53 protein-coding genes, 1 pseudogene and 2 riboswitches (2 of these 56 cut by a window edge) are annotated in these 57,671 nt (G+C 43.2%); of the genes and pseudogenes, 36 read left to right on the plus strand and 18 right to left on the minus strand.

Annotated features, from left to right (window positions below):
* On the plus strand, positions 1-233 hold the final stretch of the coding sequence (locus DH10bf12_RS09310) for a LacI family DNA-binding transcriptional regulator (protein WP_471735052.1). 724 nt of this gene lie to the left of the window's left edge; 233 of the gene's 957 nt are visible here — the last part of the coding sequence; its start codon lies off the left edge, out of view; its stop codon occupies positions 231-233.
* A 363-nt stretch (positions 234-596) separates the two neighbouring features.
* Positions 597-1,727, plus strand: a complete 1,131-nt coding sequence (locus DH10bf12_RS09315) for a GGDEF domain-containing protein (protein ID WP_471735053.1) — start codon at positions 597-599, stop codon at positions 1,725-1,727.
* A 30-nt stretch (positions 1,728-1,757) separates the two neighbouring features.
* On the opposite strand, the gene DH10bf12_RS09320 is transcribed toward DH10bf12_RS09315, so the two are convergent.
* Positions 1,758-3,065 (minus strand): cytochrome P450, encoded by a 1,308-nt coding sequence (locus tag DH10bf12_RS09320; RefSeq protein WP_471735054.1) that lies wholly within the window; start codon positions 3,063-3,065, stop codon positions 1,758-1,760.
* 233 nt (positions 3,066-3,298) lie between these two features.
* On the opposite strand from DH10bf12_RS09320, the gene DH10bf12_RS09325 reads away from it, so the two are divergent.
* The 3 genes from DH10bf12_RS09325 to DH10bf12_RS09335 all read left to right on the plus strand — a co-directional run bounded on the left by DH10bf12_RS09325 (position 3,299) and on the right by DH10bf12_RS09335 (position 5,613).
* Positions 3,299-3,892, plus strand: a complete 594-nt coding sequence (locus DH10bf12_RS09325) for a transporter (RefSeq protein ID WP_471735055.1) — start codon at positions 3,299-3,301, stop codon at positions 3,890-3,892.
* Positions 3,893-3,956: 64 nt separating this feature from the next.
* Positions 3,957-4,739 carry an SDR family oxidoreductase gene (locus DH10bf12_RS09330; RefSeq protein WP_471735056.1) on the plus strand — a complete coding sequence of 261 codons (783 nt, stop codon included), beginning with the start codon at positions 3,957-3,959 and terminating at the stop codon, positions 4,737-4,739.
* A 94-nt stretch (positions 4,740-4,833) separates the two neighbouring features.
* Positions 4,834-5,613: a Cof-type HAD-IIB family hydrolase gene (locus DH10bf12_RS09335; RefSeq protein ID WP_471735057.1), complete on the plus strand. Its 780-nt coding sequence runs from the start codon at positions 4,834-4,836 to the stop codon at positions 5,611-5,613.
* 196 nt (positions 5,614-5,809) lie between these two features.
* Here DH10bf12_RS09335 and DH10bf12_RS09340 read toward each other — a convergent pair whose 3' ends face one another.
* Positions 5,810-6,253, minus strand: coding sequence for a MarR family winged helix-turn-helix transcriptional regulator (locus tag DH10bf12_RS09340; RefSeq protein ID WP_471735058.1), 444 nt, complete (start codon positions 6,251-6,253; stop codon positions 5,810-5,812).
* 135 nt (positions 6,254-6,388) lie between these two features.
* Between DH10bf12_RS09340 and DH10bf12_RS09345 the strand changes: the two genes are divergently transcribed.
* From DH10bf12_RS09345 to DH10bf12_RS09365, 5 genes are all read left to right on the plus strand, one after another.
* A complete protein-coding gene (locus DH10bf12_RS09345) occupies positions 6,389-7,819 on the plus strand; it encodes a DHA2 family efflux MFS transporter permease subunit (protein WP_471735059.1) in 1,431 nt (476 codons plus the stop codon).
* Between the two features lie 110 nt (positions 7,820-7,929).
* Positions 7,930-8,673 carry a YqcI/YcgG family protein gene (locus DH10bf12_RS09350; RefSeq protein ID WP_471735060.1) on the plus strand — a complete coding sequence of 248 codons (744 nt, stop codon included), beginning with the start codon at positions 7,930-7,932 and terminating at the stop codon, positions 8,671-8,673.
* Between the two features lie 14 nt (positions 8,674-8,687).
* A complete protein-coding gene (locus DH10bf12_RS09355; protein ID WP_471735061.1) occupies positions 8,688-9,512 on the plus strand; it encodes an NAD(P)H-hydrate dehydratase in 825 nt (274 codons plus the stop codon).
* Between the two features lie 172 nt (positions 9,513-9,684).
* On the plus strand, positions 9,685-10,182 hold the full coding sequence (locus DH10bf12_RS09360) for a DoxX family protein (protein WP_471735062.1): 498 nt from the start codon (positions 9,685-9,687) through the stop codon (positions 10,180-10,182).
* 61 nt (positions 10,183-10,243) lie between these two features.
* A complete protein-coding gene (locus tag DH10bf12_RS09365; RefSeq protein WP_471735063.1) occupies positions 10,244-10,522 on the plus strand; it encodes a hypothetical protein in 279 nt (92 codons plus the stop codon).
* Positions 10,523-10,955: 433 nt separating this feature from the next.
* Here the strand turns inward: DH10bf12_RS09365 and DH10bf12_RS09370 are convergent.
* A pseudogene (locus tag DH10bf12_RS09370) lies at positions 10,956-11,692 on the minus strand (SDR family NAD(P)-dependent oxidoreductase).
* Between the two features lie 178 nt (positions 11,693-11,870).
* On the opposite strand from DH10bf12_RS09370, the gene DH10bf12_RS09375 reads away from it, so the two are divergent.
* On the plus strand, positions 11,871-12,587 hold the full coding sequence (locus tag DH10bf12_RS09375) for a YebC/PmpR family DNA-binding transcriptional regulator (protein WP_471735064.1): 717 nt from the start codon (positions 11,871-11,873) through the stop codon (positions 12,585-12,587).
* Between the two features lie 57 nt (positions 12,588-12,644).
* Here DH10bf12_RS09375 and DH10bf12_RS09380 read toward each other — a convergent pair whose 3' ends face one another.
* Positions 12,645-13,037, minus strand: coding sequence for an S-Ena type endospore appendage (locus DH10bf12_RS09380; protein ID WP_471735065.1), 393 nt, complete (start codon positions 13,035-13,037; stop codon positions 12,645-12,647).
* Between the two features lie 321 nt (positions 13,038-13,358).
* On the opposite strand from DH10bf12_RS09380, the gene DH10bf12_RS09385 reads away from it, so the two are divergent.
* Positions 13,359-15,788 (plus strand): S8 family serine peptidase, encoded by a 2,430-nt coding sequence (locus tag DH10bf12_RS09385; RefSeq protein WP_471735066.1) that lies wholly within the window; start codon positions 13,359-13,361, stop codon positions 15,786-15,788.
* Between the two features lie 45 nt (positions 15,789-15,833).
* Here the strand turns inward: DH10bf12_RS09385 and DH10bf12_RS09390 are convergent, their stop codons facing one another.
* From DH10bf12_RS09390 to DH10bf12_RS09410, 5 genes are all read right to left on the minus strand, one after another.
* Positions 15,834-17,396, minus strand: coding sequence for a polyamine aminopropyltransferase (locus tag DH10bf12_RS09390; protein ID WP_471735067.1), 1,563 nt, complete (start codon positions 17,394-17,396; stop codon positions 15,834-15,836).
* A 23-nt stretch (positions 17,397-17,419) separates the two neighbouring features.
* Complete coding sequence (locus tag DH10bf12_RS09395; RefSeq protein ID WP_471735068.1) at positions 17,420-17,815, minus strand: DUF350 domain-containing protein; 396 nt, start codon at positions 17,813-17,815, stop codon at positions 17,420-17,422.
* 26 nt (positions 17,816-17,841) lie between these two features.
* Positions 17,842-18,429, minus strand: a complete 588-nt coding sequence (locus tag DH10bf12_RS09400; RefSeq protein WP_471735069.1) for a DUF4247 domain-containing protein — start codon at positions 18,427-18,429, stop codon at positions 17,842-17,844.
* A gap of 92 nt (positions 18,430-18,521) precedes the next feature.
* Positions 18,522-19,187, minus strand: coding sequence for a PspA/IM30 family protein (locus DH10bf12_RS09405; RefSeq protein ID WP_039807952.1), 666 nt, complete (start codon positions 19,185-19,187; stop codon positions 18,522-18,524).
* Between the two features lie 20 nt (positions 19,188-19,207).
* Entirely contained in the window at positions 19,208-19,720 is a 513-nt protein-coding gene (locus DH10bf12_RS09410) for a DUF4178 domain-containing protein (RefSeq protein WP_471735070.1), read from the minus strand.
* Positions 19,721-19,868: 148 nt separating this feature from the next.
* Here DH10bf12_RS09410 and DH10bf12_RS09415 point away from each other — a divergent pair, with 148 nt between their 5' ends.
* Both DH10bf12_RS09415 and DH10bf12_RS09420 read left to right on the plus strand, forming a co-directional pair.
* Positions 19,869-20,393 carry a sigma-70 family RNA polymerase sigma factor gene (locus DH10bf12_RS09415; protein WP_471735071.1) on the plus strand — a complete coding sequence of 175 codons (525 nt, stop codon included), beginning with the start codon at positions 19,869-19,871 and terminating at the stop codon, positions 20,391-20,393.
* On the plus strand, positions 20,380-21,690 hold the full coding sequence (locus tag DH10bf12_RS09420; protein ID WP_471735072.1) for a DUF4179 domain-containing protein: 1,311 nt from the start codon (positions 20,380-20,382) through the stop codon (positions 21,688-21,690). The genes DH10bf12_RS09415 and DH10bf12_RS09420 overlap by 14 nt, the downstream gene beginning before the upstream one ends.
* Positions 21,691-21,930: 240 nt before the next feature.
* Here DH10bf12_RS09420 and DH10bf12_RS09425 read toward each other — a convergent pair whose 3' ends face one another.
* Complete coding sequence (locus DH10bf12_RS09425) at positions 21,931-23,775, minus strand: methyl-accepting chemotaxis protein (RefSeq protein ID WP_471735073.1); 1,845 nt, start codon at positions 23,773-23,775, stop codon at positions 21,931-21,933.
* 503 nt (positions 23,776-24,278) lie between these two features.
* The gene (locus DH10bf12_RS09430) at positions 24,279-24,575 is read right to left on the minus strand and encodes a DUF6509 family protein (protein ID WP_471735074.1); all 297 of its coding nucleotides are present in this window, start codon (positions 24,573-24,575) and stop codon (positions 24,279-24,281) included.
* Between the two features lie 89 nt (positions 24,576-24,664).
* Here DH10bf12_RS09430 and DH10bf12_RS09435 point away from each other — a divergent pair, with 89 nt between their 5' ends.
* From DH10bf12_RS09435 to DH10bf12_RS09470, 8 genes are all read left to right on the plus strand, one after another.
* The gene (locus DH10bf12_RS09435; RefSeq protein ID WP_471735075.1) at positions 24,665-25,183 is read left to right on the plus strand and encodes a type 1 glutamine amidotransferase domain-containing protein; all 519 of its coding nucleotides are present in this window, start codon (positions 24,665-24,667) and stop codon (positions 25,181-25,183) included.
* 134 nt (positions 25,184-25,317) lie between these two features.
* Positions 25,318-26,829: a potassium/proton antiporter gene (locus DH10bf12_RS09440; RefSeq protein WP_471735076.1), complete on the plus strand. Its 1,512-nt coding sequence runs from the start codon at positions 25,318-25,320 to the stop codon at positions 26,827-26,829.
* A 284-nt stretch (positions 26,830-27,113) separates the two neighbouring features.
* Positions 27,114-28,844: an ABC transporter ATP-binding protein gene (locus tag DH10bf12_RS09445; protein WP_471735077.1), complete on the plus strand. Its 1,731-nt coding sequence runs from the start codon at positions 27,114-27,116 to the stop codon at positions 28,842-28,844.
* Positions 28,834-30,669 (plus strand): ABC transporter ATP-binding protein, encoded by a 1,836-nt coding sequence (locus tag DH10bf12_RS09450; protein WP_471735078.1) that lies wholly within the window; start codon positions 28,834-28,836, stop codon positions 30,667-30,669. The genes DH10bf12_RS09445 and DH10bf12_RS09450 overlap by 11 nt, the downstream gene beginning before the upstream one ends.
* A gap of 110 nt (positions 30,670-30,779) precedes the next feature.
* A complete protein-coding gene (locus tag DH10bf12_RS09455) occupies positions 30,780-31,895 on the plus strand; it encodes a DEAD/DEAH box helicase (RefSeq protein WP_471735079.1) in 1,116 nt (371 codons plus the stop codon).
* A 98-nt stretch (positions 31,896-31,993) separates the two neighbouring features.
* On the plus strand, positions 31,994-32,653 hold the full coding sequence (locus DH10bf12_RS09460) for a cobalamin B12-binding domain-containing protein (protein ID WP_471735080.1): 660 nt from the start codon (positions 31,994-31,996) through the stop codon (positions 32,651-32,653).
* Between the two features lie 3 nt (positions 32,654-32,656).
* Positions 32,657-33,403 (plus strand): STAS domain-containing protein, encoded by a 747-nt coding sequence (locus DH10bf12_RS09465; protein ID WP_471735081.1) that lies wholly within the window; start codon positions 32,657-32,659, stop codon positions 33,401-33,403.
* A 29-nt stretch (positions 33,404-33,432) separates the two neighbouring features.
* Positions 33,433-34,089 carry a potassium channel family protein gene (locus DH10bf12_RS09470; RefSeq protein ID WP_471735082.1) on the plus strand — a complete coding sequence of 219 codons (657 nt, stop codon included), beginning with the start codon at positions 33,433-33,435 and terminating at the stop codon, positions 34,087-34,089.
* Positions 34,090-34,271: 182 nt separating this feature from the next.
* Here the strand turns inward: DH10bf12_RS09470 and DH10bf12_RS09475 are convergent, their stop codons facing one another.
* Entirely contained in the window at positions 34,272-34,913 is a 642-nt protein-coding gene (locus DH10bf12_RS09475; RefSeq protein WP_471735083.1) for an SOS response-associated peptidase, read from the minus strand.
* Between the two features lie 149 nt (positions 34,914-35,062).
* Between DH10bf12_RS09475 and DH10bf12_RS09480 the strand changes: the two genes are divergently transcribed.
* The 3 genes from DH10bf12_RS09480 to metH all read left to right on the plus strand — a co-directional run bounded on the left by DH10bf12_RS09480 (position 35,063) and on the right by metH (position 41,288).
* On the plus strand, positions 35,063-35,590 hold the full coding sequence (locus DH10bf12_RS09480; RefSeq protein WP_471735084.1) for a DUF4352 domain-containing protein: 528 nt from the start codon (positions 35,063-35,065) through the stop codon (positions 35,588-35,590).
* A gap of 250 nt (positions 35,591-35,840) precedes the next feature.
* Positions 35,841-35,948, plus strand: a riboswitch (SAM riboswitch).
* Between the two features lie 74 nt (positions 35,949-36,022).
* On the plus strand, positions 36,023-37,873 hold the full coding sequence (locus tag DH10bf12_RS09485) for a bifunctional homocysteine S-methyltransferase/methylenetetrahydrofolate reductase (RefSeq protein ID WP_471735085.1): 1,851 nt from the start codon (positions 36,023-36,025) through the stop codon (positions 37,871-37,873).
* Positions 37,821-41,288 (plus strand): methionine synthase, encoded by a 3,468-nt coding sequence (gene metH / locus DH10bf12_RS09490; RefSeq protein ID WP_471735086.1) that lies wholly within the window; start codon positions 37,821-37,823, stop codon positions 41,286-41,288. The genes DH10bf12_RS09485 and metH overlap by 53 nt, the downstream gene beginning before the upstream one ends.
* A gap of 226 nt (positions 41,289-41,514) precedes the next feature.
* Here metH and DH10bf12_RS09495 read toward each other — a convergent pair whose 3' ends face one another.
* The gene (locus DH10bf12_RS09495; RefSeq protein WP_471735087.1) at positions 41,515-42,537 is read right to left on the minus strand and encodes an FUSC family protein; all 1,023 of its coding nucleotides are present in this window, start codon (positions 42,535-42,537) and stop codon (positions 41,515-41,517) included.
* 109 nt (positions 42,538-42,646) lie between these two features.
* Positions 42,647-42,749: riboswitch (TPP riboswitch) on the plus strand.
* Positions 42,750-42,856: 107 nt separating this feature from the next.
* Between DH10bf12_RS09495 and thiT the strand changes: the two genes are divergently transcribed.
* Complete coding sequence (thiT, locus tag DH10bf12_RS09500) at positions 42,857-43,429, plus strand: energy-coupled thiamine transporter ThiT (RefSeq protein WP_134382373.1); 573 nt, start codon at positions 42,857-42,859, stop codon at positions 43,427-43,429.
* Between the two features lie 473 nt (positions 43,430-43,902).
* Positions 43,903-44,655, plus strand: a complete 753-nt coding sequence (gene map / locus DH10bf12_RS09505; protein ID WP_471735088.1) for a type I methionyl aminopeptidase — start codon at positions 43,903-43,905, stop codon at positions 44,653-44,655.
* A gap of 64 nt (positions 44,656-44,719) precedes the next feature.
* Here the strand turns inward: map and DH10bf12_RS09510 are convergent, their stop codons facing one another.
* From DH10bf12_RS09510 to recQ, 3 genes are all read right to left on the minus strand, one after another.
* The gene (locus DH10bf12_RS09510) at positions 44,720-45,052 is read right to left on the minus strand and encodes a hypothetical protein (RefSeq protein WP_471735089.1); all 333 of its coding nucleotides are present in this window, start codon (positions 45,050-45,052) and stop codon (positions 44,720-44,722) included.
* A gap of 69 nt (positions 45,053-45,121) precedes the next feature.
* Positions 45,122-45,877: a tryptophan-rich sensory protein gene (locus tag DH10bf12_RS09515; RefSeq protein WP_471735090.1), complete on the minus strand. Its 756-nt coding sequence runs from the start codon at positions 45,875-45,877 to the stop codon at positions 45,122-45,124.
* Between the two features lie 50 nt (positions 45,878-45,927).
* A complete protein-coding gene (gene recQ / locus DH10bf12_RS09520; protein ID WP_471735091.1) occupies positions 45,928-48,072 on the minus strand; it encodes a DNA helicase RecQ in 2,145 nt (714 codons plus the stop codon).
* 366 nt (positions 48,073-48,438) lie between these two features.
* Between recQ and DH10bf12_RS09525 the strand changes: the two genes are divergently transcribed.
* From DH10bf12_RS09525 to DH10bf12_RS09560, 8 genes are all read left to right on the plus strand, one after another.
* A complete protein-coding gene (locus tag DH10bf12_RS09525; RefSeq protein ID WP_471735092.1) occupies positions 48,439-50,235 on the plus strand; it encodes a M3 family oligoendopeptidase in 1,797 nt (598 codons plus the stop codon).
* A gap of 228 nt (positions 50,236-50,463) precedes the next feature.
* Complete coding sequence (locus tag DH10bf12_RS09530) at positions 50,464-51,009, plus strand: GNAT family N-acetyltransferase (RefSeq protein ID WP_471735093.1); 546 nt, start codon at positions 50,464-50,466, stop codon at positions 51,007-51,009.
* Between the two features lie 501 nt (positions 51,010-51,510).
* Positions 51,511-51,846 (plus strand): lmo0954 family membrane protein, encoded by a 336-nt coding sequence (locus DH10bf12_RS09535; RefSeq protein WP_471735094.1) that lies wholly within the window; start codon positions 51,511-51,513, stop codon positions 51,844-51,846.
* A gap of 24 nt (positions 51,847-51,870) precedes the next feature.
* The gene (locus DH10bf12_RS09540; protein WP_471735095.1) at positions 51,871-52,461 is read left to right on the plus strand and encodes a PspA/IM30 family protein; all 591 of its coding nucleotides are present in this window, start codon (positions 51,871-51,873) and stop codon (positions 52,459-52,461) included.
* A 93-nt stretch (positions 52,462-52,554) separates the two neighbouring features.
* The gene (gene liaF / locus DH10bf12_RS09545; protein WP_471735096.1) at positions 52,555-53,286 is read left to right on the plus strand and encodes a cell wall-active antibiotics response protein LiaF; all 732 of its coding nucleotides are present in this window, start codon (positions 52,555-52,557) and stop codon (positions 53,284-53,286) included.
* Complete coding sequence (locus tag DH10bf12_RS09550) at positions 53,283-54,302, plus strand: sensor histidine kinase (RefSeq protein WP_471735097.1); 1,020 nt, start codon at positions 53,283-53,285, stop codon at positions 54,300-54,302. The genes liaF and DH10bf12_RS09550 overlap by 4 nt, the downstream gene beginning before the upstream one ends.
* Positions 54,299-54,928, plus strand: coding sequence for a response regulator transcription factor (locus DH10bf12_RS09555; RefSeq protein WP_471735098.1), 630 nt, complete (start codon positions 54,299-54,301; stop codon positions 54,926-54,928). The genes DH10bf12_RS09550 and DH10bf12_RS09555 overlap by 4 nt, the downstream gene beginning before the upstream one ends.
* Positions 54,929-55,004: 76 nt before the next feature.
* Complete coding sequence (locus DH10bf12_RS09560) at positions 55,005-55,607, plus strand: DUF1349 domain-containing protein (RefSeq protein ID WP_471735099.1); 603 nt, start codon at positions 55,005-55,007, stop codon at positions 55,605-55,607.
* Positions 55,608-55,642: 35 nt separating this feature from the next.
* Here DH10bf12_RS09560 and DH10bf12_RS09565 read toward each other — a convergent pair whose 3' ends face one another.
* A complete protein-coding gene (locus DH10bf12_RS09565; protein ID WP_471735100.1) occupies positions 55,643-56,206 on the minus strand; it encodes a beta-class carbonic anhydrase in 564 nt (187 codons plus the stop codon).
* A gap of 83 nt (positions 56,207-56,289) precedes the next feature.
* Positions 56,290-57,438 carry a peptide-methionine (R)-S-oxide reductase MsrB gene (gene msrB, locus DH10bf12_RS09570; protein WP_471735101.1) on the minus strand — a complete coding sequence of 383 codons (1,149 nt, stop codon included), beginning with the start codon at positions 57,436-57,438 and terminating at the stop codon, positions 56,290-56,292.
* A 155-nt stretch (positions 57,439-57,593) separates the two neighbouring features.
* Between msrB and DH10bf12_RS09575 the strand changes: the two genes are divergently transcribed.
* On the plus strand, positions 57,594-57,671 hold the beginning of the coding sequence (locus tag DH10bf12_RS09575; RefSeq protein WP_471735102.1) for a GyrI-like domain-containing protein. The gene runs 390 nt beyond the window's last position; the window shows 78 of its 468 coding nt (coding positions 1-78); its start codon is at positions 57,594-57,596; its stop codon lies beyond the right edge, outside the window.

Genomic DNA, 57,671 nt, shown 5'->3' on the forward strand with positions numbered 1-57,671 from the left:
ATGATCAGACAGCTGCGGGTATTGTCATTACTGCTGAAAAGACAGGACTGAATGTTCCAGAAGACCTTGGGATCATGGGATTTGATAATCATCCGATTGCTGAGATGCTATCAATTACAACGATTGATCTCCCTTTAGAAGAAATGGGAAGAAATTTGTTCAGGCAGTCCCTGAAGCATGAAATTGAGAAGCAGGAAGTCAGCGTTTCACTGATTGAGAGAAAAACAGTGTGAATTCTTTTATATACAATTGGTATTTGAAGATGTTGCCTAAGCAGCATCTTTTTTTTAAAAAGATTATTTATATTTCTGCACAGCTGGTGATTGAAGCGTAAGGGGCGACTCCTGCGGAAAAACGATCGTGAAAGACCCCGGAAGGCAGTGCTCTTCTGCCTGAGGAGGCTTGAGCGTTCGTCCGCGGAAAGCGTCCCCTGAAGCAGAAATCAACAGCCAACTTTTAAAAAGCCTTATTCGAAACAGAACATTCTCAATTGAGAAAAAATACCTTTGACTTCTGAGTAAAAAGTAGGATAATAAAGTTAAAATCTTTAAAATGGGTCTTTTGATTCGTATTCTAAATTGAATAGGAGAGAGAACATGGATTATCTGGTGCAATTTCAGTTGAATGTTTTTGCCTTCGCTATATTGATTATCCTTTATATCATCGTAAAGATGAGGTCAAAAGTGGAAACCTTCAGTAAGAAGCTGCTGATCTTAATCATGATTACAAGCGCAATTGCGATGATACTCGAGCCGGCTACCTGGATTTTTGATGGAATGCTTTTCCCGGGTGCATATTTTCTGGAATACAGTTCGAACTTCTTTCTGTTTCTCGTTGGTCCAGTCCTTGGCGGATTCATGCTGTCCTATGTAGATTATCATATATTTAAAGATCCCAAACGTATTTATAAAAAAGGGTATTACCAGCATTTAAGTGTCATGACTTTCTTTGTCTTAGTGATCAATCTGTTTTATCCGGTTTATTTTGATGTGGATACTGCAACAAACAGTTACAGCAGTGGTGCTTTTAAAGAAGTTCACTATGTAGTGCTTGCAAGCTTCTATATTTACATGATTTATTTTTTATTTAAAAACCGTAAAAAAACAAGTTCTTACGTCGTGAATATATTCCTTGGGTTCTTTGCGTTACCTATTGTCGGTATGGTTGTTCAGATGTTTGATTCAAAATTATATTTTTCCTGGACTTCTGGCGTGCTGGGTATTCTGGTCGCCTATATATTTCTTGAGTCCACTTCAACTGAAGAAGATTTTCTTACAAAGCTTTATAACAGATGGAGTACAGAAGTGTATATGAAGCACCTGAAAGAAGCGGAAAAGACATTCGGGATTATGCTGATGGATCTGAATTATTTTAAGGAGATTAACGATGAGCATGGTCATCATAAAGGGGATCAGGTTCTTATCGGATTTGCAAATATCCTGAAGAAATCATTTCAACAAAAAGGGTTGATCGCCAGACTTGGCGGGGATGAATTTATTATCATTTTTGAAGGCGAGCATATTAATCCAGATCAGATTGCTGAAGACATTCACAGCCAGCTGAAAAAACAGAGTGACCCGATCCTGCAATCACTCAGATTCAGCTATGGATATGAATTGTATCAGCAGCATCAATCTTTAAATGAAATGTATATGACTGCTGATGAAAAGATGTATCAGCATAAGCATACTTCTAAGATGATGCATGGACAGGGAAAGATGATTTAAAAAAAGAGGCCGCGGCCTCTTTTTTCCATGCTATCTGATTGCAGAAAATCCATCCATTAAAGTGCTGAGGTTTTTTTCGTAGTCAGCAGTCTTTCTTACATTTTGAATGATCAGCCTGCTATTAGGAAAAGTCGGCATTCTTTCCATACTGAAGGATAGATCCTGTTCAGGAACATCATAGGTCAGATTTTTTGCGAAGAATTCAAAAAATGAACTCATGACAATCACAGTCAGCCATTCTCCGGCACAGCGATGTCCCGTATGATGATCTCCTCCGCCCTGTGGAATAAATGAAAATGGACTGCCTTTCCAGCCATCAAACCGTTCAGGAATAAAAGAGTCAGCCTTTTCCCAGCTGTCAGGGTGACGGTTTGTCCCAAAAATGTCCAGTACAACGAGTGTATCTTTTTTAAATTTATAACCTTTAAACTCAAAGTTCTTTTTCACTTTCGCGGCCATAGCAGGAACAAAAGGATAAAATCTTCTGGTTTCCTGGGCAAACATATGACTGTATCTAGGGTGTTGCTGAAGCTTGGTGACAGTCTCCGGGTGCTCATGCATCGCAAGTACACCGAAAGTCAGGAAATAAGCAGTTGCTAATAGAGGTCTGAATGAATTGCTGAGTTCAACAGCAGCCGTTCCTTTGTCAAACCTCTTACCATTGTTCTCTCTATGATGAGCCATAATATAAGCTGCTGTATTCGGAGGTGGACTCATTTTTCCTTTTCTGACTCCTTTAATGATCTCCTGCAGCCAGGCTTCATGACTGTCACGTGCTTTTTTACCGTCTTTAAATCTTGAAAGGGAACCACCGAAAGAGTCGATCATCTCAATCATTTCACGTGTGCGCTGCTGTACTTCGTCCTCTTCAAGCGGAACGCCTGCCCACTCACAGCCAGCTCTTGCTAAAATCTCCTGCATTTCCTCAAAAAGGTACACTTCATCTGCTGTTTTCCATTGATTCACTTTTCGATCCAGATGTTCTAATGCCATCCTTTTTAAGTCCTCTACACGATCAGGAGTGAACATCGAGAGAAAGGTCCGCTTGCGGTTCAGGTGCGCTTCCCCGTCCATTCCATGCAGACTTCCATCACCAAATAAAGACATTTTCAGCGGCTTAGGCATCGCATCCTCACGCTTAAATTTTTCCGTGTCATAAAACAGTTCAGAAGCTTCTTCACCAGCTATACAGATTGCTTTTTTACCAAGCAGTCTCGTTTCAAAAATATCAGACCCAAGTTTTTCACGCTGATTTGGGAGGAAATAGAAGCCCTCTTTTATGAGTGAAAGTGAATGATCTAATCCTTTAGCACGCGGTACAGGCTTTTTAACGTCCATTTACAGCAGCTCCTTTTTATGTATATATTCCTTCAACTACCCTCAGCAGGTGTTCGTAAACGCTGGTCCCGAACGCTTGTTTCAACGTCAATTTAGACTGTATCAGAAAAATGAAGCAACAAATTCACTAATTTGAAACCTGATGAATGATTATTTGGTACGATAGTTAAGAAGTTTTTTAAGGAAGGTGATCATTGATGTCATCCGTACTGTCAAAAATATATGAGGGCTTCATGATCATACTTGTTATCTTTACGATTACAACGTTGTGGAGTGATCAGCCATACAGCTCAGTCACAAACTGGATCGTCTGGCTCATCTTTTTTATCGATTTTTCCGTCAGGCTTTTCAGGTCAGATTCCAAATGGGGATTTATAAAAAAGCATCCATTTTTAACGATTGCTATCATTCCGCTTGATCAGTTTTTCCAGGCTGCAAGAATTGTCAGGGTAATCTACCTTTTTCGTACAAAGACCATTACCAAGCATTACATTCAGCCTGTGATTGACAGACTTACAAACGCCTCAAAAATGATCATTCTGGTAAGCGTAATCAGTCTGTTTTTCATAGAGTCTTTACTAATCTGGCAGCTTCCAAATGTGATAACAACTTATACAGAAGCCCTCACTTTTATCTTCAGCCAGCTGCTGTTTTTTGGCCGCCGCATTTATGAAATAGAGTCCGCACTCATGCATACCTTTGTGATTATCAATTCAATTATTGGTGTGATGATGCACGGGATTGCACTGCAGTGGCTGTTTAATAGATTTGATGATACATTTGCCACCATTAAAAAATACGTGAAAGATAAGGTATCTTCTTCGTGACGTTTTAAATTTCCTTCAACTGGGAACAAGTGGGGTATGACTTGTATACAGGAGGAATTTACTGATGAGTAAGACAATCTTTATTACCGGTGCAGGTACAGGCCTTGGCAGAGGCGCTGCACTCGGACTTGCCAGAGAAGGACATAAAGTGATTGCGACAACAGAACTGACTGCACAAAAAACAGATTTAATGAGAGAAGCGGAAGCTCAGGGACTTGATATAGAAGTATTCAAACTTGATATCACAAATCAGCGTGACCTTTCAGAAATCACGAAGCATGACTTTGATATTTTTGTGGGGAATGCAGCAATTAATGAAGGCGGACCACTCGGGGAAGTGCCAATGGACCGCTTCCGTGCATTATTTGAGGTCAACGTATTTGCAACGCTGGAATCTGCTCAGCTGGCCGCACAAAAACTTGTGAAAAAAGGGAGCGGTAAAATCATCTTTATGAGCTCAATGGCAGGGATCTCTGCTACACCTTATGTTGGGCCATATACTGCAACGAAGCACGCACTTGAAGGGATCGCACAAACGATGAAAGCCGAACTTGAAGACCATGGAGTAAAGGTGGCTACAATCAATCCCGGCCCATTTGCAACAGGCTTTAACAAACGCAGTGCTGAAGAAAAGTGGAAATGGTATAACGAGAACGAACATTTCACGCGTAAAGAAGACATGATCGAGCAGGAGGAAGGCTTGAAAGAGTTTGATCCTGAAGATATGATCAAAAAAATGATTGAAATCATTCCTGCAGATCAGCATAAGTTCCGTACAGTTTATCCACAGGAAACTGAGGATCAGCTGAAGAAAACACAGAAAGAACGCTGGGATATGGAGATTTAACAGGAAAGCAGCTGTCTGTCAGCTGCTTTTTCTGTGCGGTAAATCCTGATCTGCGTTAAACTGTATATACAAACTAAAAAAGGTAGGATGAATAATGGAAAAAAGTATAATTTTCTTCGATATCGACGGAACATTACTCAACCAGGATAAAAAACTGCCTGCTTCAACAAAAGAGGCAATCGTTAAACTGCAGGAACTCGGTCATGAAGTCGCAATCGCTACAGGGCGTGCACCATTTATGTATGAAAATCTGAGACAGGAACTTGGTATCCGCTCATTTATCAGCTATAACGGTCAATATGTTGTGTTAAATGATGAAGTGATATTTGCAAATCCTCTCAACGCAGATGCATTGGAAAAGCTGACTGCAACTGCGGTTGAAAATGAACATCCGGTCGTATACATGGATCACGAGGATATGAAAGCCAACGTACGTCAGCATGCCTATATAGAAGAAAGTATCGGGACATTAAAAATCGGTATGGAACCGACACATGACCCTGATTACCATATAGATCGCCCACTCTATCAATCGCTCTTATTCTGTGAACGTGGAGAAGAGGAACAGTATCGGGAAACTTTTAAAGACTTTGACTTTATCAGATGGCATGCATACTCAGTTGATATTCTGCCAAAGGGTGGTTCAAAGGCGCAGGGAATTGCTAAAATGGTTGAACAGTTAGGCTATCCGCCAGCGCGCCAATATGCATTCGGAGACGGCCTGAATGATATCGAAATGCTGTCTGCAGTAGAGAACAGCTTTGCGATGGGGAACGCGTTAGATGAAGTGAAACAATCTGCCAAATACGTGACAAAATCTGTGGAGGAAGATGGTATTCTGCACGGATTGAAGATGGCAAAACTGATTAAGTAAAAAAACATCCGGGGCCTTGGGCGCCGGATGTTTTTTTATATGTGCGGGAGGTAGGCCTTTTTACATGATTCTACGAACGAGCGCACTTTTTCTACGAAAGTCAGGTGTTTTTCTAAGAATAATGCGGTGTGTTCTAAGAACCATCCCATGTTATCTCCGAACACCCGACATTATACTCCGAACCGAACAAACAACCTCACTCCTCACCCGACCAATACAACTTCACTGACTCATTAAACTTTTTCAGCAGACGCCCAAATTGCTCGCGTTCATCATCTGTCCAGTCAAAAAGTAGTTCATCGACTTTTTCTTTTCTAATCTTTTGATATTCCAACATTTCACGCTGACCGGCTTTAGTAATTTCATATAAATAGGATCGTTTGTCCTTTGGGTGGGGTACTTTCTTGATATAACCCTTTTGATCAAGAGATGCAGCCTGTCTGCTGACAGTGGAGATATCGAGCTGAAGTTCTTCAGCGAGCCCTTTTACTCCTGCAGGACCATACGTTGAGATCTGGAATAAAAGGAGATAAGCTGCCCTGACGAGATTTTCTTCCCGTTTGCTTCTGGACACTGAGGCGATTCTTCTGGAGAGAACCGCCATTTCCAGCTCGATTTGTGCTGATGATTCTTCTTTCATGTGAAATACCGCCTTCATATCGATTTAAGCAAGTTTCTTGCCACCTATTAGTTGTATGATACAATCATATAGTTGTATAATGCAAACACTTGATTCGTTTTACGAAATTAAATAGACAGAAAGAAGGAAATAGAAATGGCACATGCAGAAAGTCAGCCTGCTGCCGGGGCAGGTATTAATAAGGTTCCACTGCTCATTGTGTTGATCTCAGGGGCTTTTGTTGCAATTTTAAATCAGACACTTCTGGCCACTGCAATTCCTGTGATTATGGAAGATCTGCAACTGAATGCATCTACTGCGCAGTGGCTGCAGTCAATTTTTATGCTGGTAAACGGGATTATGATTCCGATCACTGCCTTTTTAATTGAGCGATTTACAACGAGGAGATTATTCCTGACAGCAATGGGATTATTCGCGTTAGGAACACTTGTCTGTGCGATCGCGCCAAACTTCGGATTCCTACTGACAGGCCGCGTTTTACAGGCATCCGGGGCAGGGATTATTATGCCGCTGATGCAGACAATCTTGTTTTTGATTTTCCCGATTGAAAAGCGCGGACAGGCGATGGGCATGTTCGGTCTTGTTATTGCATTCGCACCCGCAATTGGACCTACGTTATCAGGCTGGATGGTAGATCAGTTCCCTTGGAGAAGCTTATTTTATATTATTCTCCCGGTTGTGATCATTGATATCATCGTTGCTTATTTTATTTTAAAAAATGTAACGAAGCAGACTTTTCCGAAGGTGGATCCAATTTCAATTGCGCTTTCCACACTTGGTTTTGGTGGATTATTGTATGCTTTCAGTACTGCAGGGAACAGTGGGTGGGCAAGTGCTCAGGTGCTGATTTCACTGGTTGTTGGTCTGATTGCACTGCCAATCTTTATTACAAGACAGTCAAAACTTGAACAGCCGATGCTTGAGTTCAAAGTATTCCGCAATAAAGTCTTTACGATCACCACCATTATCGGAATGGTTGTATTTATTGCAATGATCGGAGGAGCGGTTGTACTGCCGCTATTGATGCAGAATATGCTTGGGTTTACGGCATTTGAATCCGGCTTAATGCTGCTGCCGGGCGCAGTACTTATGGGACTGATGAATCCCGTGTCAGGAAAGCTGTTTGATATGTTTGGTGCAAGATGGCTTGCGATTACCGGCATGTCACTGCTGACGATTACCACGTTTATGTTTACCAACCTGACAACGGAGACAACTTTTACGTATCTGGCTTCTGTGAATGCTGTCCGGATGTTCGGGCTGGCACTTGTGATGATGCCGGTTACGACTGCAGGACTGAATCAGCTGCCGACACGCCTGATTCCACACGGTACAGCGATGAATAACACGATGCGTCAAATTGCCGGTGCAGTTGGTACAGCACTGCTTGTGACAGTGATGTCCAATGCAGCGATCCCATCACAGGGGATGGAAGGCATGGTACACGGGGTTAATGTGTCATTTGTCGTGGCAGGGATTACAGCACTGATCGGGCTTATTCTCGCATTCTTTGTTAAATCCAAAAAAGAAATTGATCGTGACATAGCAAATGAAAATCGTGCTTAAAACAAGACAGTGCTCAGTGATGGGCGCTGTCTTTTTTCTCGTTATGTAAACGTTTTTTATCTGGAAATATAGGGTAAAGTCAATCATCAACATAAAACGGAGGAAATCAAATGGTATTAAAAAGTTCAGGATTACTGACAAAAGAAGATATGGAAAATCACGAACAGCTGCCGGATTGGCTGATTAAAGAATATAACACATTTGAAAAAACAGTACTCGACCCGACATTCCCCTGTTATTTTGGCATGAAAGGTCAGCGAAAAGGAGAACTTCGCTATGCATACATATCACAGGATGACTGGACCAATTTACCGGATGCAGTCGGAGAATTTCTGACACTGTTCAATGAGGCGACGAAGATTAAGCATGGACTGTTTATTTTTGTGGAGCCTTTTAAAGAAGAAGGGAAGCTCGATAAATATCGTTCGCAGTTCTGGGATATTATCCAGTATCTTCACGACAAAGATACAGTTGAATGGCCTGAGGACCACCCTAGAGATCCTGAACATTTTCTATGGGATTTTCATTTTAAAGGGGAACCGATATTTGTATTCGGGAATGCTCCAGCTTATAAACAACGTAAAACGAGAGATCTTGGGAACAGCATGGTGCTCGGATTTCAGCCGCGCGCGATTTTCCAGGGACTTGAAGGAACAGAAAAAGGCGGTATTATGTCCCGTGAAAAAGTACGTGAGCGTGTAGAGGCGTGGGACCAGCTTCCAAAGCACCCTGATATCAGCCATTACGGAGATCCTGAACATAATGAATGGAAGCAGTCATTTATCGGTGATGACATTGAACCGATTACAGGTAAATGCCCATTTATGCATAAGGAAATGAAAATACACTCATAAAAGGAGCCGGCATGATGAAAAAGTGGAATACAAAAGATGTGAAAAGAACGCTGCCTGAGAGATTAGCAGATGCTCACAAAGGAACATATGGCACAGCGCTTATTGCAGCAGGAAGCAGATTCATGCCGGGGGCTGCTGTCCTTTCAGCAATTGCGTGTATGAGAAGTGGAGTAGGAAAGCTTGAGGTAGGCACAGAGGAAACAGTTATTCCGTATGTGATACAGCACCTGCCTGAAACGACCTTTGTACCGGGTTTTTATGAGCGGCTTGAGAATCTTTCGTTCGATCAATACCGCGTACTTGCTGCCGGTCCGGGAAGAGAAGCAGATGATGAAACAGAACATACGGTACACACCTTTTTGAAAACAGACCTTCCAGTCGTACTCGATGCCGGTGCGCTTAGTAAACGCAACTATCAAAAGAGAAAAAGTCCAACTATTTTAACGCCACACCCGGGTGAATTCCTTCGGATATCAGGCTGTGAAAAAGAGGATCTTGAGCAGAACAGACATGCAACTTTGAGTGACTTTGCGATGCATTCAGGCGTTACAGTTGTATTAAAAGGTAAACAGACACTGACTGCATTTCCTGATGGTAGCGTCTACGAAAATACAACCGGCAACAGTGCGTTATCCAAAGGTGGAACAGGAGATACACTGACCGGTATGATTACTGGGATGATCTGCTGTCATGAGAATTGGAAGCACGCAATTTTAAATGCAGTCTATCTTCATGGCGCCTGTGCAGATGAATGGATCAAAACAAAGTCTGCACATACAATGCTTGCTCATGAAATTAATGATCTTCTGCCTGAACTCTGGAAGAACTTCGAAAAATGAACATGAACAAATTGTGAAATAGTGAACAAACTATTGCAAGTTTGGGAAACATGCATTATTATAAAGGTATCAAATAAATGTGAAATGTTTCACAAAGTTAATTAATTGCAATAGCACTTATTTTTTTAAACTAACATGTGAAAAGTTTCACAATCAAAAGGAGAGTTTTACAATGGGTGAAAAATGGTGGAACGGTAAAGTAGCAGCAGGGATTTGGACAGTATTAAGAGTGTGGCTTGGTGTTCAATGGTTGCAGGCAGGATGGGGTAAGGTCACAGGAGAATTTGATGCGACAGGTTATCTGCAGGGGGCAATTGCTAAAGCAGGAGGCGAAGCGCCAGTCGTAGCAGGCTGGTACGGCACATTCCTAGAAACAGTTGCACTGCCAAATGCAGAAATCTTTAATATACTAATTCCTTGGGGAGAACTTTTTGTTGGATTAGGGCTGATCGTCGGCTTACTTACAATGCCAGCGTTAATAGCAGGTGCATTCATGAACCTCAACTTCCTGCTTGCAGGAACGATCAGCACAAACCCTGTACTGTTAACAGCAGCCGTTCTACTCATGTTCGCAGGATACGCTGCAATCCGCTTTGGCTTAGACAGATGGGCAGTGCCAATGGCAAAAGAAAAAGTAACGAGACGTACTTTAAGAGAGGTACATGCATAACACATGAAGAGCTGAAGGGCTGAATTGGTCCTTTGGCTTTTTTTGCTTGTGAGTGTTGGGGATGGTGTTAGCGAAGTGGGGAGCAGAGGATGGCAGCTGGGTAATAGACCAGGCAGTAGTGGTCGTCTGGTATTTTTTCTATCGGCAATGGGTCGGATTCGATCAGCAATTGTGGTTATTCCATCACCTTTCTCATTTATTCAGCCTGAGAGGATTTTTCAAAGATTATTGGCTCATCAATTGGAATTATTCGGTCACCTTTTCATTTATTCCATCACCTTTTCATTTTTTCGAGCCCTGTTGCCAGGTGCTGCATGAATTACTCCTGCCACTGGATTGATAGCGGTTTGAGCAGAAAAAAAGCATCAGTCACTTTCAGGTCGTATCCTACAGATCTCAAGTCATCTCCCGACAAAATAAGTTCACATTAAAGAATTTTGGGGTCACACAAAAAGACGCCAGTTTCAGCCCCGCGACAATTAGCATGTCGGAGCTGAACGAGCGTCTTCCGCTTTTCCACTATGTCCAGCTCCAGCGCCTAGACCCTCGAGTCATAAGTCAACCTGAGAAAACGGGAAAAGTCACCCGTTTCTCTCAGGCCGCCTTATGCATGTCGGGTCTGAACAAGGCGCTTCCGCTTTTCTATGATGTCCAGCTCCAGGCGCTAGCTCCTCGGGACATAAGCCACGCATCGGTAAACGGGGAAAAGCACCCGTTTTCCGCTCCGCGTCTTAAGCCTGTCGGAGCTGACCAAGCGCCCTCCGCTTTTCCAATTACTGTGCAGTATATCCGCCATCTACCAGCAAATTAATCCCGGTCACAAACTCATTCTCACACAAAAATACAATGGCGTGGGCAATTTCCTCTGGAACGCCTAGTCTGCCGATCGGATGTCTGGCAACGAGGCCGTCGTAGTAATCACCCAGTGCGGCTTTATTCACCATTCCTGATTCAACATAGCCGGGATTAACAGAATTTACCCTGATTTTTTTATCTGCGTATTCAAGCGCAAGTGATTTGGTGAGCGTATTGACTGCACCTTTACTTGCATTATAGGCAAAGGCTCCGGCCTGACCGACAAATCCAAGTATGGAAGATGTATTCACGATCGATCCGCCACCCGTTTTCAGCATTTCTCTGATCGCAAATTTTGAACCATAAAAGACGCCGTCCTGGTTGACGGCAATGACTTTTTTATAGTCCTCGGTAGATAGTTCGTGCGTTTCAGCAAGTGCACCGATCCCGGCATTGTTCACGAGGACGTCGAGCTGCCCAAAGTGTTTGACCGTGTATTCAATCATGCTTTTGACTGAATCTTCATTGCCGGTGTCGACATGAATATATGTTACCTTTTCTGATTTAAATTTTCTGCAGCTGCCTGCCCGCCCTCTTCGTTGGAGTCAGCGAGTACAACGTTCATTCCTTTTTTGACAAATGCTTCTACTGTTGCAAGTCCAATTCCCGAGGCACCACCGGTTACAATTGCAGTCTTTCCTGATAAATTAATCATCATCTTTCCTCCTTAAAATTGACTTCCAATTTTCATCATTCGACATAACTTTCCAGCTTCCTTCCCAAGGTGTAAATTGTTTTCATATTGTAATAATCAGGTAAGTGATTTGCCTTCTTTTCGTAAAATCAGTATAGTGAAAAGGCAGACAGTTATTGAATGAAAGAGAGTGAAATATATGGGACGTAAGTGGAATAATATTAAAGAGAAAAAAGCAGCTAAGGATGCAAATACGAGTCAGGTATATAACAAATTTGCAAGAGAGATTTATGTAACAGCTAAGCAGGGAGACCCGGATCCGGAAGCTAATACAGCACTTCGCATGGTACTTGACCGCGCTAAAACTTATAACGTGCCTAAAGCCATTATTGAGAGAGCAATAGAAAAGGCAAAAGGCGGGGGCGAAGAGAACTATGACAGCCTGCGTTATGAAGGATTTGGTCCTGCAGGGTCTATGATTATTGTGGATGCTCTCACAAACAACGTGAATCGTACTGCTTCTGAAGTACGAGCTGCATTTGGTAAAAACGGCGGCAATATGGGTGTAAGTGGATCTGTATCTTATATGTTTGATTCAACTGCTGTATTTGGTGTTGAAGATCAGTCAGCAGAAGAGATTCTTGAGCTGATGATGGAGAATGATATTGATGTGCGTGATGTACTTGAAGAAGAAAGCACAGTCATTATTTATGCAGAACCTGATCAGTACAATGCAGTTCAGCAGGCATTAAAAGAAAATGGGATCACTGAATTTACAGTGGCTGAACTGACGATGCTTGCGCAGAATGATGTCGCAGTATCAGAAGAGGATCAGGAGCAGATTGAAAAGCTGCTTAGTGTACTTGAAGAGCTTGAGGACGTTCAGCAGGTTTATCATAATGTAGATATGAATTAAATGGAGGGACGGACGACCACTAAGGTCGTCCGTCTTTTTGAGTGTGGCAGTCTGTTATTACTTCTCTACTTCATAAGTGATCTGGTGCTTAAATGATCCGGTGTATTCTTGGCAGGCGTTTACCGTAATACGGAGCACTTTATCGTAGACGAAAGTCAGAGAAGATCCGCCCTGTACAGTAGTGACAACCTGGTCATAACCTTTTCGGAAGATAGTCACGATGATTGCGTCCGTACTAAAGTTTTCAATTGTTCCAGCAATTGTAACTGGTAGAGAGTCCGGCTGAGTGTCATAGATCGTGTTGTATGGTGTATATTTGTTTCCGGCAAAGGGTGCACAGTTTTCAAACAGCATCAGTACGTGTTTGTCAGGGTGCGGACGTTTAGGACAGTGACAGTCACATTTTCCAATTGAACCAAGTGGCTGTTTATGGTGGTTTTTACAAGTCATTCTTTTCACCTCCTGATAATAGAATATGAAATTAATAGAGTTCGGACAGGGCTTCTGTTAAAAGAGGCGAAACACTATGAGAAACAATCTAGGGAAACGAACTATTTATCTATACGGCAGGCAGGTATATTGTGTCTAATGTCTTATATAAGAAAAAAGACATGAGTAATATATCACATAAAATTTATTGGAAAAATAAGAAAATCAACTCTAGGAAAATATCCTTAAATGTCTGAATATTATATATGTTCGATATTTTTAAAATATGGAAGGAGTGGATGATAAAAGTTTCACTGTAAAACATTTGAAAGGGGAAAAAGGATGAAAAAGAGATCGGCAAAATCACTCATTTCAACATTGGTGCTGCTTTTATTATTATCAGCATTCGGCATGGGGGCCGGAGCGAATCAGGCGCCAAAAGATGCAGACAGCCTCGCTCAGCTTAAAGGAGACTTTAACTTTCAGTCCGGTAAAGAGACAACAGTTATTGTTGAATTAGAAGAGCCTTCCATTGCAGAAGCAAAGTCAAAAGGCGTATCACAATCAAAAGGAAACCTGAAAAACAAACGCGCGGCAGTTAAGTCTGATGTGCTTGATAAAATTTCAGGAGCAGAAGTTCATAAAGAATACGATACGGTATTTTCAGGATTCTCTTTAGAGCTATCTGAAAAGGATGTACCGGCTTTACTATCTGTTGAAGGTGTTAAAGCAGTCTATCCAAACGTTACATACACAGCATCGGTGGTTGATGAAGCAACACCGGTTTCACAGGATGACCTGAAAGCTGAAATGTTCGACAGCGCACCGTTTATCGGTTCTGACGAAGCATGGGCTGAAGGGTTTACCGGTGAAGGTGTTACGGTTGCTGTCATTGATACTGGTGTAGATTACACTCACCCGGATCTTGCGCATGCATTTGGCGAATACAAGGGTTATGACTTTGTAGACAATGATGAAGATCCACAGGAAACACCAGCTGGAGACCCTCGTGGTGCATCAACGCTTCACGGATCTCACGTAGCTGGAACGGTTGCTGCTAACGGCGCAATCAAGGGTGTGGCACCTGATGCTACGCTTCTTGCATACCGCGTGCTTGGACCTGGCGGAAGCGGTTCAACTGAAAATGTAGTAGCAGGTATTGAAAGGTCTGTCCAGGACGGAGCAGACATTATGAACCTTTCATTAGGTAATTCTTTGAATGCACCTGACTGGGCAACTTCTATCGCACTTGACTGGGCAATGGAAGAAGGCGTAGTTGCAGTTACGTCTAACGGAAACAGTGGTCCAAACAACTGGACTGTCGGTTCACCTGGTACATCACGTGAAGCGATCTCAGTTGGCGCAACACAGCTTCCTTACAACTTATTTACTGCATCAGTAGATACTGCTGGAGATGCAGAATATCCATCAGCTAAAGTGATGGGCTTCCCATCTGATGAAGCGATCCTTGGATTAGATGGACAGGAGTTAGAGTTTGTATATGTTGGACTTGGTGGTCCGGCTGACTTTGAAGGTAAAAATCTTGAAGGTAAAATTGCGCTGATTCAGCGTGGGGCCTATCCATTTGTTGAAAAATCGGATAATGCAAAAGCTGCGGGTGCAGTCGGCGCAATTATCTTTAACAACGTTGAAGGCGAGCAGCCTGATATTCCGGGCATTTCTCTTCCAACGATTAAAATGAGTAATGCAGATGGACAGAAAATGCTTGCGGAGCTTGAAGCAGGAAATAACACGGTTACATTTAACACAGCATTTGATCGTGAAGTAGGCGAGTCAATGGCTGGATTCTCATCTCGAGGACCAGTAGTAGACACATGGATGATCAAGCCTGACGTATCAGCACCTGGTGTGAATATCGTCAGCACAATCCCAACTCATAACCCGGCAGCGCCACACGGCTATGCAGCACTTCAGGGTACAAGTATGGCAGCACCGCACGTAGCGGGAGCAGCAGCACTAGTCCTTCAGGCGAACCCTGACTGGTCAGTAGATGACGTTAAGGCAGCACTGATGAACACAGCTGCTGAAGTGATTGACCCGACAACTGGTGAACCATATGCACATAACTCTCAGGGAGCAGGAAGCATCCGTGTCGCTGATGCGATTGCAACTGATATCCTTGTAGGAAATGGCAGCCATTCATTTGGTAAGTTCGTTAAGTCAAATGGTAAACAGGTTGAGAAGAACCACTTTGAAGTGAAGAACCTTTCTGACAAGAGAGTGGACTATTCGTTTGATGTAGACTTTGGTGAAAACAACAATGCAATCAAAGTTATGGCAAGCGGTAATACAAAAGTAAATGCGAACAGCTCTAAGAAAGTAAACCTGAACGTTCAGGTTGATGCTTCTAAGCTTGACGCTGGTTATTATGAAGGCAGCATTACGGTATCAAACGGTGAGCAGACAGTAGACGTACCAACAATCCTATTTGTAGGCGAACCGGATTATCCTCGTGTAACAAGCATGGGTGTCTATCAGGATGGTGATGCATTCACGATTGAAGGATACTTCCCAGGTGGTGCAGAGACAGTGGAACTGTTTGTTTATACATCAAATGAAGCTGGTGCGCCAGTAGCTTACCTTGGTGACATTTCGGTAGTTGAGAATGTAGAACCAGGATTCCAGGCATTTGCATGGGATGGTAAAGTAAATGGAGAGAAGCTTGAGGCAGGTAAGTACTATAATGTATATGCTTATGCAACGTTAAAAGGCAAAACAGACCTTGCAGGAACAAACTTCCAGGTTCAATAAGAATGTTAAAAAGCGCGTCAGAGTCCAAACTTTAACGCGCTTTTCTTAATAATTGGTCCATGCCCTATCATACATCTCGAGCAAAATCGGATCAATTAATGTATTAGGCTGATAGTCAAAAGCATTTCCACGGTTATCTGTGATATCACGGTCAATATCTTTCCCAAAAGTCCTTAAACTTTGTAAGGTTTCTTCATTTAAAAACTCAGTCTCAACATTGAAAGTCATGTCATCCAAAACCCCTGAATCCTCACGTTCTGCAAAAACGAAGCCCCAGTCACCGAAGCTCGGTACATCCACATGAAGATTCTCAGCATGCAGCCCGGTTTCTCTGACTGTATGATCGATTGTCCAGTATACTTCAGTTGCAAAAGTCGGACTCGTCGCCTGAATCATCATCGCTCCGCCTGGTACAAGGGAGTTGCGGAGCAGCTGGTAAAACTGAAGTGTATACAGCTTATTAAGTGACTCATTATTCGGATCAGGCAGATCAACGATAATTACATCGTAAAATTCGTTACTCTGTTCCATAAAGGAAAATGCATCTTCATGATGAACCGTTACACGGGGATCACTAAAAGAATCTTCATTTAGCTGAAGCAGATCATAATTCGTCTCTGCAAGATCAACTACTGCAGGATCGAGATCTACTAAATCTACTGATTCAACCTCATTATATTTCCAGAGCTCACGTAGAACGAGTCCATCACCGCCACCGAGCACCAGCACATTTTCAGGTGAATCAGCGGCTTCAACGGCAGGGAGGACGAGTGTTTCGTGATAACGGTATTCATCTGTTGAGCTCATCTGAAGCTGACCATCTAAAAACAGTCTGACATCACCGCGCTCTTTTGTAAGAATAATCTGCTGATAATCTGTCTGTTCATGATAGATGATCGGGTCGCGGTACAATTTCTGTTCAAAAGAAAAGGCCATTTCCTCGCCCCAGAAAATACCGGAAAAGAGAACAAGGAAAAATCCAATGCCTGCCGTAAGGTGAAGTCTGAACCGCTTAATTTCTTTTCTGAAATAAAAGAGAACCCACAGCGCAACTGCCACGTTAATTAAACCTACCAGAAACGCTGATTTTACAAGGCCGAATTCAGGACGCAGGAAAAACACGAAGAGTAATCCTCCAATTAGTCCACCCGCATAATCTGAGAATAAAACACGTGCTGTACTTTTACGTAACGTAACACCGATCTCATTGGCTTTTCTGATTAAGATAGGGAGTTCAATACCTGTTAATCCACCAACAATTAATGTAATCGTATATAGAAATATTGCATCAGTGCCATCTGGTAAAAAGGCTGTGACCCCGAAGAATAGAAAAGTAGAGAATCCTCCGATGATTCCGATTGCATATTCGATCCAGATAAAAGAGGGGATCAGATTGCGGGTAACACGTTCACTGATTGAAGCACCAATACCCATTCCAGTTAAAAAAAGTGAGATGGTGAGCGTATATTGCTTCACACCATCTCCCAGAATATAAGAGCCTGCAGCTCCAAATAATACTTCAAATATAATCCCGCATATCGAAACGATTCCTGAAGCCCAGTAGATCGCCTTACTCTGTTTGATGCCCAGATCATTCGTCGTCTTCATGGTGAAGCTCCTAACCGTTTTAATTATGTAATTGAAGCACCAATTACAAATGCAAGTCCAACTGACACACCAAAGCTGATAATGCCGACTGCCAGGTTACCTTTTTGAAGCTGTTCTTCAACAGAGAATTTACGTGTGAATGCTTCGAAAAGTAAATAACCAATCATCTGTAATACTACGCCAAGTCCGCCCCAGACGAGTGTTTCCCATACTGCAAAGCTGTGATAGATCGCAAAAGCAAGAATAATACTGATACCGATAATCTTACCGCTGATCGATAATGCCACTGCTTTATTTCCTGCAAGGATTTCATCCCAGTCCTTATATTTCGTTGTAATCAGTTCAAATACTGCAACCCCAATCAGGATGACGACAATTGCAATTGCAAAATACATAATCGTTAATAAAAATGGTTCCATTTCATTTGCTCCTCTCAGAATGAGTATTATTTTCCAGATCCAATCCCGCCACCACGGTTACTTGAACTGCGAATGGTTGGTGTAGAATTTTTACCTACATAAGAACCTGCTGAATTATAGCCGCCATAACAACGCTCAGGGTTCAGGTTACACTGTCTGTTGCGCGAGTCATACCAGTTGTTACCAAATAGATTTGAGATCAGACTTGCAAGCAGATAACCTTCAAAGAAGCTTGGACCATAGTTGTTACGGGCAAATTCTTCTTCTGCAACTTCAATCATCGTGTTGCCCGGATCATCTTCTGACTCAGTCAGTGTCACAAACACATTATCAAAGATGAAAATCTGTTTTCCGTTATTGATGTCACTCATTTCATCAGGAGTTTCATGGTTTTGAAGCTCATCAGAAACTGAGGCGAGATCTGTATTGTCCGCCTGATAAATTCGCGCATATCGGTCGCTGTTCTCTGCGCTTTCTACTGTATCGTATAAGGTATATGTAGTGCTGATATAATCTTCAATGCCATCCTTAAAAATAGAGCCGCCACTGTTTCCGCATGCAGCAATAAACAGCATGACAGTAATAATCATGACTGACATGATCGATCGTTTCATATTCTCACCGTCCTTTCCGGGTGAATTTATATCCGTATGACACCAAAAGAAGGGCCATGGTGACAAATACTGTCACACCGGCCCTGGCTTTATTACTCTTTACCCATTTTCTTTTTCAGAGCAGCAAGCTCATCATCAACGCTATTATCAAGCGCATCGAATTCGTCATCGAGGCTGCGATTAGACTGGCGAAGGTCTTCGCTTGTTTCCGCTTCCGCCTCAAACTGCATCACTTTTTCTTCCATACGTTCGAAACCGCCGCGTGAAGCATCATTATTGATACCTGAAAGTGTGCGATTCATCTTTGTGCGTGTTTTTGCTGATTCTGCACGTGCTTTCAGTGAATCTTTTTTCAGTTTCATTTCGTTATATTCTTTCTTCATTTCATCAAGCTTTGTTCTAAGACCTGCAACATCCTCTTTCGCTCTTGCATATGAATCCTCAAGAGAAGCAGCCTGGTCTGCGTGGTTCTTTTTATCTTCAAGCGCGCGGCGTGCAAGGTCTTCATTGCCTGATTCAATTGCTTTCATAGCCTGCTCTTCACGCTTTTTCATCATGCTTTCTGCGTCTTCAACCTTCTTTTGAAGCATTTTTTCGCTGGCGATCTGCTTTGCAACTGCAGTTTCAACTTCGCGGATATCAGCTTCCATTTCACGCATAAACTGATCAAGCATTTTTACCGGATCTTCAGCCTTATCCAGCATTGAATTTAATTCTGAACCTACAACTGTTTTAACGCGTTTAAAAAATTGAAACATTTGTCATTCCTCCAGTTAAATTAGTGTGATCCTGCAATAATTTTTAGTTCATATTCTTCTATACTATATCCTGTACTTGCTTCTACATCGCCGCCCCAGATCTCAACTGACAGCGCCTTTTCATCATCTTCATCATAGTATTCAGCGTATTTGCATTTTACGCCGTCCACATTTTGACTTCTGCCTTCGCCCTTAACGATTGCTGAGCCGGTTTCATCAAGGTAATACATTGTACCCTCATACTCAACTTCTTTAGGCAGAGGCTCCTGAAGCTTCAGTGTAGACTTCTTGTAAATACCCAGCTCAAGCTCATCATCCATTTCCACGCCAAGCCAGATTACTTCCTGCACACCCTGAAGCTGATAGGCAGACCATTTAAAGCCATGGTCATTGTATGATAGCTTGCCGACTACTTCATAATCCTGAAGATCATATGTGACAATGTCACCGACTTTCAGGTTATGAACGGTTCTGTCCGTAACTTCCGGACGCGAATCTGTTTTACCGCCAAACAGCCGCTTAAAAAAGCTCATCTGTTCATCATCCTTTTTTATACGTCTTTCCTGTTACAATACCTTATACGTGAGAAAAGATAAAAGGTTTCATCTGAATAAAATAATTAAAACTTTTTTATTTGTTCAATCTTCTAATATATAGATAGAGAATTAAAGGGGGAGACAGATGGATCTTGAGAAAATCGCATCTGATGCCATCAGCGGAGATGAAGATGCATTTGTCGTGCTGATGAAAACATATAAAACGGACTTATATAGAACAGCCTATGCTTATCTGAAAAATGAACATGATGCAATTGAAGCTGTTCAAGAGACTGCTTACCGGGCTTACAAATCAATTCAAACACTAAAGCAGCCTGCTTATGCTAAAAGCTGGATGGTTAGAATCATCATCAATGTCTGTCAGGATGAGCTGAAAAAGAAGAAAAGAATCACTACACAACTTTTTCGAGAATTTGAAATAACTTCTGAAGATAAAGATTCTTTTATTGAAACAGCCGAAGCACTTGAAAGTTTAGATCCGGAAGCTAGAGAGTTGATCCAGATGAAGTATTTTCAGGATATGACCATTACACAGGTAGCACATGCACTAAATATGCCTGAAGGAACTGTTAAAACAAAGCTCTATAAGACACTAGCGAGCCTTAAACGGTGGTTTGAGAAGGGGGAGCATACCCGTGTATCAAAATGAAGAAGATAAATTAAAAGATTATCAGAGGAAAATTGATCAGCAGCCTGTGCCGGAAATAGAGCTGGATGATGCAATTTTAAAAGGTATCAAAAAAGCAAAGTTGAAAAATAAACCCAATCCTACTAAATGGCTTATACCACTAGCTGTTGCAGCAGTAATGGTGCTCTCGTTTGTTATGACAGTAAGAGTATCTTCTGTGATGGCTGGACATATTGCAACCATCCCGGGAATGGATAGAATTGTAGAATTAATCCGTCATGATAGAGGTCTTCAATCAGCAGTTGAAAATGATTATATGGAAGCGATCGGTGTCAGCCGTTCCAGAGACGGTGTGGTCATCACCGTGGACTCTGTTATACAGGATGAGCAGGGGCTCGTCATATTTTACACAGTGGAACTTCCTGAACCGGTAAGAGATCCATTTTTTGCAGTGAGTGACTTACTTGACGAAAAGGGTGAAAGTGTAGATGCATCTTATTCAACAGGTTCTGATCTGGATGCAGACCCTGAAAGTACAGTTCTTACAGGATCAGCTAACTTCTTCTTCGAAGATGGTTATTCTCCGGGAAGAGAGCTGACTGTGGTTTTCGGTGACAGGCAAAATCAACATGTGTTTGAAGGTGAAATAGAAATCCCGATTACTTTATCCACTGAAAAAGCAGAAACTGAAACGTATCAGCTTAACAGAACCGTCAGTATCGAAGGTCAGGCACTCTTGATTAATGAAGTGAATATTTCGCCAATCAGAGCCAGTGTCGAACTGATTCCTGATCCTTCCAATGACAAGAAAATCCTGACTTATGAAGCGATGAAGATGACTGATGAGAGCGGGGATGAGTGGAAGCAATCAGCAAACGGACTTACCTCGACCGGTAATGCTGAGGCAAGAACGGTTTATTTTGAAAGCAGCTATTTTGATATGCCTGAAGAACTTTCACTAATTATTGGAAGAGTGCAGACAGTTGACCGGGAACATGAAACTGTGACCGTTGATACTGACACAGGGAAAGTGATTTCAGCACCGGATGATTCGGGTATCACCTTTACATCTATTGATCGCCTTGGGCTTGAGCTTGAGATAAACAGACCAGACTTTGGATATAGTTTATTTAGTGAGGCATCGGATGCTGAGGGGAAAACAGTTCCTATCCCATCAGCAGGATACCGTTCATATGATGGGATATCAATGATGGACTTTTCATTTGAAAATAGCAGTTATAAAAACCCATTGACTCTTGAGTTTGAGTTTTATCCGGAATGGATTGAATCTGATGAAGTGATTCGTATCTATGATTGACCCAGGTGTTCTAATGTTTTGAGGGGAGAATATAGAGAGAGTTTCATAGGTGATTCAGTGATATGGTAATTGAAAGTGGAGGTGTTTGAGATTAATTGGCTCATCGCCTGAGTTATTTGTATCAACTTCCGTAATGATTGAACGTACTGACAATCTCTGTAAAGTAAGTATGATTCGTCACTTGAATACTTCAATAATGTAAAGGCCGGGACAATTTAATTGTCCCGGCCTTTAGTTCATCTATGATATTTTCGACTGCTCATTTTCCTGGTCGTATGATTCTTCGTCTGCTAGCCTGTCTTCACTTTCAAAGTCAGGTTCATCTGAGTATAGAGCTTTACCTTTATCATCTTCAACACGAGGTTCCTCGTATATTTCAAATGCCTTTTCATCCGGAAGCTCAAACTTTGCAATCAAGTCCTGCAGTTCTTCTGCCATACCTGTCAGAGCAGTGGCAGAGGATGTGACTTCTTCCATGGAAGCGAGTGTCTGCTGGGCAGTAGCGCTTACGCTTGCAGAGTGATCATTTGTATCTTTGGCAATGCCGGTCATGCTGCTGACAGTTTCCGTCACTTCATCTGATTTTGCTGCGATGGTCTGGGCTGTTTCATTCATCTGCTCAATCTGCGTAGTCATCTGTTCAACGGATCCGACAATCAACTGGAACTTTTCGCGCGTTTCCTGTGCCGCATGGATGCCGCGTTTAACCTCTGCTTTTACAACATTCATTGTTTCAACAGATCTTGATGAATCTTTTTGCATTTCACTAATCAGATCATTGATTTTATGAGTGGAGCCTGCGGATTGTTCTGCAAGCTTTCTGACCTCATCAGCTACGACTGCAAAACCTTTTCCATGTTCACCTGCACGTGCAGCTTCAATCGCTGCATTTAGCGCAAGAAGGTTTGTCTGATCAGCAATGCCTCGGATAACATCTAAAATAGAGCCGATCTCATCTGTACGTGAAGACAGGTTCTGAATCGCCTGGTCGGATTCACCAACGCGATGGCTGATTGATTCCATGTTTTGAACCGTATTTTCCACCAATGTGCCACCTTCATTTGCATGAGAAAGGGATTCAGTTGAATAGTTTTCAATGACATTTGCACTTTCAGCAATCGTCTGAATGCCGACTGTTACGTTCTTTAGTGACTCAACGCTTCTGTCAGCAGCAGATACCTGATTTTCAGATCCTCTGGAGATTTCTTCAATCGAGCCTGCCGTTTGTTCTGTCGCTTTCGATGTCTGTTCAGCATTGGCAGAAAGCTCTTCAGATGAAGCGGCGACTTGTGCAGAGTTCATTGAAATCTGCTGAATTAAATTTTTCAGATTATCCTGCATCGCAATAAATGAATGCTGCAGTTTTGCGATTTCATCCTTACCCTTCATTGGAACAGGCTGATCAGTCAGGTTACCGGCAGCTACGCGTTCAGCCATCGCAGTCATAGACTTGAGCGGCTTAGTGATGCGGGATGTCAGAATGACCCCAAGCAGGATCGCAATGATAAAGGCTGCCCCCATCATGATGGTAGAAAGTGTCCGTGCCTGTGCAATAGACTCATTGGATTCGAGCAGGGTAGATGATATATCTTCATTGATCCGGTCAATCATGTCGTTCGCTTCACCTGCAAGCTGATTGGCAAGCGGTGTCATCGTACCGGTTGCTCTGACTCTGGCAATATCCGGATTCGCTTCGAATAATGGAAGCAGGTCTTCTCCAATTGTCAGCATTTCGGTATTTTTATTGTCAATGGACGAGAGAAGTTGAAGAGACGTTTCGTCAGTGATCAATGATTTAATCCGCTCGCTGATTGCAGCAGTTTCTGCGTTGAGTTCATAGAACGTATCAAGATAAATGGATTGAGAGGATAATAAAAACCCTCTATATGTACTGTTTTGTTCATGAACCGTGCTTTCAAGTTCAAGTATGGCAGCTCTGGCTTCAAAAAGTGATTCAGTGACATTTTCAAATGTCTGGCTCATTGCCCTCATATTGATATAAGAATAAACGCCTGATGCTGCAAAAATTAATGCAACGATCAGAAAGGCAGATACCAGCTTTTGACCTACGGACCCCTTCATCATGTCATCCTTCCTTCATTTATATAGGTATAAAGTATTGATCATTTCATCATAATCTTATGTGAATATGTATTTCGAGTCAAGAAAAGATTTTGACGATTCTTGAAATTTAGATCATATAGTCTGAATGTTTAATTGAAATAAGATAAAGGCTTGTCTGGAGCATGTTAGCTGAGGAGGGTGGAAGCTATACTGAACCTGGTACGTGGTATAAGAAGTTGGTTGAGTGCACTGAACTCCGCATTGAGTACTGTGAAACACAGATTGACTGCACTGCCCGCCGCATTGGGTGCTGTGAAACACAGATTGAGTGCACTATCCGCCGAATCGAGTGCAGTGAAAATCAGATTGAGTGCACTGCCCCCAAATTGAGTGCCACGAAGCGTCAATTCACCTCCCATGATGCGCATGACTGGGCCATTGACCTAAATCTCCAGCACAGAAGGTCATATCCACATAAAAAGCAGAAATCCTGTTCAGGATTTCTGCTCAAATGATTAATATATTTATTCTTCCTTTGCGTCCTGCCAGTGCTCACTGCAGAATGATTTCACTGTGTTGATTTCTTCATCTTCAAGCTCGAAGTCTAATACCTGGCCGTCACTGCTTTTGATCAGGTCATACTTCATTAGCTGCTCTTCACCGTCTTCTACTTTGTATAACGCTTTAATGCTGACATCTCCATCCTGGAAAAGTTCATCCTCTTCATCTTTTGCAAGTTCAAGCATGAATTCAAAACGGTCTCCTGTCAGAATACCGAATGTGTCATTTATCTTTTCAACTGTGTAAGAAGTTATGTTCATATATATATCCACCTTTCATGTGTTATTGTTTCAGTATACATCAAAGTGGTAATGGTATGTACGAAAGGGAAAAATGAGGAGGGTTATAAATGAATTTAAATGCTAAAAAGGTAATTGCACTCGTAAGCGATGATTTTGAGGATCTGGAGCTTTGGTACCCCGTGATGCGTCTGAGAGAAGAAGGGGTAGTTGTTCATCTTGTCGGAGAGAAAAATGGACATGAATATATAGGGAAGTATGGCGTTCCTGCAGTCAGTGACTATGCTTTTCATGAAATCAATGTAGAAGAATATGATGGCATTTTAGTTCCTGGTGGATGGTCGCCGGATAAATTAAGACGCTATAAAGAAGTCATTGAAATGGTTCAGCACATGAATCAGCATAAAAAATTAATTGGTCAGATCTGTCATGCAGGCTGGGTATTGATTTCAGCTGATATCTTAAAAGGCGTTAACGTGACAAGTACGCCCGGAATTAAAGATGATATGACAAATGCAGGAGCAATCTGGCATGATGAAGCTGTTGTGACGGATGGACATATTATTTCGAGCAGAAGACCGCCTGATTTACCGTCTTATGGACATGCACTTGTAAAAGCATTAAGTTAAATTGAGTCACAAAAACACCTGTTTGGTTTGTAAAAACCATCCGGGTGTTTTTTGTATGTAAAATGCTTCACAAGCGTAATTCAATTTACTTTTTGATATAATTTAACTATTGTCCGATTTAAAGGAGTGAGTACGTGGATTTTACGGTAGACGGTTTGATTTTCTTAATGGCTGCCATGCTGATTATAGGGGTAGCCGCTACAAAGTTTTCTTCACGTTTGGGAATGCCCTCTCTGGTTCTTTTCTTACTCGCTGGTATGCTTCTCAGCGAATTTATCTACTTTGAAAATACTGAATTTGTTCAGCTTGTTGGTATATTAGCTCTTATTATTATTCTATTTGAAGGTGGTACGCAAACCAGCTGGCAGAGTATCAGGCCGGTTCTTGGTGCGTCTACCTCGCTTGCAACCGCCGGTGTTTTAGTCACATCCGGGATTGTCGGTGTAGCCGCGGTATGGATTTTAGAGTTGTCATGGCTTGAAGGTTTATTACTCGGTGCGATTGTTGGTTCAACAGATGCTGCAGCTGTATTCTCTGTTTTGGGTACAAAGAATATAAAAGCAAAATTGACTTCTACGCTCGAAGCCGAATCTGGTACGAATGATCCGATGGCTGTATTTCTGACGGTGATGTTTATCGAGCTGATTCAGCTGCCTGATACAGGTGTCTGGTCAATGATATCAGGATTTATGATTCAGATGTCTGTCGGTTTGATCCTCGGATTACTGCTTGGCAGATTAACTGTATTTGCAATCACAAACATTAACCTGGACGCATCAGGTTTGTACCCGGTACTGGCCTTATCATTTGCGATCTTTACATATGCAGGCACAACTTTTATAGGCGGAAGCGGCTTATTGGCTGTCTATGTGATGGCTGTAGTTGTTGGTAATTATGAAATTCCATATCGTCATTCAATCCTGAGATTTAATGAAGGATTTGCATGGATGATGCAGATTGTCATGTTTATCATGCTTGGGCTGCTTGTTTTTCCGGAACAGCTGCTTGAAGTAATTTGGCAGGGTATGCTGTTGTCTCTTATTTTGATGCTCATTGCCCGGCCAGTCGGAGTGTTTTTAAGTATGATTGGGATGAAATACAACGGGAAAGAGAAGCTTTTTATTTCCTGGGCAGGCTTAAAAGGCGCTGTTCCGATCGTATTGGCAACTTATCCGATTGTTGCCGGTGTTGAAAATGCGATGCTGATCTTTAATACAGTTTTCTTCGTCGTCCTGACTTCAGCGCTGATCCAGGGAGGGACGCTCTCATGGCTTGGCAATAAGCTTGGTCTGGCGGGCGATGAAAAACCGCAAAGTCCATACAGTCTGGAGTTAATCGCCCTTGGTAAAACGGAATCTGAAATGGTTGAATTAACAATACCAAAAGATTCAGCAGTTGCCGGAATGAAACTGGCAGATATTACATTACCGAAATATACACTGATTACTGCTGTGATCAGAAAAGAAAAGATACTCACACCCACAGGGGTTACGAAATTAAAAGAAGGGGACACCCTTTATGTCCTGACGAAAAAGAAAACACGTGATCTCGTTAAGGTCCGTTTTTATCAGAAGAAATGGACAGCTGAAGAAAAAGAGGAAGTATCGGAACCTGTTAATAGTGAAACGAAAGAGTCAGGCTCATAAGCCCGGCTCTTTTTTGATGAGATTTTCTGAAAATCATGAAGTAGAGTCCGGTGTTCGATTACCTGAAATGCCGATTCTAATCTTCAGCCTGTTAAGCGTGCAGCTGTTTCAATTTACACCGGTCGGCATAGCGGATAATCAATTAATGGCACAGGTGGCCGAGTCATCACCCACCGCTGAACCAATTAACAACAGACAGCTAAATCTCTCTGAAAAGTGGCAAAATTATGGTACAGTACGTATAGGTATTTCGAGTCTCAAATGGTCTGGAAGGAAGAATGCTTATGACAAAAATCACTTCATTTTTAACACCTTATAAAATCGCGATTATCATTGCACTTTTACTCATGCTGACAGAGCTTGCTGTAGAGCTGGTTCAGCCTTTAATTATTTCTTATATTATCGACCAGGGAATTCTTCAAAATGATTTGTCTGCTGTCATGATGTGGGGGGCAGTTCTTGTCGGCTGTTCACTCGCCGCGTTTGCAGCAGGGGTGACGAATTCATTTTATTCTTCACATGTCAGTCAGAGCTTCGGCTTTGATATCAGGGAAGCATTGTATAAGAAAGTGCAGGATTTCTCTTTTTCAAACTTCAGTGTTTTTCCAACATCTTCACTCATTACAAGGCTGACAAATGATGTCACGATGCTCCAGAATACAGTATTTATGAGTCTCAGGATCATGATGCGTGCGCCACTTCTCGTGATTGGAAGTGTCATTATGGCGCTGCTTGTTAATCCAATGCTTGCGCTGGTGCTTGTGATCTCTGTGCCGGTTCTTATCTTGTTTTTAATTATCGTTATGAGTAAAGCAGGAAATCTGTTCAAGTCCGTTCAGGAGCGTCTTGACCACGTGAATAATGTCATGCAGGAAAACTTAATTGGCATTCGACTGATCAAAGCCTTCTTAAGAGGGAAGCATGAGATGAAAAGATTTCGTCAGTCAAGTGAGCAGCTGATGGACAAGACCGTTTCAGCACTTCGCCTGATTGAAGTGACAATGCCGGTTATACTGCTTTTAATGAATATCAGCATACTCGTGATTCTCTGGTTTGGAACTGTGGAAGTGAATACAGGTGGAGCGAGTGTCGGTGAAGTAGTAGCTATTGTGAATTATGCGACCAGAATGACTGGCGCACTTTCGATTGTCACAATGATTATCATGGTTTTCTCGCGTGCAAAAGCTTCAAGCACAAGAATCGGTGATGTACTGAACACAGATATCGACCTGTATGATCAGTCATCCAGCAAAAACTTTACAATGAAAAATGGTGAGGTCTCATTTGAACATGTGAGTTTTACATATCCTGAGACTTCAATGAAAGTGATTGATGATTTGTCATTCGCGGTGAAAGCTGGTGAAAGAGTCTCGGTGCTTGGAGGGACGGGTTCAGGAAAATCAACGATCTTTCAGCTGATTCCGCGACTTTATGATGTCAATGAAGGAACGATCAGAATTGATGGACAGCCGATCAGTGAAATCACGTTAAAAAACCTGAGAAACCAGATTGGTTTTGTCCCTCAGGAAGCGATGCTCTTTACCGGCACGATTCAGGAAAATATTAAGTGGGGAAATGAACACGCCACTTTTGAAGAGGTGCAGGAGGCAGCAAGGCGCGCTCAGATTCACGATACAGTGATGAGCCTGCCAAAGCAGTATGACACCATTCTCGGTCAAAAGGGTGTGAACCTATCGGGTGGACAGAAACAGCGATTGTCTATCGCACGTGCGCTGGTTAAAAAACCTGTTATTTTATTACTGGATGACAGTACAAGTGCACTTGATATGAAGACAGAGGCAAGATTGCTGCAGGCGCTAGAAGAGCTGTCCTGCACAACGATTATGATTACACAGAAGATTAGTACGACGATGGCATCAGACAGAATTCTGCTAATCGAGGATGGAAAGCTGCTGGATGAAGGTCATCATGATGAGCTTGTGAAAACCTCTGAGCTGTACAGGAAAATTGTTGAATCTCAGGCAGGAAGGGAGGCATTGCCATATGCTGAATGAAATCAGACGCCCTTTTCAATATAAAAGAAGATCCCTTGAGGAAATTGAAGAAGCCGGAGCCGGTGCCAAAAAACGAAAAGCAGATGACTTTTCAGGTACAGTGAAAAAGATCTGGCATTATTTATCAATGAATAAAGTAAAGCTTTATCTTGTGCTCCTGATGGTGCTGATCAGTTCTGCAATGGCACTCCTTGGTCCCTTTCTGGTCGGAATGGCAATTGATGATTACATTGTGTCAGGAGATACAGACGGGCTGCTGCAGCTGATCTGGGTACTGGGAGCAGTATATATCATTTATTCGGTGTCTATGTGGTTCCAGGCAATGTGGATGGTCAGAATTGCGCAGCAAACCGTATTTACAATGAGAACGCAGCTGTTTAATCACCTTCAGAAGCTGCCCATTCCTTTTTTTGATAAAAGGCAGCATGGCGAATTAATGAGCCGTGTGACAAATGATATGGAAAATGTCAGTTCGACACTGAACAGTTCAGTGATACAGATTGTCTCGAGTGTACTGACATTGATTGGAACAGTAGGGGTCATGCTTTATTTGAGTCCGCTGCTTACGCTGATTACCGTTCTCGTCATACCGGCCATGGTTTTCGGCTTGAAATGGATTACCAAAAGAACGGGTAGACTGTTTAAAGAACAGCAGCGCAACCTGGGTGAAATAAATGGCTATATTCAGGAAACGCTGTCAGGTCAGAGAATCATTAAAACTTTTTCGCAGGAAGAACGTGTCATTCAACAGTTTGAGGAGAAAAATGAAAAGCTGAGGCTCGCAGGTTTTTGGGCACAGACATTTTCAGGGTTTATCCCGAAGCTGATGAACTTCCTGAATAACCTGAGCTTTGCAGTCATCGCGCTGGTTGGCGGGATACTTGCGTTAAATGGTTATATTACAATCGGTGTGATTGTGATTTTTGTAGAGTATTCAAGACAGTTCACAAGGCCGTTGAACGACCTTGCTAACCAGTTTAATACGTTATTATCTGCAGTTGCTGGAGCTGAGCGGGTATTTGACATTATGAATGAAAGTGAAGAAAGAAAAGATGAAAAGAATGCCCGGGACCTTAAAAAGCTTGAAGGACAAGTTGCATTTGATAATGTGGCTTTCTCTTATGAAGAGGATGAGCCAATTTTAAAAGGCGTTTCATTTAAAGCCTTGCCGGGCGAAACGATCGCTCTGGTTGGTCCTACAGGCGCCGGAAAAACAACGATTATTAATCTTCTTTCGCGCTTTTATAACCCGACCGGTGGAAGGGTGATGATCGACGGGATAGACCTCACTGATATCAGAAGATCAAGTCTGAGAAGTCATATGGCTTTTGTTCTTCAGGATTCAATTCTTTTTCAGGGGACAATCCGGGAAAATATTCGATATGGAAAATTGACTGCATCAGATCAGGAAGTTGAAAAAGCAGCTGCAATGGCGAATGCCGACAGTTTTATTAGAAAAATGCCTGATGGTTACGATACCGTGTTGAAGGCAGACGGTGAAGGAATCAGTCAGGGACAGCGACAGCTTCTTGCAATCGCAAGAGCGATGCTTGCGGATCCTGATCTGTTAATTCTTGATGAAGCGACTTCAAGCATTGATACCGTGACAGAAATAAAAATTCAGGAAGCGCTGGAAGTACTGATGAAGGGTCGAACGAGCTTCGTCATTGCACACAGACTGAATACGATTCAAAGCGCTGATCAGATTCTGGTGCTGAATAACGGTCAGCTGATTGAAAGAGGGAATCACGAGGACCTTCTGAAGCAAAATGGTTTTTATGCAGATCTGCAGAAAAACCAGCTGAAAGAACAGCTGCTCAGTTAGCGTGTGTGAAGAGACATGGACAAAATTGTCCGGTCTCTTTTTCTATTCCTGCGTAAATCCAGTGAAAATGGTACAATAATAAGCAATGAGATGAACGGAGAGTGGAAAAGATGCTTGAAAAAACACTTAATAAATGGAATGAAACAGGATTTGAGAAAATGACAGCTGTACAGGAGAAGGTGATCCCACTGATGATCGAAGGAAAAGATGTCATTGCGGAGTCGCCTACAGGTACAGGGAAAACACTTTCTTATGTGCTGCCTCTGATTGAAAACCTTAACCCGGATCAAAAGCTTCCGCAGGCTTTAATTCTTGCCCCGTCTAAAGAGCTATCGATGCAGATTCTTGATGTCCTTCAGCAATGGGGGAAGGATGCAGGTATGAAGTCCGCATCAATTATCGGTGGCGCAAACCCTAAAAGACAGCTTGAAAAATTAAAAAAGCAGCCTCATGTGATCATCGGTACACCGGGACGTATTCTTGAGCTGATTAAACAGAAAAAACTGAAGACACATGAAATCAAAACAGTGATTCTCGATGAAGCAGACCAGCTTCTCTTACCGGAGCATAAAGAATCAATTGGTCAGATTATCAAGAGTACACTTGCGGATCAGAGACAAATGGCGATGTTCTCTGCGACTTTACCGGAAGAAGTGATTGAAGACGGTAAAGGAATCATGAAGTCTCCTGAAATTGTAAAAGTCGCGCGTGAAGAAATTCAGCAGGGGGATGTACGCCATCAGTATATGGTGTGTGAACATCGTGAAAAGATTGATATGATCAGAAGAATGGTCCGGATGGATTCCATGAAACAGGAAAAGTCGCTTGCGTTTATGCAGGAAGTGCTTGATGTCATGACAGCAGCTGAAAAGCTCAATTATAAAAACCTTGAGATTGCTGTATTGCACAGTGATTTAACGAAAGAAGAAAGAGCTGCTTCTATGAGGAAGTTCCGTAAAGGTGAGCTGCCACTTCTGCTGGCGACGGATCTTGCAACGAGAGGGCTTGATATTGAAGAAGTCACTTATGTGATTCATATGGATGTTGCTGAATCACTTGATCAGTACATTCACCGATCAGGCAGAACCGGCCGTGCAGGAGCAAAAGGAACAGTACTTTCTTTCGTTACGCCTGGAGAAGTAAAGAAAATCAAGCGATTTACAAAAGAACTTGGAGTAGAGCCTGAAGAAGTAACGATGTACCGTGGTGAGTGGCAGACTGTCTGATTCCTTAAAGTGGAACAGTTGACTTTCAATAGCAGAACAACGAGAATCTGTATATCAGTATAAGTTAGACACTCGAAAATACGAGGAGTGATCATATAATGGAAACCGTAACAGATTTCACGCATGTACTGCTTGATGGAGATCAGGATAGGGCGTGGGAATATGTTATACATGAGGTCGAAAAAGGTACTTCTACGGAAGACATATTTTATAAGCTATTAACACCAGCCATGGTCGAGATCGGTCAAAAGTGGCAGGAGAATGAAATATCAGTTGCAGATGAGCACCTTGCAACAACGACCTGCGACTTTACATTGGCACGTTATAAGCACGAAATTCTATTGCCGAGAATTAAAAATCAAGAACAGGATCAGGGAAGAGCTTTATTTTTCTGCGTAGAAAAAGAAGAGCATGACCTTGGTATACGTATGATTGCGCAGATCTTTGAAGAAAAAGGCTATGAAGTCCGTCTGATGGGTGCAAACCTTCCAGTAGAGTTTGTGTTAACAATGGCAGTGAACTGGGAGCCGGGTGTCATCGGAATGTCAGCAAGTATGCTGAAGCAGGGTGAAAGAGTTCCCACTTATATTCAAAGATTGATGGAGCGTTTTGACAATACAGAGCTGTTAATCGGCGGCCGTTTTCTTACATTACCGGATCGTCTGTTAGATAAGGCTGACGACTCCAAGGTAACGATCATTCAGGAAGGAAGCGAACTGACTGCATGGTTATCTGATCGCGCTAAAGGAGGAAAATAAACATTGATCCACCTTGATGCCATGCCAATGCCTGTGGTGATCATTGATCATGAATTAAATATAAAAGAAGCTTCAGGCAAAGCACTGAAACTGCTTGGCAAAGCCCCTTCATTCCTCGACTGGGTTGATGATGAAAGCCGGGAAAAAGCCGTTAGATTTATACAGGATGAGCATGTAGAAAAGTTAGAACTAAACTTGGTCACGGCAGAAGGAACAATATCACTTTTCACCATTTTAATTGAATGGGACAAAGAACAGGCAGCTTTAGTTCTTCAACAGGAGGATCATCTGATTGTTCAGCTGATGAATAAAGTAAAAGAGCATCAGCGCCGCCTTGAAGAAAGTGACATGGAACTGATTTTAAAAAAGAATCAGCTTGAAAAATCATTTATGCGGATCAGTGAATTAAGCACCGCAGCGATCCATCTGACTGATGAAATCGTTCTGATACCGATCGTTGGAGACTTAAGTGTCACACTGATCCATAACAATCAGGAGCGGATATTGGAAGATCTTTATGCAAACAATATTGATGAAGTCATCATTGATCTTCAATCAGTGGGATTAATGGAAGATGCCGGTGTGGATGAATTAATGAAAATGATTAAAAGCTTTTCACTGTTCGGGACAGGTTGTACAATTACTGGTGTAAAGCCTGAGCACGCACCATATCTTCATCAGATTAAAAAGATGCAAAAGCTTACTTTTATAAATAATCTTGAGGACAAACTTTCCAGGATTGTTTACTGAAAGTATGTGAAGGAGAAAGAAGGATTGACATGAATAAACAATTTGCAGTACTCGGACTGGGCAGTTTTGGTGGACATCTGGTTGAGGAATTCCACGAAATCGGTGCAGAAGTGTTTGCGATGGACCGCAATGCAGAGTTAGTAGACAAATACTTTGATATTGCCACACATGTCATCCAGGGAGATGCACAGGATGAACAGCTTCTGATTCAGGCTGGCATTAGAAACTTTGATCTCGTTGTCGTATCATTCGGTGAAAATATAGAGGCGAGTATCTTAACAACAATTATTTTAACTGACCTAGGTGTGAAGGAAATCTGGGTAAAAGCATCCAGTCTTTATCATCAGAAGGTACTTGAAAAAATTGGTGCAACTCGCGTAATACGTCCTGAAAAAGATATGGCACGGCGAATTGCCCACAGACTGGCATCCAAACATTTTATTGATTATGTTGAACTGACTGAAGAGCATTCAATGGTCGAAATAAAAGCAACGCCGAAAATTATCGGTAAAACTATCGCCGCACTGAACATCAGAAACCGCTTTGGATGTAACATTGTCGGGATCTACAGGCAGCATGATATGATTGTATCACCAAGTGGAGACGATAAAATTCAAAAAGAGGATGTACTGATTGTCATCGGTGAGAACAGAAAGCTTCACCGATTTGAGAAACAGGGTGTCTGATCGTGTTAATAATTGTTTTGTTAAAATCTATCAGTATTACTGCACAGCTGATGATTGAAGCGTGAGGGGGCGGAGGGGCATTGCGAAGCCTGAGGGCTCACTGCCCGGCCGCGGAAAGCGTCCCCTGAAGCGGAAATCAACAGCCAACTTTAGCAAAGTCTAATAAAAGATCCGGAATCTCTTTATGAGGTTCCGGATCTTTTAAATCTCTCTCCTGAAATTTCTTCAGCCATCAGCAGTTCACTTGCACAGGGCTTGAGAAGTTTTTTAAGCGACGCTTTATCTTCTTCCGGGTCCAGCCACTGATTGAAAGCATCCCGTTCAAGTATGACAGGCATTCTAGTATGGATATCAGCCATCAGATCATTTGGTTCAGTCGTTAAGATCGTACAGCTTCTGATGATTTGATCATCATGACGCCAAGACTCCCACAGACCTGCAAATGTAATCGGCTCACCGTCGTGCCTCTTTATTTCGTAGGGCTGTTTTTCCCTCCCTGATTTTTTCCATTCGTAAAATGAAGTGGCAGGAATCAGGCACCGTTTGGATTCAAATGCTCTGCGAAAGCTTGGCTTCTCTGCGACCGTTTCAGACCTGGCATTGAACGTTTTATACCCAATTTTTTCATCCTTAGCAAAAGGGGGAATCAGTCCCCACCTGAAAGAGGCGGGATAACGCTGTCCGTTTAACTGCACAACCGCTGCAGCATGCTGACTTGGTGACAGGTTCAGGTTTGGCGTATAAAGAAAATCATCCCTCATCTCAAACTGATAATACTGCTGCAGATCATACATCGCCTCAACTAAAGAAAATCGTCCGCACATCCCTCATCTCTCCTTTATAAGCATTCTAACAAAATATTGCGAAGATAGAGAAGATTACAACTTATTTCCTTTTAAAGGTAATCGGTTGATTTGTTTCGGTATACGAATCATACTGAATACAGACATACATATTCAGGAGGGTTTTCCATATGAAGAAATTTTGGTTAGTATCTGCAATGGCAGCTGCACTTATGCTTGCAGCCTGCTCAGATGATTCGTCAGAGCCGGCAGAAACAGAAGAAGCAACAACTGAGGAATTTGCAGAAGAAACGGAAGAGGCTTCAACAGAAGAAGCAGGTGAAGAAGAAAGCGCTGAACCAGAGCTTTATCTTGTTGGTGACGAGGTAACTTCAGGTGACCTGACAGTTACAGTGACTGATACTGGTGTTGCTGAACAAATCGATGACACGAATCGTGTTTACGAGATCAATATGACAGTGACAAATAATGGTGAAGAGGAAGTATCTTTATCTTCAGAGGACTTCACATTGACTGATCTTACAGATGAAGAAAAAATGGCTTACGGCGATCCGTCTGAATGGACAATCGCAGCAGGAGAATCAGCAGAAGGCTCATTACAATATGAATCTGCAGCAGCAACTGCATTCAAACTTTTCGGCACAATCGGTGAAGAAGAAGTTGAATGGAGACTGCCGGGGATTACTTCTTTAGACTAATCGTATTTTAAGCACTTGGCTTTTATAAAAATGGACATGATAAATGCAGCGGAGCGTAAGGTGAAGACACCGTCCGGCCACGGAAAGCGTCCGCCTGAAGTGAAGCGAAACGATTAAAGGGGCTCGAACAATTATGTTCAGCCTCTTTTTTATATCCAATCATTTACCTAAACGTATTTTAATCATCACTCCTATTGACACAACAGCCACCTTTCTTGTAAAGTTGTCATAATTAATTGAATAGCGTGGATTCTTATCAAGAGAGGCGGAGGGAACAGGCCCGTTGAAACCTCAGCAACCTACACACAATGTGAAAAGGTGCTAAATCCATCCTGCAATCATGCAGGGAAGATAAGAAGCTTAGTAGTCTAAAGCCTTCTTATCTATGATGATGGAAGGCTTTTTTGTATATACATCAGGAAGGGTGAAATAATGAACTTACTTGAAGAAATGAAGCAAAGAATTCTGATTGGTGACGGCGCGATGGGAACCCTCCTGTATTCATATGGCTCAGATCAGTGCTTTGAAGAATTAAATCTGTCTCATGCAGAGCATATCCAGCAAATTCATCGTGCATACATTGATGCTGGTGCTGATGTGATACAAACAAATACCTACGGCGCGAACTATCATAAGCTCGAGCGCTACGGACTCGAAGAAAAGGTAAAAGAAATCAATACTGCGGCTGTAAAAAACGCTAAAGCTGCGGCGAAAGACAATACCTTCATTCTCGGTACAATCGGCGGGATCAGAAGCTTCCGTCCTCAATCGATTGACCTGAATGAAATCAAGCGGACATTCAGAGAACAGCTTTACTGTTTACTGTTAGAAGGAGTAGACGGGTTATTATTTGAAACGTATTACGATTTCGAGGAACTGGCAGCGGTCATTGAAATCGCCAGAAAAGAAACAGACCTGCCGATTATTGCGCATATTTCAGTTCAGGAGCCGGATGTGATGCAAAATGGTAAACCGGTTTCTGAAGCGCTACTGGAGCTTGAACAGCTTGGAGCCGATGTAGTTGGCTTAAATTGCAGACAGGGTCCATTCCATATGATTAAGTCACTTGAACAGGTACCGCTTCCTGAAAAGGCTTATCTGTCCTGTTATCCAAACGCGAGTCTTCCATCTTACTCAGAAGGCTCACTTCAGTACAGCAATAATGCTGAATACTTTGGTGAGGTGGCACCTGCATTCAGAGAGCAGGGAGTCAGACTGCTCGGGGGATGCTGCGGGACAACGCCGGATCATGTGAGAGCATTCAGCCAGGCACTAAAAGGGCTTGCACCTATTACTGAAAAAAGAGTGGAGAAAGCTGAAAAGATTGTAGTGCGCTCAAGACAAAAGGATTTGCCTGAGCCCCTCACAGACATCGTTAGAGACCGCAAATCAGTCATTGTTGAACTCGATCCTCCCAAGAAGCTTTATACAGATAAGTTTATCGAAGGTGCAAAAGCACTCGGTGCAGCCGGAGCTGATGCTGTTACTCTTGCTGATAACTCACTTGCGAGTCCGCGTGTATCCAATGAGTCACTTGGTTACCTGATCAAACAGCAGGGCGTCCGTCCGCTTGTTCATCTGACGTGCAGAGACCGTAATCTGATCGGGCTTCAAAGCCATCTGATGGGACTTCACACACTTGGGCTTCATGACATTCTGGCTGTCACAGGTGACCCGACAAAGGTTGGGGATTTCCCGGGTGCAGCTTCAGTCTATGACGTATCATCATTTGAATTGATTGAAATGATCCAGCAGCTGAATAACGGCATGTCGATGTCCGGAAAAGACTTAGGCGAGAAAGCTTCATTTACGATCGGTGCGGCATTCAACCCGAATGTCAGAAGTGTTGAAAGAGCCGTACAGCGTCTGGAGAAAAAGATCTCGGCCGGAGCTGATTACTTTATGAGTCAGCCTGTATTCTCTGAGGAAAAGCTGATTCAGACAGCTGAAGCAGTTAAGGATCTTGGAAAGCCCGTATATATTGGCCTGATGCCTTTGACAAGCAGCAAAAACGCAGACTTCCTTCATAATGAAGTACCCGGTATCAAATTAACTGAACAGGTAAGAGACCGGATGGCAGCAGTGTCCGGTGACCGTGAAAAATCTTACCAGGAAGGATTGGCCATTACAAAGTCACTGATTGATACAGCGCTCGATCTATTTAATGGCATCTATCTGATCACACCATTTATGCGCTATGAAATGACAGCAGAATTAACACGCTATGCCAATGAGCAGGCGGCAAAGAGAGGAGGAAACCAACGTGCGCACATTATTCAATGAACAGCTTAAGAAAAGAATCCTGATTATGGACGGTGCAATGGGTACGATGCTTCAGGATGCGAACCTGTCAGCAGAAGATTTTGGTGGTGAGGACCTTGAGGGGTGTAATGAGAACCTGAACCGCACGCGTCCTGATCTGCTTGAAACCATCCATGACGCCTATTTTGAAGCAGGCGCAGATATCGTGGAAACGAACACATTCGGCAGTATGAGCGTCGTGCTTGAAGAATATGATATCGCATCTGATGCTTATGAACTTTCACGGCTTGGTGCTGAAATTGCCAGAAAGTCAGCCGCTAAATGGTCAACAGAAGACCGTCCGCGCTTTGTTGCAGGCTCAATGGGACCGACAACGAAAACGTTAAGCGTTACTGGCGGTGCAACATTTGAACAGTTGAAAGATTCTTATGCTGAACAGGCAAAAGGGTTAATAGACGGCGGCGCTGATCTGCTGCTGATTGAAACGAGTCAGGATTTATTGAATGTAAAAAGTGCATTCCTGGGGATTCAGGATGCTTTTAAGAAGACAGGCAAAGAACTGCCACTGATGATCTCAGGGACGATTGAACCAATGGGCACAACGCTTGCAGGACAGACGATTGATTCTTTCTATATCAGCGTTGAACATATGAACCCTGTATCAGTCGGACTGAACTGTGCAACGGGTCCTGAATTTATGCAGGATCATATCCGTTCACTCTCAGAGATCAATCAGTCATATGTCAGCTGTTACCCGAATGCAGGTCTGCCGGATGAAGAGGGCGTCTATCATGAAACGCCTGAGACGCTTGCTAAAAAGCTGAGCGGCTTTGCTGAAAAAGGCTGGCTGAACATTGTGGGTGGCTGCTGCGGGACAACCCCTGCACACATTAAAGCCATTGCTGAAGCGATGGAGAACTATAAGCCGCGTACACACAAGCCTAAAAAAGAGCACACAGTATCAGGCATTGAGCCGCTGATCTATGATGACCCGTCTATGCGTCCGCTGATGATTGGTGAGCGTACAAATGTGATTGGCTCACGTAAATTCAAGCGCCTCATTGCAGAAGGTAAAATTGAAGAGGCATCTGAAATCGCACGGGCGCAGGTGAAAAAAGGTGCCCATGTCATTGATATTTGTCTTGCTGACCCTGACCGTGAAGAAGAAGAGGATATGGAAGTGTTCATGCAGGAAGTCGTAAAGAAGGTGAAAGTGCCGCTCGTCATTGACTCAACAGATGAAAAGGTAATCGAAAAAGCGCTCCGCTATTCTCAGGGGAAATCAATTATTAACTCAATTAACCTTGAAGATGGGCTCGAACGCTTTGATGCGGTGGTTCCACTTGCCAAACAATACGGCGCTGCACTGGTTGTCGGTACGATCGATGAAAAAGGAATGGGGGTTTCTGCTGAAAGAAAGCTTGAAATCGCAGCACGCTCCTATCAGATTTTAACGGAAGACTATGGTGTTGACCCGACGGATATTATTTTTGATCCGCTTGTATTCCCTGTTGGAACGGGTGATGAGCAGTATATCGGTTCAGCTAATGCCACAGTTGAAGGGATCCGTTTAATAAAAGATGCCTTTCCAAAAACACAGACTGTACTCGGTGTCAGCAACGTGTCATTTGGTCTTCCGCCAGTCGGACGTGAAGTATTAAACGCAGTCTATCTGTACCACTGTACACTGGCAGGGCTCGATTATGCGATTGTGAATACAGAGAAGCTTGAGCGTTTTGCTTCGATTGACCCTGAGGAAGTAAAAATGGCTGAAAAGCTGTTATTTGATACAACAGATGAAACACTTGCTGCATTCACAGCTTTCTACCGCGGCAAAAAGAAAGAGACATTATCTGATCTGCCGGATATGACGCTTGATGAAAGACTTGCCTACTATGTTGTAGAGGGAACAAAAGAAGGGCTGCTGCCCGATCTTGACCTCGCACTGAAGGAATTTGATGAGCCGCTTTCAATTATTAACGGACCTCTAATGACAGGAATGAAGGAAGTTGGCAGACTCTTTAATGACAATCAGCTGATTGTAGCTGAAGTGCTCCAGAGTGCTGAAGTCATGAAGGCAGCAGTGGCTTTCTTAGAGCCGCATATGGAAGCTTCTGATAACTCTTCTTCTAAAGGTAAAGTCATCCTGGCAACAGTAAAAGGTGACGTTCATGATATCGGTAAAAACCTGGTTGAAATTATTTTGAGTAATAATGGATATGATGTCGTGGACCTTGGTATTAAAGTGACACCACCTGAACTGATTGAAGCCATTGAGCGTGAAAAGCCGGATATCGTCGGCTTATCCGGACTTCTTGTAAAGTCAGCCCAGCAAATGGTTATCACTGCAGGAGATATGCGTGAAAAAGGACTTGAGGTTCCGATCCTTGTCGGTGGGGCAGCACTTTCCCGTAAGTTTGTTGATACAAAAATCTCCAATCATTACGATGGTCTTGTCCTCTACGCGAAAGATGCAATGAACGGACTGAGCCTTGCTAATCAGCTGCAGGATGAGCTCGAGCGTGCAAAACTGAGTGAAGAAATCTTTGCGAAGCAGGAAAAGCTTCAGTCCCAGGAACCAAGACCGGCCAGGGAAGCGGCAGTCGGGGTCATCGATAAGCCGCAGGTTGCAGAAGCACCTGTATTTGTTCCGAACGATACGAAGCGTCACGTGATCAGCTCCTACTCAGTTGCGCACGTTGAAGCCTATATTAATATGCAAATGCTTCTTGGTCACCACTTAGGGGTAAAAGGAAAAATTTCAAGACTGCTTGAAGAAAAAGATGAAAAGACACTGATGGTAAAAGAAACAGTGGATCGCCTGATTGAAGATGTGAAGCGGGAAGGCCTAATTACGCCGGCTGCTGTCTATCAATTTTTTCCGGCTCAAAGTGAAGGGGATGACGTCATCATCTATCACCCTGAAACCGGACAGGAAATTGAACGTTATACATTCCCGCGTCAGCCGAGAGCACCTTATCTGTGTCTGGCAGATTACCTTCGTTCGAAAGAGAGCGGCGTAATGGATTATGTAGGATTCTTTACTGTCACAGCAGGCAGAGGGATCCGTGAAAAAGCGCAGCAATATAAAGAAGAAGGCAGATTCCTCGAAAGCCATGCGCTTCAGGCGCTCGCACTTGAAACAGCAGAAGGATTCGCAGAACTGCTGCACCAGCAGATGAGAGACCGCTGGGGTTTCCCGGACCCTGTTGACTTTACGATGCAGGAACGTTTCAGTGCCAAATACCAGGGGCAGCGTTTCTCATTCGGTTATCCGGCATGTCCTGAGCTTGAAGATCAGGAAAAACTGTTCAAGCTGATCAGCCCTGAAGAAATCGGCGTTCAGCTGACAGACGGCTTTATGATGGAGCCTGAAGCGAGTGTGTCAGCGATTGTGTTTGCACATCCTGATGCGAGGTATTTTAATGTGATGTAGTCGGGCATTGTGTTTCGGTTAATGGTTCGATGCTCGTTCGCTGGTGTTCGGCGTTTGCTCAAGATTGTTCGAGAGTAAATGCGTGGTGTTCGCTGTTTACGTAGTGATGTTCGACGTTTAACAGGTACACTTCGACACTTCAGGACTATTGACTCGCAAAGGGAAAATGTTTTAGCTAACTAAAAAAGCCGGGGAGCAATCCCCGGCTTTTCTCGTGTCAAAAATATTAAAGTTCCTCCGGCCTCGCACTTGGAACCTTGACAAACGATCTGCGCTTTTTCAGCAGTGCGTGAATCGTTAACAATTCAAAGTAAATATAACTTTTATCAGGCAGTTCATCTTCATCTGTTTCACCTTTCAGCTCATGACGGAGAAGCGCCAGCGCATCGGCATCCATCGGCTCCTGTTCACCGGTTCTGATAATCCGGTTATTCAGCTGTGAGACAAGTGTGCGGACTGCCTGCTTTTCTTCAATCGACCATTCAGGCGCATCGTCTGAAGGCAGTGAGATCAGGTTGGCTAAATGGAAGGATAGCTGCCTTAAAAGGTAAATCTTTTTTTGCAGCGTCTGGATTTCATTCATTTCCTCTCGTTTATATGAATGATAATGCCATTCCTGAAGCTGAAATCTGCAGAACATATCTGCCCGGTCAAGCTGCGTACGCAGCTGATTGGATGCGGATTCAAGATTCATTGGTGAGTTTCTCTGATCGAGCAGCTCATTCATTCTTTCAGCAAGCAGCTGTGTAAGCTTAGCCTGTGAATCAGAAATGAGTGAAATAATCTGATCCTTATATTTTGGCGGCATTAGTAAAAAGTTGACGAGTGTGGAAGTTAAAATACCGATTCCTGTTGTACCAAGCCTTTTAACAAATTCAAGCAGGAAGTGATCTTCTGTCCCTGGAATCATCGCGACGGCTGTCAATGTGGCAACCAGCATACCTGCATCAAGCTTCAGTTTGTAACAGATCCAGATTGTCAGCACCGCTGAAATTGTATATGTAATCGCCGTATCGCCAAGTAAGAAGGTGGCGAGCATCGCAATAGAGGCCCCGATGGCAGATGCAGGGAAACGGATCATCCCCTTTTTAATCGAATCGGCAGCTGTCGGTTCAATTGTTACAATCGCAGTAATGACGGCGAAAACAACTGGCAGATTGAACAGCTGACAGATCAGCGCAGTTAAAAACACCGCAACACCCGTCTTTAAAATTCTGCCGCCGATAAATCTTCTTTTTAACCATTGCATATGAGTCGGGAACCTCCTTTTTTAGTAAATTAGACGTGTTATAGTATAGCATACAAAAAGTGGGGGAGATGACATGATTCCGAATATAAGTTACAATACTAATAGATGCAATTTCCACAAGGGGAGCCATATAGGCTGAGAGTGAACAGACTTGTTCAGACCCTTCGAACCTGTAAGTTAATGCTTACGCAGGAATGTGGATGGAAACGGACTTTTCAGGGTCTCTGGGTTTCTATCCCCGGGGCCCTTTTTATATGGAGTAGCCCGTTGAATTCCCCTGTGTGCGAGCTGCATCGATTTCGCAAAAGGAGGAAGACATATGGAGCGTAAGAAGTTATTATTTTTAGTGGAGGTTGCGATCTTTTCAGCAATCGGTATTATCCTTGACCAGTTTTCATTCAGTCTCTGGCCACAAGGTGGGTCTATCAGCTTTGTGATGGTGCCCATTATTCTGATGGCATTTCGCTGGGGGTTAAAAGGCGGTCTGTTAACAGGATTTCTAGTAGGTCTGCTGCAGACAATGTTCGGTGCCTATATTATTGATCCTGTTCAGGGGATACTTGATTATCCGCTGGCATTTACTGTGATTGGATTTGCAGGTCTGTTTGCAGGGGTTGTGAAGCGTTCACTTGAAGAAGGATCGATGAAAAAAGCTGCCGTGTACATCACAGCAGGTGTATTTATCGGTGCACTGTTAAGATTCATCTGTCATTTTCTTGCAGGTGTTATCTTCTTCGGTTCAGGAAGCGAAGGTGTTCCTGCGTGGCTGTTCTCACTTGGCTATAACGGTTCATACATGGGCCCTGCCTTCATCCTGACATCAATTGTCCTTGCGACGCTGCTGATCTCAGTACCAAGAGTCGCGACGAACCGTCAGATGACAAGTGCCTGATATGTTTAAATAAACGGTTCATTTACGCTTCAGGCGGACGCTTTCCGGACGGAGGTTGCCAAGCCTCCTCGCCTTCGGCTGTGGGGTCTCGGCTTCCCTCTACTCGTCCCGGAGTCGCCGCCTTACGCTTCAATGTACCTGAATTTAATATAAAAAAGAAGATGGCTTTTAAAAAACGTCATCTTCTTTTTTATTAATGTATACTGTACTAACTATAAACCAATTGTGTGATAAATTATTATGAAATAAGCCTTACATAGTTTAATCGGAGCGGAAGGGGGCGACTCCAACGCGAGAAGCCGGACCGGTGAGACCCCGGAGGCGCGAAGCGTTGAGGAGGCTCACCGCCCGGCCGCGTGGAAAGCGTCACCCTAAGCGCAGATTAAACGGTTATTCAAGAAATAGCGTCTTTCATGCATTCCACACCATACATATGATATAGTGAACCATTATAAAGCAAGGAGAGAATCGGTATGATCGTAAAAACAAACGAAGAATTAGAAGCGCTGAAAAAAATCGGCGCAATCGTTGCTGAGATCCGCGATGATATGCGTGCAGCAACAAAGCCCGGCGTAACGACTGCTGAGCTTGATCAGATCGGAAAGCAGAAATTTGAACAATACGGTGCTATTTCAGGCCCTAAAGGTGAATATGATTTTCCTGGCTATACGTGCATCAGTGTAAATGATGAAGTCGCGCACGGGATCCCCGGCGACCGCGTAATTCAGGACGGAGACCTTGTGAACATTGATGTTTCAGGCTCTCTGGATGGTTACTTTGCTGATACAGGCATTTCGTTTGTAGTAGGTGAAAATGCAGCGCTTGAAAAGCTGTGCGCAACCGCAGTAGAAGCTTTTACACTGGCGCTGAAAAAAGCAAAAGCCGGCTCTAAAAAGAGTCAGCTTGGAAAGACGGTTTCACGTGTGGCAAGACAAAACGGTTATCAGGTCATTACGAACCTGACAGGACACGGTGTCGGAAAGTCACTTCATGAAGCACCGGATCATATTCTGAACTACCATGATCCATGGGATAACGAGTTATTAGCAGAAGGGACTGTCCTTGCGTTTGAACCGTTTATCTCTTCAGGAGCAGACTTTGTGGAAGAACAGAATGACGGCTGGACGTATAAGACACCGGATGGCAGCTTAGTCGCACAGATTGAGCATACAATTGTCATCACAAAAGGCGAGCCGATTATTTTAACAGAATCTAAAAAAGCATAAGAGAAACTGAAAGCACCTGGAGCTGGACATGAAAAAGGACTTGTGAACGTCACAAGTCCTTTTCTTATGCAACTTCCTTTGCTTTTTTACGCTGCTGCATAAAAATTGCAGCTGCCAGCAGGAAGAATGAAAGGGCTGTCGGAACAGAGATCCATGATGAAATCAATAGCATCACAAGAACACCAGTCCCGCCAGGCGTAGGATTCTGTGTGGCGATCTGATCAACCTGCAGCAGATAATAAGCTGAGATGATGAAAGTAAAGATCAGAAAGACTACGTTCGTGATCCAAAGCCATTTAACATTTTTTCTTAAACCAAAAACGATTGAAATTGTCATCAGTATTGGTCCCACAAGAAGTGTAATTAAAAACATTGCGAATAATAACTGCCCGTCCAACATAAAACCTCTCTTCAAAAAATCGTCTTCCACTATTTTAACCTATTTGAGAGGGAAATGCCCGGGTGATTATTTAAAAGATAGTGTCCGGCTGCTGTAGCTGGACTTTTTCTTTTTACGGAAAATGAACAGTCCGATAAAGATTACTACGCTTAACACATAAGCTGTGAATACGACTGCAGATTCCTGACCTTCATTCTGTACACCGATGCCGATAAAGGCCCAGATGAACACGAGCGGGTAAATCCAGTCTCTTTCTTTGTAGCGGATCCCAAGTGCCAGTGCTGCTGCGATCAACAAAAGGGCAATCGTCCAGACCGGTGATGAGATGCCGAGTCCGTCCCAGCCGGCTTCATTTACGGTATATGCGGTGTTGGCAACAGTTGCAACACTGACCCAACCCATGTAAACAGAGAAGGGGAGGATGTCAAAGAAACTGTGTGTTGTCTGCTTAATTTTTGCGTAAATGATAATGATTGAGATGAGTAAGCCGACAATCACCGCGACTGATACAGGAAAGAATTCATAGTGCCAAAGCAGAATCCAGGTAATATTTAAAAGGCAGCTGATCAAAAACATAAACGAAGTGGATTTGTATACTTCTCTTTTTCTTTGAGACTTAAAAGCACCTTTTAACACCCACAAGCCTAGCAGTATGTATATGAGTCCCCATATTGAAAATACATAACCGGCCGGTGTGAATAATACATTCAGCCGATTTGAAATTTCGCCTGTAGTCTGACCGTTAATCGGAAGTATATTTGCCAGTGCATTAACGGTAATAACAGCTGCAAGCGCGAAAAAATTGAGCCAAAACTGTTTCATGTAAAAACCTCCTGTCTCTGTTCTATTCCCTCCGGACAGAAAAAAATCCTTCAGACGAGCTGGTTTTTTACAAGTGTCATTTTGATTTGCAGATAGCTCACTTCCTCAGGCAACGCCTCTTTTAATGACTTAAGCCCGGGAGCGTCCATTTGTTCCCTGGTTGAAAGAATCAAACGCTCAGTTTCTTCATCAAACCACTTCTCAAAATCAAGCTGGTGACCTTCTTCATAGGCTTTTTGCAGATGGCGCTCAATCGTCTGTGAAGTAAGTGCTCTGAGTTTTGCAATCTCGGAAATCGATTTCCCGTCCTGATAGAGTTCATAGCTGAACAGGTGGCTTGGCTGTTCAGGGTCTGCAGTGACTTCAGGCTGCTTTGGAGCCTGCTCAGGGGCGGGTACCATGTTTTTATTTTTGCCGTGTTCTTTTATATAGGCTGCAATCACTTCTGTAAACGGTGTTCCGTATGATTGAAGCTTTCTTTCCCCGACTCCTTTGATCACGCGCATCTCCACTTCAGTTTCCGGATAGTGCTGGGCCATTTCACGCAGCGTTGCATCTGAAAAGATCACGTAAGGAGGAACGGCATGCTCTTTTGCAAGCATTGAACGCACTTTGCGGAGCTCTTCAAAAAGCGCTTCATCATAATCAGCCTGCTGCTGGTGAAGCTGAAAACCGGATTTCAGCCAGACTGCCTGTTCTCCTTTTAATACAGGAACAGCGTCCTGAGTCAGCCTGAGAATCGGGTATTGCCCGCCTTCTAGTGCCAGATAACCTTCCGCAATTAACAATTGAATCAGCTCAGTAATCTGTTTCTCTGATTTCTGACTCATCAGGCCATAAGTTGTTACCTGATTCAGCCCGCCTTCTAGCAGCTTTTTATTGCGTGAGCCTTTTAACACTTTCGCTGTCATGCCTGTCCCAAAACGCTCGCCCATTCTTTTTACAGTTGACAGGATCATCTGAACTTCACGCGTACGGTCTGTTTTTTCACGGCTGTCGAGGCAGCTGCTGCAGTGCCCGCAATCAGCAGTCATCTGATGGTCTTCAAAATATTCCAGAATAAAGCGGGGCAGACAGCTGTGGCTGTGACAGTAATTGATCATCTGCTGAAGCTTTGCATATTCTTCATTTCGTTTACGTTCGTTTGCAATAGATTGTTCAATCAGAAATTTCTGAAGCATCGAATCCTGCGGGCTATATAGCAGATAGCAATCGGCAGGTTCACCATCACGTCCTGCACGTCCTGCTTCCTGATAGTAGGATTCCATATTCATCGGCAGCTGATAATGGATGACAAACCGCACGTTACTTTTATCAATCCCCATACCAAATGCATTGGTCGCCACAATCAGCTTCGCTTCGTCATAAATAAACTGACGCTGCGCTTCGTTCCGGTCTTCCTCTGACAGTCCTGCATGATAGCAAACAGCGCTCGCATTCTGTTGATTCAGCCACCCAGTCAGCTGATCTGCTTCTTTTCTTGTAGCTGTATAAATAATGCCTGTCTCATCGTGTTTTTCTTTTAAAAAGCTTGTTAAAAATGAATGCTTGTCAGCACCTTTTACAACATGAAATGAAAGATTATCACGCGCAAAGCCTGTGTTGACGATGTGGTGAGGATCAATCGAAAGCAGATCAGTAATGTCCTGAATCACTTTATCTGTCGCTGTTGCAGTCAGCGCTGTCAGGACAGGTAAATTCGGCAGCAGTCTGATTGTGTCAACGATCGTCCGGTAGCTTGGACGGAAATCATGTCCCCACTGAGAAATACAGTGTGCTTCATCAAACGCAATCAATGACAGGTTAATGTCTGAGATCGCATTGAAAAAGGAGGCGGAATCGAATCGTTCAGGCGCTGCATAGACAAATTTATAGCGGCCTTCACGCAGGTTTTGCAGGCGCTCTCTTGTTTCAGCAGCGGATAACGTACTATTGATATAAGTGGCGGAAATGCCGTTTTCATTTAGTGCATCAACCTGATCTCTCATGAGTGAAATCAGTGGTGATATGACAAGTGCTGTTCCCTCTTTTACGAGGCCGGGTATTTGATAGCAGAGGGATTTTCCTCCGCCTGTGGGCATAATGCCGAGTGCGTTTTTATGGTCAAGTATAGATTCGATCATCCGGTCCTGGCCGGGTCTGAACGAGTCGTATCCGAAGTATGTATGGAGGACTTGCTGTGCCTCATTCATCATGGTGAATCATCCCTTCTGGTGGTGCTTTATTTGGCTATATAACTGAGGGCGTTGGATCTGCGCTTCAGGCGGACGCTTTCCGCGGCCGGGCGGTGAGCCCCTTCCATGCTTCGCATTACAGTGTCTCACCTGACCCTTTCCGCCGCAGGAGTCGCCGCCTTCCGCTCCGATCCACGCTGTGCATATAAAAATTGTCTGGAATTAGACAATATGAGTAGATAATCGCTCAACAAAATCATGCATTTTGTTATTTTATCATGAAATTGATAGGAGTTAGTGAGGAGAAAGTAAGTGTTTCGAATGGCGAAGTATTGTGTTAAGATAGTACTTGCAGAGTTCAGAATATTTAAAACAGGGGGAATGACAATGTCTACAGCGACATATCCGGAAACATGGGATTTAGATGTGTTTTTTAAAGGTGGAAGTGATTCAGAGGAACTGAAACAGCATTTACATACATATGGAGAAAAAATTGAGATTTTTGCTAAAAAGGTAGAGCAGTTCCAGACGCCTGCTTCTTCTGACAGCAGTTATCTTGTCTATCAGCATATTCAGGAAGCAAAAGGCATTATGATGGGGGTTTATCAGGCAGGTGCGTTTGCAAGCTGTCTGGAAGCGCAGGATATGAATGATACAGGAGCAGGTGTGATCCGCGGAAAGATCACATCCATGGGCGCTGACTTCAGTTCAGCTTTTCAGGCATTTCAGCAGAAGCTATCTAAAACTGATGATCAGGTGTGGGATGAACTGCTTGAAGATGATGGACTGAAGGAATATACGTTCATTATGACAGAATGGCGTGAAGCCGCAAAGGATAAGTTATCTGAAGCTGAAGAAGGGCTGATCAGTGCACTGGGCGTTGATGGTTATCACGGCTGGGGACAGATGTATAATGCACTCGTTTCTGAAATGTCGATCGAGATTGAAGTGGATGGCGAAGTGAAGACCTTATCTGTCGGGCAGGCGAATAACCTGAGATCTCACGAAGATCCGAAAGTCAGAGAAGACGTTCATCAGAAGCTTGAAGCAGCATGGTCGAAAAATGAGAATCTCTTTGCACAAACGTTAAATCACCTTGGCGGCTATCGTCTGGCGATGTACAAAAAGCGCGGCTGGGATGACTTTATGAAGGAACCGCTTGAGTACAACCGCATGAAGCCTGAGACGCTTGACGCGATGTGGGGTGCGATCAGTAAGAGTAAGGATGCCTTCTTGAAATTCCTAGATCATAAAGCAAAGCTGCTTGGACTTGAAAAAATGTCATGGGCACATATCGGCGCGCCGATTTCTGAGAGTGTGAAGAAGCTTTCTTATGATGAAGGGGCAGCGTTTATTTTAAAACACTTTAAAAAGTTCGGTCCTGAGATGGCTGCTTTTGCAGAAAAAGCATTTGAAGATGGCTGGATCGAAGCAGAAGACCGCGCAGGCAAGCGTCCAGGCGGATTCTGTACGGGATTCCCGCTGAGTGAACAGTCAAGAATTTTTATGACGTACAGCGGTTCAATGTCTAATGTGGCAACACTTGCGCACGAGCTTGGTCATGCTTTCCATACGTATGCACTGCGTCCGATGGATCCATTGAATCGCCGCTATGCGATGAACGTAGCGGAAACAGCTTCAACCTTTGCTGAAATGATTGTATCAGATGCAGCGGTAAAAGAAGCGGATTCAAAAGATGAGCAGGCAGCGCTTTTAGAGGATAAAGTATCAAGAAGCATTGCATTCTTCATGAACATCCATTCAAGATTCATTTTCGAACAGCGCTTTTATGAAGAACGCAAAGAAGGATTTGTCACAGCGAAACGTCTGAACGAATTGACGGTGGAAGCGCAGAAAGAAGCATATGCGGGTGCAGTGACTGACAATGAACCGCACTTCTGGGCTTCAAAACTGCACTTCCATATTACTGGTGTTCCGTTCTATAACTTCCCTTATACGTTTGGTTATCTGTTCTCACTCAGCGTGTATGCAAGAGCGCTTGAAGAGGGTACAGCGTATGAAGAAAAGTATATGGCACTGCTGCGTGATACGGCTGTCATGACGACAGAAGAGCTTGCGATGAAGCACCTTGGCGAGGACATCACAACTGAAGCTTTCTGGATGAAGGGCATTGAGCTTTGTATTCAGGATGCAGAGGAGTTTGTTCGACTGACTTCTGAATAAAACCGACGAGACCAGGGTCATAAACCCTGGTCTTTTATATTGAAGGAAACAGGGGTGAAGCGTTAGGGGGGGGGAATGGTTAGTTGTATCATTCCATATTGAACTTCCCTCACCCCGGCCGTGCACATCCCATCAAAATATTTTCAAAAAATTTTGTATGTCAACAGTCGATCTTTTTGCTTCCTGGGTATACACTTAATATAGAATCTTGAAATGGGGAGAACGTATATGGTGCTATTAAAAAGCAGTCGGCTTTATTTTCGTCCGCTTACAGAACAGGATATTGATGAATTTGTAGACCTGCTGATCCGAAATAAGCAGTTTTGGACGATTTTTGAACCGAAGCATCCTGAACCATTTTATACGCGTGAAGCACAGCTTGAGAAGCTGGCTGAAGCAAGGCAGGCACAGCGTCTGGGAAAAGAGTACAGCTGGGGGATCTATCACAGTGATACTAACCGTCTGATCGGCAGTGTCTCGATTTATTCAATCAGAAGGTTGCCTTTTGCCTCAGCGTATATCGGCTATTCTCTTGACGAACACCATACCAAGCAGGGCTATGGCACAGAGGCAGTCGAAGCTGCACTTCGTTTTGCATTCCGGGAGTTCGGCCTTCACAGGGTTGAAGCGATGGTTTCACCCAAAAATGAAGCATCCCAGAAGGTGCTTGAAAAGCTGGGAATGGTCAGAGAAGGAACGCTGCGCAAAAACCTTTTTATTAACGGTGTCTGGGAAGATCATTATCTATACAGCATGCTTGAGGAGGATTTCTGAAAGGGAAAGCCCTTTTGGGACCGGGTTCTCGGCAGGCTGATCAATAAAATCAATCGATGAACCGCTTCTTTTACAGAGGCGGTTTTTATTGTGAATGATTGCAGGAGTCTGTTGACGGGCGCCAGTTATCAGGTGCGTAATTCCTTCAATTTGCAACTTTATCATTCAATGTGCAAATCAATTCCTTCAATATTGGAGTGCATTCACTCAATCTACGATTAATTCCCTCAGCGTCCCTTTTTGTCGCCTTAATTCATTCATTACTCATACTGATTCCTTCAGACACAGGACACATTTCCGTCAGAACCCATGATCATTCCTTCACCACGCTCCCAGCCTCCCCAATCCCAGACAAGTTCGCACATCTGTCTAACACCCCAATCCCCACTGTCTTACAACCTTCTACGCCTCAGGTCCTACTTCAAAATCAAGCCGAGGCTCCTGTCGGCAAAACGGGAATCCGCGTACACTTAGGTTACAAATAACAAAGGAGGCAACAACATGAACAAATTCTGGTTAACAGTGATCGGTATCACAGCTGCAATCGTCGCATTATCAAATCTCGGATCGATCGCAGGACTTGCAGTCAGCCTGCTGATTACTTACATCGGTGTGAAATGGTATTTCTCAAGCAATAAAACATGGGTGAAAATCACATCAGCAATCGTTGCAGCAATCGCCGGTCTTTCAGCCGTATTTAATGTTCCGGCAATTCTCGGAGTCATCGCAGTCTATGTGCTGTATATCGTATGGAAAAAGTGGAACAGCGAAGAAGCAGTCAGTGATTTTTCTTATTTTGAAAAGCAATGGCAGGAACTGAAGAAAAAATCGGTTTAACTAAATTAAAAGGAGACGATCAACATGACAAACGTACTGACAAAAATAACTGAAGTAATCAAGCAGGATATCCTCGAGTCAAAGTGGAATAGAGAACAGTCGAATCCTGTCAATCAAATCCAGCGTGAAATCAAAGAATGTCAGGGTGCAGTGAAAAAAGCTAAACTGCTGACAGAGCGACAGGAGCTTTTAAGGAGAGAATTTGAAAAAGAATATTCACATGCAAAATCAATGGCAGCAAAGCGTAAGGAGCACGTTCAACTTGCAGAAGAAGCGGGGGAAGAATCACTTGCAGCAGCTGCGCTACGTGAATTCAATTTCTACAGCGACCGGGCTGAGCGTCTTGAAAAAACATTAGCAGAAGCAAATGCACAGCTTGAGAAGCTTGAGCTTCAGCTTGAAGAGCATACATTCAGATTAAAGGACCTTGAACTGAATCGTCTTGAATATATGGCGAAGGAAAATGCTGTGACTGGTGAAAAGCAGTCGGTACCTGTAAAGGAGAGTACAGATGAAGAACGCCGCTATGAGCAGATTGAAAAGCATTTGAAAGAAAATGCGAAGAAAAAAGAAGAACTGACAATCGATGAGCAGATTGAGCAATTAAAACAATAAGCTTTCGGGAGCGGGTATTTCACCTTCTCCCGAATTTACTCTTTCTGTATCGGGATGCAATCGATAGAATAGAATAGCAGGGAGGTGGACTGTATGGAAAAACTGAGACAAATGTCATTGTCCAATTGGCTGACAGCAGGTTTAATTATTGTGCTAGTTGAAATTGTCTTATTTAATAGTGGCATGATTTTCTCCCTAGTGCTCTCAGGCGGTCTGCTGTACTTTGGAAAACAGGCCTGGAAGCATATGTATGGAAAAATTCTGGTTGGTGTTGGAGCGATTATGCTGCTGACGGCTATTCTTTCAATGGTGACCCTCCGTATTCTATTTGTCATACTCGTGATTAATCTGATTTTGAAATACATGGAAACGAAGAAGAACCCGCTGATCTTTGAGCCTGTTATAAAGGCAGAGGAGAATCATGGGGAAGAACAATTACTTGTTACAAAAAAACCCTTCTTTTTTAATCAGTGGGTAGGCTCACATGAAACGCCGGATCACTCTTATGAATGGGAAAACATCCACCTTCAAAATGGAATCGGGGATGTTCAGATCGACCTGAGCAACACAGTGCTTCCTGATAAAGAGGCTTTTATATCACTGCGAAACGTTGCCGGTAAAATCATCATACTTGTACCATACGAACTTGAGATTTCCGTGCAGCACTCAGCACTTGCCGGAGAAGCTTCTATTTTATCTTCATCTACAACCAGGCTGTGGAATGAAAATGTTGTCTATCAGACAGAGGGGTATGAAGCTGCCCGCCAGAAATGTACGATCCTTTCATCAGTATGGATTGGAGATATTGAGGTGAAGCGCGTATGACGGCAAAAATTGTACTGCACGCAGTCAGTATCAGCCTATTCAGTGCACTGATGACGCTTGGCTTATATGTGATCTTTTTTCCGCCGGAGGAATGGGGCATGCTGTGGAATGTCACAATTCTTGATGTTCCATTTATTTTCTTTTTACTGATCCAACTGCTGTTAATCGGATTTTTATGGGGTGCGATCCAGAGCAGCGGAATGAAAAAACAGGTACTTTCCATTGAGCAGCAGGTTGATGACCTGAGACAGGGACGTGCTTTTTCAAAGGCCTCACAGCCACAGACTGCTGAATTTTCAAGACTCGCTGATAAAGTATCTGAGCTGCAGCGGATGTGGCATGAGCAGGTTAAAATGAATCAGCGGCTTGCGAGTGAAAGGGTGGAACAGCAGGAACAGAAAATTCAGGAGATGGTGTCACTAGAGAGACAGCGGCTTGCACGCGATCTGCATGATTCAGTCAGTCAGCAGTTATTTGCTGCATCCATGTTAATGTCCGCAATCAATGAAACAGAACCGGAAAACCGTCAGCTTCAGATGGTAGAAAAGATGATTCATCAATCACAGGTCGAAATGAGAGCACTCCTGCTCCATCTAAGACCGGCCGCACTAAAAGGAAAAACGCTACCTGAAGGAATTGATGAGCTGCTAGTCGAGCTGAAGCAGAAGGTTCCTCTGGACATTTCTTGGAAAGCAGAGCCGATGGAGCTTGAGCGCGGAATTGAGGATCATCTGTTCAGAATACTGCAGGAATCGATCTCAAATACATTAAGGCATGCTGAAGCCACCATGCTGAATGTATTATGTATTTTAAGAGATGGCGCCGTGATTTTGAGAGTGACTGATGATGGAAAAGGCTTTGAGCTGTCAGAGGATAAAGCAGGCTCATATGGGCTGAATAATATGAGAGAAAGAGCTGCTGAGGTTGGCGGTACATTAAAAATCGTTTCACTGCCTGATCAGGGCACAAGGCTTGAAATTAAAGTACCTTTTGAAGGAAAGGAGGAACTGACATGATCCGTGTATTATTTGTTGATGATCATGAAATGGTCAGAATAGGAGTAGGTTCATACCTGTCATCACAAAAAGATATTGAGGTTGTGGGGGAATGTGATGACGGTGAGCCGGCGGTTGAGCTTGCGCTTGAATTAAAGCCGGATATTATTCTGATGGACCTGGTGATGAAAAAGATGGACGGGATTGAAGCGACTGCAAAGATCATTGAACAATGGCCTGATGCAAAAATCATGATTGTCACAAGCTTTCTAGATGATGATAAAGTGTATCCTGCACTCGAAGCAGGAGCAGTCAGTTACCTTTTGAAAACTTCAAAAGCAAGTGACATTGCAGATGCGATCAGAAAAACCCATTATGGTGAAACCGTACTGGAGCCTGAAGTAACAGGGAAAGTGATGCAGCGGATGAGAACAAAAGAAGTGAAGCTTCACGAAGAACTGACCACGAGGGAACTTGAAATTCTTATGCTGATTGCACAGGGGAAAACCAATCAGGAGATTGCAGATGAGCTTTACATAGCGCTGAAAACAGTCAAAACACATGTCAGTCATATACTTGGAAAGCTTGATGTACAGGACCGTACCCAGGCTGTTATTTATGCATTTAAGCATGATCTTGTGAAATAGTTCCCGAAGGCATGTTATGGAATTGACTTTATGGGTAAACATGAAGTTAGAACCATATCGAAAGGAGCCCTTTACCATGCTTTCATTACTGGATGATCAGGGAAAAGACTGTTGCTGGCTTAATAAGCCGGAGGAGTGGACGCTTAATAATAAAGAGCTCAGTCTCACCACGCAGCCAAAAACTGATTTCTGGAGAAAAACATTTTATGGTTTTGATCAGATGAATGGTCATGCCTTTTATAAAGAGTTACTGGGTGCTTTTGAGACGGAAGTAACACTTACGATGAAGGATCCCAAGGAACGTTATGATCAGGCGGGGTTAATCATTCTGGTTTCTGATGACTGCTGGATGAAGGTGTCGCTTGAATATGTTCCTGAAAAATATTCATACCTGGGCTCAGTCGCAACAAACAGCGGCTATTCTGACTGGTCATCCAAAAACTTCCCCACTCCGGATGGGGAAATTTCGTTAACCTTTAAAGTAAGCCGGGCCGGAGGGGATTACCGTATATGGGCAAAATCAAATCCTGAAGATGAATTTGAACAACTGAGGATCACGAGGCTCCACGACGAACCGAATGGACCTGTTAAGCTTGGATTATATGCCTGCAGTCCATCAGCAGAAGGCAGTTTTACAACTGTTTTTCATACATGGACTGTACAAAAAGAAGTAAAATAAAAGCTGTGCGGAATTTTACATCCGCACAGCTTTTATTATTTTACGTATCCTTCTTCAACCAGGTCAAGCTTACCATTACTAGGGTCTACAACAAGTCCGTGAACCGGAACATTTTTATCCATCAGCGGGTGGTTACGCACCATTTCCACACTGTTTCTGACGCTTTCACTTACATCATCAAAGCCTTTCAGCCAGCCGTGAATATCGACGCCAGAATAAGATAATGTTTCTAGTACATCTTCAGAAATGCCGCGTGCTTTCATTTTTTCGACTGTTTCATGACTGTTGACTGCACTCATGCCGCAGTCATAATGACCAATGATTAGTACTTCCTCAGCCTGTAATTCATAAATGGCTACAAGAAGACTTCTCATAATACTGCCAAATGGATGTGTGATCACGGCACCGGCATTGCGCACCATTTTCACATCGCCATTTTTTACATTCATTGATTTCGGCAAAAGCTCTACTAATCTTGTGTCCATACAAGTCAGGATGACAAGTTTTTTGTTAGGGATTTTGGTTGTTACATAAGGCTCGTACTGCTTCTCTTCAACAAACGTTTCGTTAAATGTCAGAATATCTGATAATAGTGTCATATGTATCCTCCTTAGCGTAACTATGTCTATTCTATAAAAAAGAACAGCCATCTGTCTAATTTCTAGACAAACAGCTGTCCTCTTTATGATTCAAACAGATATGAAAATTCTCCGTATCCTTCTTCTTCAAGGTCCTCAGCAGGAATAAAGCGCATAGCTGCTGAGTTCATGCAATAGCGGAGGCCGGTCGGTTCAGGTCCGTCTTCAAATACGTGTCCAAGGTGTGAGTCAGCATATTTACTTCTGACTTCAATCCTCATACCAAAAATGCCGGGATCTTCTACTTCAACAATATTTTCAGGTACAAGCGGTTTTGTAAATGAAGGCCAGCCTGTACGTGAATCGTACTTGTCTTTTGAACTGAATAATGGTTCCCCTGATACGATATCAACGTAGATGCCGTCTTCATAAAATCCATCATATTCATTATTAAAAGCTTCCTCGGTACCATCTTCCTGTGTGACTTCATACTGAATATCTGTAAGCATTTCACGAAGTTCTTCATCCGTATAATTAACAGCGTATGGATTCTCTGCTTCAACTTCTTCTTTTGTTGGCAGATCTACTTCACGCTCATCTTCATCCCAGTACTGGTTCAAAAACTGGTCTCTGCCTGAACTTGTACGGTAGAAGTAATAGCGGTCACCGTTTTTAATGTAATAATCCTGATGGTATTCTTCAGCGATATAAAACGTTGAGGCGTCAGTGACAGGCACAATAATGTCGCCGTCAAATCTGTCTGATTCAATGATTTCCTGCTTTGAAGCTTCAGCGGCTTCACGCTCATCTTTATTTTGTACAAAGATTTCAGGGCGGTACTGCTGCCCGCGGTCTACGAATTGTCCATCAGCATCTGTTGGGTCAATTTGTCTCCAGAACACGTCAAGCAGATCCTCATAACTGATAATATCAGGATCATAAATAACCTGAACGGCTTCTGTGTGTCCCGTCTCACCGTTTGCAACTTCTCTATATTCAGGGTTTTCTTCATTTCCACCAGTATAACCGGAAACAGCGTCTCTCACCCCTGCGAGCTTTTCAAAAGGAGGTTCCATACACCAGAAACAGCCCCCTGCAAATATCGCAACCTCTTCATTTGGTGCTAAGTCGGCAGCTGTACTTGCTTCACTCCCGTAGGAGCGGTTAAGCAATTCATCTGAAAATACAAAAAAGATGATGGCACCGATCAAAATCACACCGGGAATCAGCATCACCCAACTCTTCTTCTTCATCTCTACACCCCATTTAGCAGATTCAAAGCTGGTTATGCTTTAAAAATAACATATTTTACGCATGTTTAATAAAAATAATGTGTTGAATTAACCAAAAGTATTCAGAATTTGCTAAAATATAAGAATAATCGCTTCCGTATGAAAGGAGTGCAACAATGGCTGACTTTGAAATCGTAAGGAAATCCAGCTTTTATTTTATAGGAATGAAATGGACAGGTACTTATGAAGCAGCT

Source organism: Jeotgalibacillus sp. 10bf12, assembly GCF_055597105.1.

Coding starts and splice junctions, on each gene's coding strand:
- DH10bf12_RS09535 (WP_471735094.1), top strand. CDS start 51,511: ATGAACAAATTCTGGTTAACAGTGATCGGTATCACAGCTGCAATCGTC.
- DH10bf12_RS09480 (WP_471735084.1), top strand. CDS start 35,063: ATGAAGAAATTTTGGTTAGTATCTGCAATGGCAGCTGCACTTATGCTT.
- DH10bf12_RS09395 (WP_471735068.1), bottom strand. CDS start 17,815: ATGGAACCATTTTTATTAACGATTATGTATTTTGCAATTGCAATTGTC.
- DH10bf12_RS09495 (WP_471735087.1), bottom strand. CDS start 42,537: ATGCAATGGTTAAAAAGAAGATTTATCGGCGGCAGAATTTTAAAGACG.
- DH10bf12_RS09380 (WP_471735065.1), bottom strand. CDS start 13,037: ATGACTTGTAAAAACCACCATAAACAGCCACTTGGTTCAATTGGAAAA.
- DH10bf12_RS09350 (WP_471735060.1), top strand. CDS start 7,930: ATGGTATTAAAAAGTTCAGGATTACTGACAAAAGAAGATATGGAAAAT.
- DH10bf12_RS09330 (WP_471735056.1), top strand. CDS start 3,957: ATGAGTAAGACAATCTTTATTACCGGTGCAGGTACAGGCCTTGGCAGA.
- DH10bf12_RS09375 (WP_471735064.1), top strand. CDS start 11,871: ATGGGACGTAAGTGGAATAATATTAAAGAGAAAAAAGCAGCTAAGGAT.
- recQ (WP_471735091.1), bottom strand. CDS start 48,072: ATGATGAATGAGGCACAGCAAGTCCTCCATACATACTTCGGATACGAC.
- DH10bf12_RS09405 (WP_039807952.1), bottom strand. CDS start 19,187: ATGTTTCAATTTTTTAAACGCGTTAAAACAGTTGTAGGTTCAGAATTA.
- DH10bf12_RS09385 (WP_471735066.1), top strand. CDS start 13,359: ATGAAAAAGAGATCGGCAAAATCACTCATTTCAACATTGGTGCTGCTT.
- DH10bf12_RS09390 (WP_471735067.1), bottom strand. CDS start 17,396: ATGAAGACGACGAATGATCTGGGCATCAAACAGAGTAAGGCGATCTAC.
- DH10bf12_RS09410 (WP_471735070.1), bottom strand. CDS start 19,720: ATGAGCTTTTTTAAGCGGCTGTTTGGCGGTAAAACAGATTCGCGTCCG.
- DH10bf12_RS09425 (WP_471735073.1), bottom strand. CDS start 23,775: ATGATGAAGGGGTCCGTAGGTCAAAAGCTGGTATCTGCCTTTCTGATC.
- DH10bf12_RS09450 (WP_471735078.1), top strand. CDS start 28,834: ATGCTGAATGAAATCAGACGCCCTTTTCAATATAAAAGAAGATCCCTT.
- DH10bf12_RS09320 (WP_471735054.1), bottom strand. CDS start 3,065: ATGGACGTTAAAAAGCCTGTACCGCGTGCTAAAGGATTAGATCATTCA.
- DH10bf12_RS09555 (WP_471735098.1), top strand. CDS start 54,299: ATGATCCGTGTATTATTTGTTGATGATCATGAAATGGTCAGAATAGGA.
- DH10bf12_RS09475 (WP_471735083.1), bottom strand. CDS start 34,913: ATGTGCGGACGATTTTCTTTAGTTGAGGCGATGTATGATCTGCAGCAG.
- DH10bf12_RS09325 (WP_471735055.1), top strand. CDS start 3,299: ATGATCATACTTGTTATCTTTACGATTACAACGTTGTGGAGTGATCAG.
- DH10bf12_RS09415 (WP_471735071.1), top strand. CDS start 19,869: ATGGATCTTGAGAAAATCGCATCTGATGCCATCAGCGGAGATGAAGAT.
- metH (WP_471735086.1), top strand. CDS start 37,821: ATGAGCAGGCGGCAAAGAGAGGAGGAAACCAACGTGCGCACATTATTC.
- DH10bf12_RS09360 (WP_471735062.1), top strand. CDS start 9,685: ATGGGTGAAAAATGGTGGAACGGTAAAGTAGCAGCAGGGATTTGGACA.
- DH10bf12_RS09485 (WP_471735085.1), top strand. CDS start 36,023: ATGAACTTACTTGAAGAAATGAAGCAAAGAATTCTGATTGGTGACGGC.
- DH10bf12_RS09345 (WP_471735059.1), top strand. CDS start 6,389: ATGGCACATGCAGAAAGTCAGCCTGCTGCCGGGGCAGGTATTAATAAG.
- DH10bf12_RS09525 (WP_471735092.1), top strand. CDS start 48,439: ATGTCTACAGCGACATATCCGGAAACATGGGATTTAGATGTGTTTTTT.
- DH10bf12_RS09565 (WP_471735100.1), bottom strand. CDS start 56,206: ATGACACTATTATCAGATATTCTGACATTTAACGAAACGTTTGTTGAA.
- DH10bf12_RS09340 (WP_471735058.1), bottom strand. CDS start 6,253: ATGAAAGAAGAATCATCAGCACAAATCGAGCTGGAAATGGCGGTTCTC.
- DH10bf12_RS09315 (WP_471735053.1), top strand. CDS start 597: ATGGATTATCTGGTGCAATTTCAGTTGAATGTTTTTGCCTTCGCTATA.
- DH10bf12_RS09530 (WP_471735093.1), top strand. CDS start 50,464: ATGGTGCTATTAAAAAGCAGTCGGCTTTATTTTCGTCCGCTTACAGAA.
- DH10bf12_RS09335 (WP_471735057.1), top strand. CDS start 4,834: ATGGAAAAAAGTATAATTTTCTTCGATATCGACGGAACATTACTCAAC.
- DH10bf12_RS09470 (WP_471735082.1), top strand. CDS start 33,433: ATGAATAAACAATTTGCAGTACTCGGACTGGGCAGTTTTGGTGGACAT.
- DH10bf12_RS09455 (WP_471735079.1), top strand. CDS start 30,780: ATGCTTGAAAAAACACTTAATAAATGGAATGAAACAGGATTTGAGAAA.
- map (WP_471735088.1), top strand. CDS start 43,903: ATGATCGTAAAAACAAACGAAGAATTAGAAGCGCTGAAAAAAATCGGC.
- msrB (WP_471735101.1), bottom strand. CDS start 57,438: ATGAAGAAGAAGAGTTGGGTGATGCTGATTCCCGGTGTGATTTTGATC.
- liaF (WP_471735096.1), top strand. CDS start 52,555: ATGGAAAAACTGAGACAAATGTCATTGTCCAATTGGCTGACAGCAGGT.
- DH10bf12_RS09400 (WP_471735069.1), bottom strand. CDS start 18,429: ATGAAACGATCGATCATGTCAGTCATGATTATTACTGTCATGCTGTTT.
- DH10bf12_RS09355 (WP_471735061.1), top strand. CDS start 8,688: ATGAAAAAGTGGAATACAAAAGATGTGAAAAGAACGCTGCCTGAGAGA.
- DH10bf12_RS09515 (WP_471735090.1), bottom strand. CDS start 45,877: ATGAAACAGTTTTGGCTCAATTTTTTCGCGCTTGCAGCTGTTATTACC.
- DH10bf12_RS09365 (WP_471735063.1), top strand. CDS start 10,244: ATGGTGTTAGCGAAGTGGGGAGCAGAGGATGGCAGCTGGGTAATAGAC.
- DH10bf12_RS09560 (WP_471735099.1), top strand. CDS start 55,005: ATGCTTTCATTACTGGATGATCAGGGAAAAGACTGTTGCTGGCTTAAT.
- DH10bf12_RS09550 (WP_471735097.1), top strand. CDS start 53,283: ATGACGGCAAAAATTGTACTGCACGCAGTCAGTATCAGCCTATTCAGT.
- DH10bf12_RS09540 (WP_471735095.1), top strand. CDS start 51,871: ATGACAAACGTACTGACAAAAATAACTGAAGTAATCAAGCAGGATATC.
- DH10bf12_RS09460 (WP_471735080.1), top strand. CDS start 31,994: ATGGAAACCGTAACAGATTTCACGCATGTACTGCTTGATGGAGATCAG.
- DH10bf12_RS09435 (WP_471735075.1), top strand. CDS start 24,665: ATGAATTTAAATGCTAAAAAGGTAATTGCACTCGTAAGCGATGATTTT.
- DH10bf12_RS09445 (WP_471735077.1), top strand. CDS start 27,114: ATGACAAAAATCACTTCATTTTTAACACCTTATAAAATCGCGATTATC.
- DH10bf12_RS09430 (WP_471735074.1), bottom strand. CDS start 24,575: ATGAACATAACTTCTTACACAGTTGAAAAGATAAATGACACATTCGGT.
- thiT (WP_134382373.1), top strand. CDS start 42,857: ATGGAGCGTAAGAAGTTATTATTTTTAGTGGAGGTTGCGATCTTTTCA.